This window comes from Mycobacterium sp. OTB74, assembly GCF_029892685.1.
GTDB lineage: Bacteria > Actinomycetota > Actinomycetes > Mycobacteriales > Mycobacteriaceae > Mycobacterium.
This window is the reverse complement of record NZ_JARXVD010000003.1, coordinates 57,269-114,939: the sequence shown is the minus strand read 5'-3', so window position 1 is coordinate 114,939 and position 57,671 is coordinate 57,269. Positions and strand designations below refer to the sequence as shown.

The window sequence follows — 57,671 nt, the reverse complement described above, 5'->3', positions numbered from 1 at the left end:
TCCTTCTGGGGCAGAATGCAAACCGAGCTAACGGCGAAAGACACCTCCGAGTTGGCCAACGCGATCTGCGAATACCTGCGGATCCCCACCGCGATGCCCAACTTTGTGATATATTTTTTCGTCGTCAGTGGTCTCCTTCTCGTGGTTGGAGCGACAAATTGATCGCAATTAACTCGGCAAATTCACCCCGCAAGATCACTGGCGCGCTCGTTGGCGTCGTGACAAGCGGATTACTTGTAGGCGCCGCATTGGGGTCGGTCCCGACGGCGAACGCGACCTGTGCGTCGTTCTTCGGAATCGGCAACGGCAACGGCTGCACCAGCAGTGTGACCGGTATCGCGATCGCTATCGGCAACGGAGCGACCGCCACCGCAGATGGGTTCTTGACCACGGCCATCGCCGTCGGTACCGGCGCCAGCGCCAGCGATGATTCGACGTCTATCCTGGCCGCGGCTACCACCCTCTTTGGCGACGCCAACACAGTCTCTGTAATCGGCGGCATATTGAACTCGGCCTTCAACTTGGGTGGCACCTCCAACACCGCCACGACAACGGGCAGCCTGTTGAACAGCGCCACCAATATTCTGGGCAGCCACATCACCCTCTCGACATCGGGCGGCTCTTTCAACCTTGCTCGCAACATTTTTGGCGACACCAACACAGTCACTGTAAACGGCAGCAGCGGCAGCGACGCCGTAAACTGGTTCGGCTCCGGCGACACCGTTACGGTGACAGGCGGTTCCGGGGGTTTTGCTCGAAACATCTTTGGCGACACCAACAAAGTCACTGTAACCGGCAGCAGCGACGCCGCGGCCGTAAACCTCCTCGGCAACGGCGAAACCGTTACGGTGACAGGCGGTTCCGGGGGTTTAGCGCGGAACTGGTTCGGCTCCGGCAATAGCGTCAATGTAATCGGCGGAACCGGCGGTTTGGCCAGCAATCTCTTGGGTGGCACCGGCAACGTGCTCACTTCCACAGGCGGGTTTTGGAATTCGGTGAGGAACATTGGCGGCGACGGCAATACAATGTCCGCCGGTAACGGTGGCAACCTGACGACTGCCCTTAACCTGTTCAGCAGCGGCAATACTTTGACCGCAGGTGGGCCAGGCAGCACTCTGGAGGCCGCTATCAACACCGGCGGAGGCAACAATGTGATCACCGCTGTTCCCGGCGGCACCTTGAGCGCCGCGTTCAACTTCTTGGGCAGCGGCAATGTAGGCAATACCGTCAGTGCAGGCCCGGGTCCGTTCGCCCTTGCCGGAACGGTCTTTCAAGACGGTCTAACCGTCACGAAGGTGAACCCCGGCATCGCGATCAACAGCTTCTTCCGCATTGGTGGAGCGGCTGCGGTGGCCCCGACGAGCACCCAAGGCACAACCGTTGCCACGGCGGTGTCCACAAACACGACAAGCAAAGCGACGGTCAGCGCAGCCGCGACGACCACCAGCAGCAACAAAGCGACCACCGTAAGCAACAAAACAAGCAAGGCGACCGGTAATGCAGCCGGTGCGACCACCGGTGGGGCCAAGACAAGCAAAGCGAAGACCGGAAGCCACAAATAAGAGCCAACGACCCCGCTGACCCGTGAGTGAACAAGGGGTCAGCGGGGAATTCGTGCAACGACGCACGATCCGGTTATTCAGCCACCCATAGAAGCCACCGGACGTCACCACCTGCTGACCGGATCGCAACGCAGTTCGGCGGGGGTCAGTGCCCGCCGCGACCGCGTGAAGGCAGCGGCTCCACTGAGGGGTGACCTTCGATTGGAGGATGCGCGCCTGTCACCCATTGGCCGTATCGCGTGGCCAACGGTGCGGCGCTGATTCCGTGGGCAAAGACGCTGAGTAGCACGGTGAACATGATCACGCCGCCCACGGTGCCGATCACCGGGGAACCCCTACCGAGTTCTTCCTGTGACAGCAGGCCGAACACGATCGTTGCCAATCCACGCGGCCCGAACCAGCCGACGAAGGCCACCGTGGGCCACTTGTAACCCGTGCCGAGCAGTGCGATGAAGACCGGGACTAAACGCAGCACGGTCAGAGCGGCGACAGCCAGTGCCAGCCACTGCCAATGGAAGCCGTTCTCGAGGACCAACAGCAAAACCGCCCCCGCGAAGAACCAAACCACGAACCCCATTAGGTCCGACGCAACCTCCAGCAGCTGGGTGGTCTCGGGCTCCTCGTCGAGGGTGACACTGGCTGCCCCGAAGACCAAACCGCCCACGAACGACGCGATGAAAGCGTTCGCGCCGACCAGCTCGGCCAAACCGAAAAGCAGCAACGGCACGGCCAGCGTGGCAATCGCCCGGCCCCGGTGACTGCTCAAGGATCGTCTACGCGAGCGGTCCATCAGCCACGCCGACGCCAGGCCCACGCCAACTGCGCAGATCAGGGCCGCCACCACCGGCATGATGCTGACCTCTAGGATTGTCGGTTCAGTGACTCCTTCTTTGGCGGCCAACACCGAAAGCGCGAGGAGCACGATAGGTGTCGCCAGGCCGTCGTTAAGCCCGCTCTCCACGTTCAAGTTGCGGCGGACCCGGACAGGGACCACGGGGTTGAGGATGGTGGGTGCGCCCAGACCGGCATCCGTCGGTGTGACTGCAGCAGCCAACAGCCAAGCCCCTGCGATCCCTAAGGTGGGCAGCAACTCCCGCGTCAGCAAGAACGTCGCCACGAGCGCCAGCGGAAAACCGATGACGAGCAGACGAACCGCGATGCCGGGTTCCCGTCTGAGTTGAGCCAGTTTCACGGTCGACGCATCGTGGAACAACACAATCACCAACGTGAGCTCGGCGATGATGTGCAACGTCGCACCGTTCATCCCCGGACCAATCAGGGAGAACACCGCAATCCCGGCGGTCATGCTGAACATCGGACCGGTGATGTTGGCGGTCGTCAGGCGCTTGGCCAGCAGGGAGTAGACGAGTACCAACCCCGCGATCACTGCAAACACGGACGCGGCCACGCAGGCAGTCTAGTGCGCAGCACGCTCCCAGAAATGTGCTCTGCCGCAAGGGCATTTCCGCGTCGCAACCAACGGGAGCACCGTTGCCGCGCCGTAGCCTGCGGGCAAGCCCCGCGCGGCGGGCACCCCCCAGGTCCCCGGCTGGCAGACGCCGTTTTCGAGCACCGGACGCGGCTTTCAGCGCCGCGCCGGTGGGACGGTCCGGATTTGGAACCCCGAGGGCGGAGCCAAATATGCGGCGACCTGATCGTCCGCGCCGATCCGTCGGTCCCCCGAGGGACGGTGGCGTCGGTCCTCTCCAAACCGTGACCCGACTGTCCATTCGTTGACGCATACGTTAATTTGGCTGGAATGTTGGGGCAACATGACCCGGCGAGCCTGGCCGACAAGGCTCAAGCCGAGTACTATCGCGGCCTCCTCGAGCAGAAGAAATCCGAGCTCGAGGAGCTTCTTGCTGTACAGGCACTTCGGTTGACACTGTGCACGAACGGGGGCGAGCTGACCTCAATTAGCCAGGCACGTGTTGCGACCCACAAAGCCGAGGGTGACCTGGGTGCGATCGATCGAATGCTCAGAGCGCTCGGGCGACGGTTTCCTGACCAGGAAGACGTGGGGAGCCGAGGCTAGAGAGCACTTGCTTGGCGTGACGTTCCACGAACAACGGGACGAAGTCGCGAACTGGTCTGCCCTCGAACCGGGCGTACTCGTCTTCGATGATGCGGTGGACTTGGGCCGGTTCGACCTGCTGGTAGGACGCGACGAGTCGGCCATAGAGTTCGTCGATGATCTACTTTTCGGTCATTGCGATCATGTCAATCAGTGTGCCCGTGTGGAGCTGCGTCTGTCGACTGAACTGACCACACTGCGACCACATTCTGGCCAGGTCCCGTGAGTCTCATCGCTTATCCATCGCGTATGACGGAGACACGATGGAAACTAGGCGGTATCACCGAGACTAGGCAGCACTCGAATTGCGAGCGTAGAGCGGGTTTTTGAGCAGTGCCGAGATTCAGTAGAACCTAGGGTCCATAAATCCGCAGGTCCCAGGTTCGAGCCCTGGTGGGGGCGCACCGACCCGAGCCGGGGGCGCACCGGGCCGGGGCACCCCGGGGGCCATTTTTATCGAAGGGCCGGCCATTCCCCTTGGCAATCTGAGGTGGTCTTGTGGGTGAAATGGACGCTACGGGCGGCTTGTTCGTGGTGGATTGGTAGTTATGGCATTTCTCCGCCCGAACGCTGCCGTTTCGCGCGCACTGAATCCGCTCGTTGTCCCGCTGATGCGCTGTCTGCCACCTTTTGCCGTATTGCACCACCGAGGTCGGCGCACCGGCCAGTGCTACGACACCCCCGTGCAGGCCTACTCCACGCCCGACGGGTGGGTGGTCGGGCTGGCGTACGACCATAGTTCGGCGTGGGTGCTGAACCTCTTGGCCGTAGGCGGCGGCGAGATGACGCGAGCAGGTCGCCGGTATCAAATAACCCAGCCGCGGCGCGTTGGACGCGAGGCGCTTGAACTTTTACCGTTCTGGGCTGCACTGGAGATGCACATGGTGGGCATTGACGACTTTCTACAGTTCGACGCCAGCGCGATCTGATCGCAGACGCCTGCGGGCCATTGTGGTTCGACGTGCGTCCCGTTGTAGATGCGGGATGCGCCAACCGGGCAGCCGGTGCCTCTGAGTAGGTCTGCGAGAGGTCGGCCCGCAGTGGGCCCGCAGCAGTTTCATTCTCGCCATAGTCCATCCAACCTCACCAACGCACAGACCAGCGCGTATCCAACAGAGCCACACCGCCCACAATCACAAACGCCCAGGTCGTGGAATTCGAGACGAAGAGGTCGTGGGTTCGAATCCCGCCACCCGACAGCATGAAGAAGGCCCTGACCAGGGATTACCCGGTCAGGGCCTTTTTATATGAGCAGCGGCTACGATCGGAAGTGAGAACAAAATGGGACACTGATGTCCCATTTTGAATACTCCGTGCTATCTTTAGCTGCATGGCTGAACTGAAATCGATCGACAGTGGCGTGCGCTCACGCACCCGCAAGGCGATCCTCGATGCAGCCGCTACCGTGCTCGCCACAAACCCCACTGCTTCACTCGGCGAGATCGCCGTGGCGGCCGAGGTGGGTCGCAGTACGTTGCACCGCTACTTCGCCGAGCGCTCCGAATTGCTGCATGCCCTCGCACTGCACGTGCACGAGATGAGCAACGCCGCGATCGATCGAGCCGAGCCAATGTGCGGCCCCCCACTCGATGCGTTGCGCCGTGTCGTCGAGTCGCAGTTGGACCTCGGGCCCATCGTGCCGTTCATCTACAGCGAGCCGACCATCAAGGCCGACCCTGAGCTGTCCGCCACTCTGGACACCGGGGATGAGGCGATAGTCGAAGTGCTGAACCGCGTTTCGGCCCGTCCCCAATCCAGCCCTTCGGACTGGCCGCGATTGGTGTTTTGGGCGTTGCTGGAAGCCGGATACGAGGCGATACGCAAGAACAGCGCACCCCGCGTCGAGATCGTCGACGCCATCATGGCCAGCCTGACCTCGGGGACGATAACACCGGACTAACCGTGATGATGCGAATTTGATTGTGAAATAAAGGATTTCGTGCCGATGCTGGCTTGGACAGCCATTCCGGCAGATAAAGGAGTACCCATGTCCACCGTCACCGTTCCGGTGTCGAACCGCACGCCCGCCCGAAGTTGGTGGGCGTTAGCCGTATTGATGCTGCCGGTGTTGCTGATCTCGATCGACAACACGGTGCTGGCCTTTGCGCTACCGAAGATCGCCGAGGCCTTCCGACCATCGGCCGCCGCTCAGCTGTGGATCGTCGACGTCTACTCACTGGTCCTGGCCACCTTGCTGGTGACCATGGGCAGCCTCGGCGACCGCTTCGGCCGTCGTCGGCTGTTGCTCATCGGTGCAACGGGTTTCGCCGCGGTATCGGCTGCCGCAGCCTTCGCGCCCAGTGCCGGCTACCTGATAGCCGCCCGTGCAGCACTCGGCGTGTTCGGTGCCATGCTCATGCCCTCGACGCTGTCGCTGATCCGCAACATCTTCACCGAAGCAACCGCCCGTCGGCTCGCCATCGCCATCTGGGCATCCTGCTGGGCCGCCGGTTCCGCGCTCGGTCCGATCGTCGGCGGTGCCCTGTTGCAGCACTTCCCTTGGGGTTCCGTGTTCTTGGTGTCCATCCCGATTCTGCTGCCGCTGTTGGCTTTTGCCCCGCAGTTGGTGCCCGAATCGCGTGACCCCAATCCCGGACCAGTTGACATCGTCAGCGTGTTGCTCTCGCTTACCGCGATGCTGCCGCTGGTGTGGGCGATCAAAACCGCTGCGCACGATGGGTTCTCCGTCGTGGTGCTGATCGCCGTCGCCGCAAGCATGGCGTCGGGCTGGTGGTTCGTCCGACGTCAAAATCGAAGCACTACACCGATGCTCGACATGCAGTTGTTACGGTTACGGCCGTTCACCGCATCGATTCTGGCCAACTTCCTGTCGGTGGTGGGGCTCATCGGGTTCCTGTTCTTCGTATCCCAACACCTTCAGTTGGTGCTGGGCCTGAGCCCGCTGGCAGCCGGCCTGGTGACGCTGCCGGGCGCGGTGGCGTCGACGATTGCCGGTATCGGCGTGGTGCGGTTGACCAAGCGGTTTGCGCCGCAGACGCTGCTCATTGCCGGATTGTTGCTTGTCGCAGCGGGATTCTTGCTGATCCTGGCGTTCCACGACAATCTGACCGTGGCGGCGATCATCGCGTCGTTCGTCGTACTGGAACTGGGTATCGGTGTGTCCCAGACGATCTCGAACGACGCCATCGTCGCGTCGGTGCCGCCGGCCAAGTCCGGAGCGGCATCGGCGGTATCGGAGTCGGCGTACGAGTTGGGCGCAGTGGTCGGCACGGCCACGCTGGGCACCATCTTCACCGCGTTCTACCGAGCCAATATCGCCCTGCCCGAGGCGCTCTCACCTACCCAGAGCGCCGACGCCGGGGAAAGCATCGGCGGCGCAATGGCTGTGGCCCGGACGCTGCCGACCGAACTCGCGGACCGTGTGGTCGAATCGGCACGTATCGCATTCGATTCCGGTATCGCGCCCACCGCAGTCATCGCGGCGGCGCTGACGCTGACCGCTGCCGGTGTGGTGGCTGCCAGCTTCCGGAAGCAATAGGCAGGCCGCCGAACGTGAGCTTGTCTGCGAGATTTTGCGAAAGCTTCGCACACAAGCTCACGTGGCCGGAGCGGCGGCTGTGGCACCTTGCCGTCGTTTGGCGACTTCGCCGGCGACCGACGTCGCGGTGATTGTCAGCAGCGCCCCGAGGATCAGTGCAGCCGGCTCGCCGGGTGCCAGCAGATGCTGTTCGGTACCCAGCGTGGCGGCGGCGACCGGAACCCCGAGTTGTGCCGATGCCAGCACCCCGAATACCAGCGGCTGGCCGACCACTCGACCCACACAGTGGGCGACGATGGCCCCCAACCCCAAAACCACACCCAACAAGATGAATTCGGGATGCTGACCCAGCTCACGCACCTGTAGCGAGGCACCCAGCCACACGAAGAACAGTGGAGCGAAAAACCCTTCGGTAATTCCGAACAGTTGGCGTGCCAGCCTTCGGGGCTCGCCTGTCGCCGACAACACCAGGCCGAGCGCGAAACCGGCCAGCATGATCGAGACATGGGTCGACTTCGCGACCGCGGCCAGCCCAAACAATGCGATCAGACTGATCCGCAGTTCCAGCGCGAGGTTGTTGATCTCCGAGTAACGGTGCATCCGCTTGGTCAGACCTCGGCCATGGAAATAGCGCAGCAATACGAACAACACAGCCGCACAGCCGGCGATCGCCAACGCGCCCACCGCCGCCCTTGGCGCGCGAGCAGGGTCGATCACCAACGGCACCAAAACAATTGATGACGCATCGGCAATCGCGATCTGAGCGGTTACCGACAGTACCGCCGGCCCAGTGAGCCCGAGGGAGTTGATGACCGGCAGCGCCAGAGCCGCGGAGGACGATGCCATGAGGACCGCGTACAGCGGCGCATGCCCGACACCGAAGCCTCGCGTAATCAATACCGCCAGCACCGTCGCAGCGGCGCCGACCATGAGCACCCGCAACACCGCCTTTGGCAGGTCGCCCCGCAGCGATTTGTCCCGTACCGGCACGTGGGTGCCGACAATGAACATCACCAGTGCAAAGCCGATGTCCGCCAGCAGCGAGAAGGTCTCGTCGGAGGCGTCCAGGATGCCAAAGCCCGTCTTGCCGAAAACAATTCCGGCAGCTAGCTCGCCGACGATCACCGGTACACCCAGCTTGGGCACAGCTGCCAGCAATGGCCCAGCCAGACCGATGACGGCCAGCAGAGCCAGCGTATTGAAGCTCAATCCCGTCACTGCGCGATCAGGATTGCCACGGCGCGAGACGGCAAGGAATATCGGTGTTCTCGTCGGTCAGATAACTGGCGCAAACCCTGTGATATCCGTCGGCGATCTGCAGTGCCACTCCGGCCCGAACGTCACCGCGCACCAACAGGATCGGTGACAGCGACTTGCCTTCGCTGACCTTCTTCAGGTCCGAGCGCACATGGGCATTGGTCTCGGGCAACAAGGCCAGCTGCGCCGCCCGCAGGATGTCCTTGGCCTTGCGCATCGTGGGCTTCGCCGTCCGCAGTCCGGCCACCGTTTTGGTGACACTGCCCTCGTCGGCCAGCATCGTCAGATAGTCGGCCGCCGCGTCATAGTCGTGGTCTTCCGGGTTATCCAGCCACTTCACTCCCATGGTGAACACATTAAGACGCGGCCGTTGCGCCACGTGGGCTTCACAGCTAATCCGAAGCTGCGGCGACCTGCGCTGCCTCGCACAGACAACCTCAATATCGGGCCATCTCTTGCATCACGATATGATTCGATATATCGTCAACGTATCGGAAGTGCACAGCACGCTTCCCGCGATAGAAGGAACCAACTACATGGACACCCCATTTACTCCACCTGACGGCCCGTTCGCGGGCCGCCCATTCACTGGCCCTACCCCGTTCGGGTTCGACCCAACCAATCCTCGCGCCTTTACCGATCCGGCCGATCGGCGTGCCCGCCACGAACAGCGTCGCGCTGCGCGACGCGAGATGCGCGACCAGTTCCGCGAACACGTTCGTGAACACGGCGGCGAAGGCGGCTTTGGTTTCGGCCCAGGATTCGGCTTTGGCCCAGGCGGTTTCGGCCCGGGCTTCGGCGCCGGACCGTTCGGCCCCGGCGGTCCCCGTGGCCGTCGACATGGTGGCCGCGGCCGCTCAGTCGGCCGTGGCCGGCGCGGCGATGTCCGCGCCGCAATCCTCAAGCTACTCACCGAGCGGCCCATGCACGGGTATGAGATGACCCAAGAGATCGCCGCCCGCAGTGACAATCTGTGGAAGCCGAGCCCGGGCTCGGTCTACCCGACGCTCCAGCTTCTGGTCGACGAGGGTCTAATCGTGCCGGCCGAAAGCCACGGCAGTAAAAAGACTTTCGAGCTGACCGACGAAGGCCGCGCCGCCGCCGACAAGATCGAGACTCCGCCGTGGGAGCAGATCGCCCAGGATGTGGATCCCGCCGCAGTCAACCTGCGAGCCGCCCTCGGCCAACTGTTCGGTGCGGTCGCGCAGTCCGTGCACACCGCGAACTCCGAACAGCAGCAACGCATTCTGGACATCGTCAACAACGCGCGCCGCGAGATCTACCAAATCCTCGGCGAAGAGTGAGACTTCGGCTGGCTTCGTCACGGCCAACGTGGCGAAGCCCGCCGAAATCGCGGGCGGGCTAGCCTGAACGCATGACGACGTTCGCCCTCGGCAACCATCAGGTCCAGCGCGTCGGGTTCGGGGCCATGCAACTGCCCGGACCAGGCGTATTCGGCCCGCCGCGTGATCACGACCAAGCCATTGAGGTCCTGCACCGGGCGGTCGACGCCGGCGTCAACCACATCGACACCGCACAGTTCTACGGGCCGAACGTAGCCAATGAGTTGATCCGCGAGGCCCTACATCCGTATCCGGCCGGTCTCGTGCTGGTCAGCAAGGTCGGTGCCCGCCGCGACGATCAGGGCAACTGGCTTCCCGCCCAGGAACCGGGCCTCCTTCGTGCTGACATCGAAGAAAACCTGAAAACCCTTGATACTGAACGACTTGCCGCGGTCAACCTGCGTGTCATGAGCGCCCACGATGACCCGAGCGCGCCCGGCGCCGTCGACCCCGCTCTATTCGACCGACAACTGACCGCACTGATCGCCGCCCGCGACGAAGGGCTGATCGGCGGCATCGGCCTGAGCAGCATCACCCTCGAGCACCTCACCATTGCTCGAGAGCGCACCGACATCGTGTGCGTCCAGAACGGGTACAACCTGGTCGATCGCACCTCCCAGCCGGTGCTGGACGCCTGCACCGAATTCGGCATCGCGTTCGTCCCGTACTTCCCGCTGGGCTCGGCCTTCAACCCGCAGAGACCAGTGCTCAATCATCCCGAAATCCAGCGGGCGGCAACAGAACTCGGCAAAACGCCAGCCCAGGTCGCGCTGGCCTGGACACTCGCGGCCGCACCCAACGTCCTGCTGATCCCCGGCACCTCCTCGGTGGCGCACCTGGAGGAGAACCTGGCGGTAGCCGACATCGAACTGCCCGAAGCCCTGATGGACGCTGTGCGGTGAGCGATATCGACCGCATGCCCCGCGGTGGGCCGCGGGCCTCGAGTCTGGATCGGCTACTGCAAACCGACGAGCCCGAATACCTCGACCGCGACGATGTCGACCCCGAGATCAAGCGCGGAGTGGTGCAGGTCCTGGACCTTGTCGGCAAATGGTTCGGCAATCACGAGAGATTCGCGCACATCGCGCTCGAAGAAGTGGCGGCCGTGCCCGACCCCGCCATCCTCGAACTCGGCGCCGGACACGGCGGGTTGTCGGCGAAGCTGCTGGAGATGCACCCCACCGCGCACCTGACCGTCACCGACGTCAACCCCGCCTCGGTGGCCGCCATCGCAGAATCTGATCTGGGGTCCGACCCTAGGGTGAGCGTCCGTCAGATGGACGCCACGGCTATCGATGCCGCCGACGGCCAGTACGCACTGGCGGTGTTCGCACTGGGCTTTCACCACCTGGCGCCGGCAGCAGCGGTACAGGTCCTCACCGAGGGCACCCGGGCAGCCGACAAGCTGGTCATCATCGATCTGCCCCGGCCGCCGTCACCGGTGCACCTGATCAGGCTCGCCACCATGTTGCCGTTGGCACCGTTCGTGCCCTTCATCCACGACGGCGTCATCAGTTCCCTGCGCACTTACAGCCCGGCGGCGCTTCAGGCGCTGGCCGACCATGCGGACGTCGATCTGGCCCTGAGCGGCGGATTGTTGGCGCCCCAGATCGCGGTCGCCACCAGACGCTGACCGGAGCGTACGTTGGAAACCATGACCGACTCTTCCAACGAAGTAATCGACTGGGACAGCGCTTACCGACAGGAAGGCCGGTTCGATGGTCCACCGCCGTGGAACATCGGTGAACCGCAGCCCGAACTGGCCACGCTGATCGCCGACGGCAAGGTGCGCAGCGACGTGCTCGACGCCGGCTGCGGATACGCCGAACTGTCACTCGCGCTGGCCGCCGACGGCTACACCGTGGTCGGCATCGAGCTGACCCCGACGGCGGTGGCTGCGGCGAAAAAGGCTGCAGCTGAACGTAATCTGACCAATGTGACCTTCGTGCAGGACGACATCACAAGCTTCACCGGGTTCGACGGCCGCTTCAACACCATCATCGATTCGACACTGTTCCACTCGTTGCCCGTCGAGGGCCGCGACGGCTACCTGCAGTCGGTCTATCGCGCCGCCGCGCCGGGCGCCAACTACTACGTCCTTGTGTTCGCCAAGGGCGCGTTCCCCGAAGAGGCCGAACAAAAGCCCAATGAGGTCGACGAGGCCGAACTGCGCGCGGCGGTCGGCAAGTACTGGGTCATCGACGAGGTCCGCCCGGCCTTCATCCACGCCAGCTTCTCGGGGCGTCCGGCCGATGCACCTTTCCAGATGCCGCCGCACGACCATGATGAGAAAGGTCGGCTCAAGCTGCCCGCATATCTGCTCACGGCGCACAAAGACTGAGCGCCGCGCGCCGCAAGAGTTGACTGCGGTCAGCCAGAGACCGCGGTCAACGCGGCGGCGAAAGTCTCCAGTTCCGCACCGGTGACATCGATGTGCGGCGAGACCCGCAACACCGGTGTGATCAACTCGAACGGCGCCCGTTCAATCCCCGCTGCGGTGGTAACGATGTGGTGATTGGCGATCAGCTTGGCACGCACCGTGGCCGGGTCCGCACCTCCGGTTGGCTCCAACGTGGTGATGGCCGTGGGCTCATCGACATCCTCGACCACCCGCCACCCTCGCAGGCCCGCAAGTGCGTTGCGGGTGAGGCGGCCCACTGCAGCCAGTTGTTCTCGGACAATCTGTGGGCCCATCACCAAGTGTTCAGCGACCGCCACCGAAAATGCCACGCGCTCAGCAATATTGGTTTCACCGAGGTCGAGCCGCTGCAGCACCGTGAGCGGCTGGCCCCATTCCGGCAAGGGAAATTTCGGGCGAAGTCGGTGTGCCACAGATGAACTGATGGCCAGTACTCCCACTCCGCGAGGTCCCGCCAGCCACTTGCGCGACGTCCCGTAGAGAACGTCAGGCGTCACCGCACAATCCAGATGGCCCAATGCTTGGGCGGCATCGACCACCACCGGTATGCCGAGTGTGCGGCACAGCCCGACGAATTCGGCCAGCGGCTGAGCCGCCCCGCGATGGCTGCCGAGCGCTGTCAGATGTGCCATCGCCGGCGGGTCGGCGCGCAACACAACGGCAGCGGCATCGATGTCCAGACGCCCGTCACGATCCACCGGCAAATGCCGCACCGTGAATCCATTCCCTTGCATGACAACAAGATTCGGACCGTATTCACCCGGCAGACACGCGATGGTCTTGTCGCCGCCCCAGGAGGCCAGCAGCAGGTTCAGCGCCCTGGCCGCTCCGGTGGTGAACACCATGTCATCGGCAGTCATGCCGGTGAGCGCGGCAATCGCAGCCTTGCCGGCCGCCAACACCGGCTCCGCCGCCTCAGCCGCAATGTAGCCACCCATCTCGGCTTCGCGCCGGGCATGCTGCGCGGCCGCATCTATCACCGCGAAACTCTGCCGCGAACACGCCGCGCTGTCGAGATGCAGGCCCGACGGCCGCGGTCGTGCAATTCGCCACAAGTGCCCGACGGCCACCGGCTACGCCTTCACTGCCAATGACAGGCCGAAGTCCCCCGCACTGTCGGTCCACCAGTGGGTGCGCTGCAGGCCGACTGCAGCCAACTCGGCCGCGACTCCATCCAGACGGAATTTGCACGACACCTCGGTCAACATCTCCTCCTCCGCCTCGAACCGGACCGTGAGATCAAGATCACGAATCTGGACCTGTTGCGCTGCATCAGATCTCAGCCACATCTCGATTCGTTCCTGCGCCGCGTTCCATCGCGCCACGTGTTCGAAGGCGGCGAGGTCGAAATCGGCATCCAGGGCGCCGTTCACCACTGCCAGCACATTGCGGTTGAACTGGGCTGTGACGCCGGCACTATCGTCGTACGCGGCCACGAGGCGGTTCGCATCTTTCACCAGATCGGTACCGAGCAAGAACGTGTCACCAGGTTGCATCGTGTCGGCGACCGCTTTGAGGAACTCGGCCCGCGGCCCGGCGGTCAGATTCCCGATGGTCGAACCGAGAAAGACGATGAGCCGGCGTCCGAGAACAGGGATGGCACCAAGGTGATGCTCGAAATCACCACATACTCCGCTGATCTCGACGCCGTCGTATTCATCGGCCAGTTCAGTCAGGGCCGAGGTCAGCACCCCCTGGTCGACATCGAACGCGACGAAGCGGCGCAACATGCCCGCATCCCGGAAGGCTTCCAGCAGGCTACGCGTCTTCTCCGAGGTACCGCTGCCCAGTTCGACGATGGTGTCTGCACCGGACGCCGCCGCGATGTCACCGGAGACGGTGCGCAAAATCTGCGCTTCAGCGCGCGTCGGGTAATACTCCGGCAGTCGAGTGATCTGATCGAACAGGTCGCTGCCCACCGAATCGTAAAACCATTTGGGCGGCAATGACTTCGGTGCCTGAGTAAGTCCGTGACGCACATCGTCACGGAGCGCCCGCGGTGCCCAGTCTGAAGCGAGGTGGTTGACCAGCGACGGTGCCGCCTTGCCTGAAGCCGTTCGGGTCATCGGAATCCTTTCCGCCCACTGTCATTCGATGGGCTTGATGGTGACACCCGTCGCGGTCACGGTGACCAGGTGCCGGTCCGGGATGTCTTGCCAGGCTGGGTCGTCGTTGTAGGGTTCGCTCGCTACCACCACGCCGTCCGGACGTTGCAGCACCGACAGGGTGTCCCCCCAAGTCGTGGCGAGCAGTCGGGAACCGTTGGCAGCCACGATGTTCAGCCGCGCAGCCGGATCCTCGATGCCGACCTGTGTGACCGTGGTAGCCAACTGGTCCAGGCCTTGGGCGAAGACGTGCGCGGCCAGCAGCGCACTGTCGACGGTCGACTCTGCCGCTCTGGACAGCGGTAACACGCCTCGGTCAACAACCCCGTTGTGCGACAACAGCCAGGTCCCGTCTGTGAACGGTGCCGACGCCGACGGTTCGATGGGCATGCCGACCGTCGCCGACCGCACCGCCGCCACCACACACCCACTGTGTAGCGCCGGGGCCACCGACGCGAAGGACGCGTCACCCCACAACGGTTTGTCACTGCGCCAGCGCCGCGGGGTCGGTCCGTCATAGAACCCGACGCCCCAACCGTCCGCGTTGATCAGCCCATGCTTCTGACGCCGCGGCGAATACGACTGCACTGCAAGACCATTCGAGGGTTCCAGCATCAGAGAGGCAACCGATACCGGACGACCCAACCAACCCAGATGACGGCACATCTATGCGTCCCAGGCCAGTCGGAGACCGGAGAAGATCTGTCGCCGGATCGGATGATCCCAATTCCGGAAGCTGGGCCGCAGAATGTCCGACGCGACCGCCCAGGACCCGCCGCGCAGCACGCGATAGTCGCTGCCACCGGCACCGTCGAAGAACGGCTGGGAATAGCGGTCGTAGATCATGGGCGTGAATCCAGGCCACGGCCGCAACCGCGAGGTGGTCCATTCCCAGACATCGCCCAGCATCTGTTCGACGCCATAGGCCGACGCGCCGGCAGGGTACGCGCCTACGGCCGCGGGACGAAGTGCGTCGCCACCAAGATTTGCCAGGATCTCGTCGGGTTCTGCTGCACCCCAAGGGAATCGGCGACGCTTTCCGGCCACCGGATCCCACGCACACGCCTTCTCCCACTCGATCTCGGTCGGCAGTCGCGCACCCGCCCAGGCGGCGAACGCCTCGGCCTCGTAGAACGTCACATGCTGCACGGGCTCGTAGGGCGGCACCTGCTCGACGTGCCCGAACCGGACTCGGGTGTTGCCGTTAGCTCCCCAGAATTGTGGTGCCGTCAGCCCGGCCCGTTGCCGATGCTCCCAGCCCTCCGGCGACCACCAATTCGGTTGGTGGTAGCCACCATCGGCCATGAACTCCTGCCACTGTGCATTGGTCACCGGCACCCGACCGATCCGGAACGACGGGATATCGACCACATGCGCGGGACGTTCGTTGTCGAGCGAGTGGGGCTCGTCGGCCGCATCAACACCGAGCACGAACGGCCCGCCGGGTACCAACACCGAAGTGCCAGCCACGCCATCACGGCCGGGTGGCAGCGGAGTTCCCAGCCCGAGCAGCGCAGGGCCGGTGCGCAGGTTCAGCGCCTGCAGCATGGTTTCGTCGTGCTGGTTCTCGTGGCTGATCACCAATGCGTAGACAAAGGCATCGCGGTCGTCACCATCACCACGGTCGCCCAAAACCTCAAGTGCATCAAGCACTTTCCCGCGCACGTTACCGCAGTACCAACGAGCCTCGGCGGGCGGCAGCAGCGGCAAGGCAACCCGGCTGGCCCTGGAGTGCACGAACGCGTCGTACAGCCCGTCGACCTTCGGCTCCAGCAGGCCCGGTCGGTTTGGGTCGCCACCACGCAGGAGCCACAGTTCCTCTTGCTGGCCGATGTGCGCCAAGTCCCAGACCAGCGGACTCATCAGCGGGTCGTACTGACGCAGCAGTTCGGCGTCATCGAATTCGACCAGCGCCAGTGTGCGGTCCCGGGCCCTGGCCAACCCACGGGCCAGCTGCTCCGCGCGGCTCACCATTGCCCCTCCGCGAATTCCGTTATGGTCGAAGCGATCCCGCGTTCGACGACCAGGTCGGCAAAATCCTCTGCAACAGAGCGGCCCCGCTGCACTCGCTGCAGCAGGCCGTCCACGGCCGGCCGCAGATCCGCCGGTGCCGCCTCCGCCGCGACCTCGACACAGCGCATCGCGGACGCCCGCAATCGCAGATCGGCCAGTCCCCTACGCGCTGCTCGGTCCCATGCCGTTGCTACAGATTCCGTTGCTTCCCAAGCAATTTCAGCTAGTTCAGGGTTATCCAAGAGCGTCACCAAGGTGAACACCACAGCCGGCCACAACGTATCCGGCAGGGCGTCCAGGTAGCGAACCTCCAGCCAACCGCGCGGACGCACCGGCGGGAACAGTGTGGTCAGGTGGTAGTCCAGGTCGGCGGTGGTAGGCATACGCCCGCCCAGCAGGGTGCGCCCCTCAGCCCAGTCCGCAAAAGGCACCCACTCGATCACCGGCTCCGCTTCTGGCGTGTGCACCAGCATCACTGGCGCCTTGAGGGCATAGCGGGCCCAGTCGCTGGCTGGGTCGGCACCGAACCCCAAGATGGGACCGCACCGGGCGGTGTCCAGCTGCCCCCAAATCCGTTGGCGGGTACTGCGCCATCCGGTGAACCGGCCGGCCAGCATCGGTGAATTCGCCGCGATGGCAATCATGGTCGGGCCCAGTGCATGGGCCAACCGGACGCGCTCGGCCCAGCCGTCGCGAGGCCCGGCCTCGATGTTGATCTGCAACGAGGCCGTAGAAGTCATCATGGCCGCGCCCGGGACAGCCGAACCGCTGGCCGCGAAAAATGCCTCCATTGCCTGATAACGCGGGCCGGGGTTGACCCGGGCCTGCGGGCGTAGCGGATCGGTGCCGGTGTACGCCAGGCCCAACCCGCGGCGGCGCATTGCCGCCCGAAGTACGCCCTGGTCGCGGCGCATTGCCTCGATGGCGGCCGCTGCCCCATCCAGCGGGGGCCCGGAAAGTTCTACCGCACCGCCCGGTTCCAGGGTGATGGCGCTGCCGCCCGGCAGGTCGGGCACCGAGGCGACCGCTTCGGTGAGTTCGGCCCATCCGGGCCGGCGCATCGGGTCGGCCAGGTCGAAGCAGTGAGCCTCGAGTTCAAGGCCTACCCTGCCGACCGGACCGTCGATCAGGCAATCGTTGACATGCTCTGCAGCGCCGTGTGCACCGGCCAACTCGGGGTACGCAGAGTGAATCGGACGCGCGGCGGTGGCCGTGCTCATCGAACAACCCCTCCCCGGACTCCGCGGTATCGCGACAGTCCTTCGGTTGGTGTTCCCTCAGGCCGGCGCCTCACTCATCCTTCGCCCCGAGGATGTCTCCGAGTTCGACCCTGCCATGCGGTACCGACAAAATTCTGCTCTTCGAGTGCGCGCGCCGCATTCGAGTCATTGCCCGAGGGTGTTCTGCATGGCCCCGGCCAGCACGTTTGTCGCCGGCCCGCCGTTCCCAGACTGACAGACTTTCGCTTGCAGCAGAACGTTCTCGCGCAGCCTGGTCTGGGTGAAGCACCGGCGATCGGTATCGGCCTCCTGCTTGACCCACGTTGCGTCGGCCGGCCCGGCCGGCGGGCCCGAGAAGCTCCAAACCTCCGTGCGCCCGTCCTCCAGGTGCATGGCGGTGGTCTGTCCGGCACACCCCACGGTTCGGTCGGTAACCCGGTGATAGGCCCGCGACGCGGCGTCCGGGGTGGCGAACACACCAACGGCCTGCTTGACCATGTGACTGTCGTCGGCCGCCGAGGTCTGAGCTGTTGCACCGTTGAACGACGCCAGATCCGGATCGTTGTACACCTCGGCGATGCCGATGTCAGCCCAGTTGTTGCAGACCGGGATGTCGACGCCAAAACCCTGGAATGGCACGGTGAACGTCGCCTCCCACGCCATCGGAGCGCCGACGATGTTGCCAACCGAACCCCTGCCGAGAACGGCATAGGACACCACTCCGGGGTCGGACGGCTTAGCCATTGCAACTGGGGCCAATGCGAGTGCAGAGACAAGGGCCGGAGCGATGGCCAGGCAGGCCGTCATCCGGTTCGAGTGGGCACGCATGGCTTCGATGATGCCAGCCGGCACCCCAAAATCGGCTCAGCGCATGGTCCGGGTGCAGTACGTCCGTGGCGGCGACGGGTACGGCCAGGTGAAATTACCGCCGGCCGCCGGACAGGCATGGCTGTCGGCCACATCCAGGCGCCGGGTCACCTTCACTAGCACACCAGGACGGTTTCGGTCTGTGCAGTCGGCCAACTGCACAAGGCCGATCGGCATGTCCAGGCTGTAGCAATGGTCGGCGACCAAGTTCGGCACCAGGCACAGCCGCGCCGTCACACTATCGGCGAATGTGCCGGTGATCTGTTGGTATTGACCGCTCGGACAGGTGCCCGCGTGGTCGGCGATGGCCCCTACGGTGTAACTCGGATCGGCCCCGCAGGAGGCTTCGACGGCCCCGACCGGGTCCACGTCAACCGCCGGGGACACCGGAGGCAACGCGACGCAGTCTCCCACTCCGAACTCTTGCGACGTCGCGGGCAGCGGCCGGGCTTGGGGGACCGGCTGGTTCGAGGCGGGCAGGGCTAGTCCGGTCATCGCCTGATCTGAGCAGCTGGCGACGGCCAGCACCACCGTCGCGGTCAGCGCCCATCCGGCGCGCGACCTACCCGTCATGGATTGCGACCATGCCATGAATCAACACAGGACGCGACGCGTGGATCGAACTTGCCAACGATTCCTCAGAGCTCAGCCGCGGCGGCCTCGCCCCTCAAACAGCCAACAGGCCGCACCCAAACGGGTGCGACCTGTCGCCGTCGTAGGTGACTGCTCGATCAGCGACCGGGCTGCTGAGGACCCTGCCCACCTGGACCACCTGGACCGCCGGGGCCGGGGAATGCGGGACCACTGGGGAAGCCCGGAAAACCGGGGCCGGGGAAGATCGGGCGCCACATACCCGGGCCCGGACCGGGATGGTCTTCGCGGAACTGTGAACTGCTGTCGCCGCGGTGGTGCTTGTGCCAACCGTGGTGACCGCAATGCATGCCCATGTAGAAGCCGGAGAAGAAGATGGTGGCGACGATGAACACCGAGCCGGCAAGGATGCCGACCCAGGCCAGCACCTTGTTGAGCTTGTTGTTCGATTTGCCATCGTGAGCCTGTGGGGCCGGCGCGGCGGGCGGAACCGGCGCCGTGGCAACCGGCGGGAACGAGTCAGTCGGTGTCTCCGGCTGTTCCGGAGGCAGCGGGGGTTGAGGTGTTTGTTCGCTCATACACTCGATGATCCACGCGCGAACCGCTGCCATGGCTAGGTTGCGGGTAAGAATCAGCTATGAGCCGGTATTTGCGGGGTAGCCTGGCCAACCGGAACCTCCGACCGACCTTGTCACGCACCCGGGAAGGCGCGATGTCCAGAACCACACTGCGATCGGTCCTGATCGCCGTCGGCACCGCTGGCCTGCTGATTCTGACACCGGCATGCTCCCAGCACACTGCCGAACACTTCACGGGTTCAGGCGCAGGCACCTCTTCAGCATTGAAGGCCTGCGAACTCTCGTCGCTGCCCTCCGAGGCAGCCGCCACCGTCCGGTTGATCCACAGCGGCGGGCCGTTCCCGTACTCGCGTGACGGCATCATCTTCGGGAACTTCGAGCATCGACTGCCGCAAGAGAACCGCGGCTATTACCACGAGTACACCGTGCCCACTCCGGGCGCGAAAACCCGTGGCACCCGGCGGGTTATCACCGGCGGCACGCCACTGACCAATCCTCCTGAGTTCTACTACACCGGCGACCATTACGAGACGTTCTGCCAGATCGGAGGAGCGTGAAGACATACACGCTGCGCGGCTCTCGGATCCGTTCGCGCGCTGACCTTTTCACCGAGCTCGGGCATGCCGTCAACGGGCCCGACGGCTACTTCGGCAGCAATCTCGACGCGCTGGCCGACTGCCTGGGCGGCGGCTTCGGGACGCCCGAGGACACACCGTTCCGGTTTGTCCTGACCGACAGCGAAAGAGCCAAGGCGGCGTTGGATTCTCACACCTGGAGCGGCCTGCTCGAAGTTTTCGAGGAAGCCGGTGTCGACCTGGTACTGCGGGACTGACGCCGCGAACCAACTCGCGGCGGCTCCTACGGCTTCAGCGGGTTCACCGCGAACTGGATCACCCGATACGGCGCCGTATTCCGCGGTGTGTTGTTCCACTGACTGACCAGTACCCGCAACTCGTCGAGCGTCGACCCCGGTGAGATGTAGCCGCCGTACGGCTGAGCCAACTGATTATCTTGCGGCGCAGGCAATTCGTCGGCATCCGTGGGCCAGTCGCCGGCAACCACCACCGTGGTGACCGGGGCCGAACCGAGGCCGATCGGCGCGTTGGCCACCCGGATCTCCATGTTGCCGGTACTGCCGTTGAAGTAGGACAGCACGGTCTTGCCGTCGACCTGCTTCATGCTCATCTCACCGATTCGGTCGCCCCACAACGGAGTCGGCAGCTTGTTCCAGCCCGCTGTCCCCGACCAACCCTGCCACGTGGACCTGTCGGTGAACGACTGCGGCGTGGCCCGATACAGGAACACCGGGCTGCTGCGGTCGAAACTGTTGGCGACGATGTATATCCAGCCGCGCGGCGAATCCGCGGTAGGAACCGGGTCGTAGTAACCGGTGATCTGGCTCTGCGCGCCGCCGGCATACGCGGCGGGCCGCACCGATCCTGGAATCGTCGGCCACGCCCCGTGCGCCGGATCAGCTTTCACCAATCTGGAACTTTGCGGGACAAGGTTCTTGGTGGTGGTGATCATCAGGTAGTTCTCCCGGTTGACCGCGATCACCCCAGCCGGAAGTTGTGATGTCCCAGGCGCCTTGGGATCAGCGAGCAATGGCTTGTCCACACCGGTCACCCCGCGATACCGCAGCCCGTCGGGGGAATTGACCGAATCGGTCTCGACGTGTAATGCCACTGGCGCATACCAGCCGCCGAATCCGACACCCTGGCCGGCGAAACTGTCGCCGCACACCTGCAGGACCCCACTGGGGAACTCCATGAACTCACACAGATCGGTGGCACCGATTCCGTAATCAGCTGTCGGCGTTCCTGTTCCGGCGACGGGGCCGATACGCATGACCTCGCCGGGAGCCAACGGCTTGAGCACCGGAGTCGGTGCCGGGGCCGGCGGATCAGCGTTGACGCCAGGCACACTCATCCCGACCACCAACGCCGAGATCGACGTTATGGCCGCTCCGACTCGCTCTTTCCGACCCATATGTCCGATTGGGCGGAGAGTTATTGGGCGGCTAGCAGTTCGGCAATCTGAACGGTGTTGAGCGCTGCGCCTTTTCGCAGATTGTCACCAGAGACGAACAGTGCCAGGCCGCGGCCGTCGGGCACCCCGGGGTCCTGCCGAATCCGGCCGACCAGCGATTCGTCCACGCCGGCGGCGGCCAGCGGGGTGGGGACGTCGACCAGCTTCACGCCCGGCGCCTCGGCCAGGATTTCGACTGCCCGCTGAACGGAAAGCGGTTGCGCGAATTCGGCATTGATCGACAATGAGTGGCCGGTGAACACCGGCACCCGCACGCAGGTGCCACTCACCGCAAGATCCGGGATACCCAAGATCTTGCGACTCTCGTTACGCAGCTTCTGATCCTCGTCGGTCTCACCCGAGCCGTCGTCGACAATCGAGCCGGCCAGCGGAATGACGTTGAAGGCAATCGGCGCAACGTATTTCACCGGCGCCGGGTAGCTCAGAGCGCGGCCGTCATGCACCAGCTGCTCAGCACCATCAACCACCGCGCGGGTCTGCGAGGCGAGCTCTTCGACACCAGCCAGGCCGGAACCGGACACCGCCTGGTAGCTGGACACGATGAGGCGCGTCAGGCCGGCTTCTTCATGCAGCGGCTTGAGCACCGGCATAGCGGCCATGGTGGTGCAGTTCGGGTTGGCGATGATGCCCTTAGGAAGAGACCCAGCACGGGCGGCCACATCTCGATGGAAGTTGACCTCCGAAACCACCAGCGGTACATCGGGATCCTTGCGCCATGCCGACGAGTTGTCGATCACCGTGACGCCGGCCGCGGCGAACCGCGGCGCCTGCACTCGGGACATGGAGGCACCGGCCGAGAACAGCGCAATGTCCAGGCCCGACGGGTCTGCGGTCTCGCTGTCCTCGACCTCGATCTCCTGGCCACAGAACGTCAGCTTCTTGCCGGCTGATCGCGCCGAGGCGAAGAACCGCACCGAGGTGGCCGGAAACTCGCGCTCCTCCAGCAGCTTTCGCATCACCTGGCCGACCTGTCCGGTCGCTCCGACTACACCGATGTTGACCATTGCCGTTACCGCCCGGATCCGCCGTAGACCACAGCCGTCTCGGTGCCGCCCAGGTTGAACGCGTCATGCAGGGCCGCGACGGCCTTGTCCAACTCGGTGTCCTTGACCAGCACCGAGATCCGGATTTCCGAAGTGGAGATCAAGTCGATGTTGACGCCCACCTCGGCCAGCGATTCGCAGAACTTGGCGGTGACGCCCGGATGGCTGCGCATACCCGCGCCAACCAGCGACACCTTGCCGATGTGATCGTCGTAAAGCACCCTGGTGAAACCGATCTCGTTCTGGAGCGAGGCCAGCTTCTCCACCGCAGTGGGGCCGTTCTCCCGCGAGCAGGTGAAGGTGATGTCGGTCTTGCCGTCCTCGACCTTCGAGATGTTCTGCAGCACCATGTCGATATTCACGTCGGCATCGGCAACCGCGCGGAACACCCTGGCCGCGTAGCCCGGAACGTCAGGAACCCCGACGACGGTTACCTTGGCCTCGCTGCGGTCGTGGGCGACTCCGGTCAGGATGGCGTCTTCCATAGGGATGTCCTCGATCGATCCTTTGACGATGGTTCCGGTCTTGTCCGAGTACGACGACCGGACGTGAATCGGAACGTTGTAGCGGCGGGCGTATTCCACGCACCGCAGCATCAGCACTTTGGCACCACAAGCCGCCATCTCCAGCATCTCCTCGAAGGAGACGGTTTCCAGATGGCGGGCATTGGGCACGATGCGCGGGTCGGCGGTGAAGATGCCGTCGACGTCGGTGTAGATCTCGCAGACGTCCGCCTTCAAAGCGGCAGCCAGGGCGACAGCAGTGGTATCCGACCCGCCGCGGCCCAGCGTGGTGACGTCCTTGCTGTCCTGACTGACGCCCTGGAAGCCGGCGACCAGCACGATCTGCCCCTCGTCCAGCGCGTCCTGCAACCGGCCGGGCGTGACGTCGATGATCTTGGCGTTGCCGTGGGTCCCGGTGGTGATCACGCCGGCCTGCGAACCGGTGAACGAGCGGGCCTGCGCACCCAACGAATCTATGGCCATGGCGACCAGTGCGTTAGAGATGCGCTCACCCGAGGTCAGCAGCATGTCCATCTCGCGCGCGGGCGGCGCGGGGCTCACCTGGCGGGCGAGATCGAGCAGGTCATCGGTGGTGTCACCCATCGCCGAGACCACCACGACGACGTCGTTGCCGGCCTTCTTCGTTTCGACGATGCGCTCGGCGACGCGACGGATTCGCTCGGCGTCGGACACCGAGGAACCGCCGTACTTCTGTACGACGAGCGCCACTGTTCGCCTTTCGGTTCGCAGGAGAAAGAAAAATATGTCACGGACAGAATACTTGTGGCCGCGACCGCGTTTTACCGCTGACCGGCGCGACCGCTCAGCTGCCCCCACTAGGTCAGCGGCTCAGCCGCTGAATCCGATCGGCAGCTCAGCCGCTGAATCCGATCGGCAGCTCAGCCGCTGAATCCGATCGGCAGCTCAGCCGCCGCGCCCCCGCCGGATCACGATAGCCAGCCCCTCCCGGTCCGTGACGTCCAGTTTGATGCAGGCCCGGTAGATGTGGCCCTCGACGGTGCGGGGCGAAACCACCAGACGATCGGCGATGTCGCGGTTGCCGAGCCCCTGGGCCACAAAGTTGGCGATCTCACGCTCCCTGGGCGACAGCGGCAACGGTTCGGCGGCCAATTCCAGCGCCGGCGTCCGCACCCCACCGCAGGCCGCGGCCAACCGATCGGCGCTGGCCGCAGCCTCAACTGCCTGCCGGCGATCTCCGGCCTCGCGGAACAACACGGCAGCCTGCGCGGCCGCATCGGCTGCGGACAGCAATGAACCGATGGCTTCGAATCGCTCCGATGCGGCAAACACGCCTACCGGATCGCCGGCAATCAGCGCTACCGCGTATGCCGCGTGCGCCTCGGCCAATCGCCCGCCGATACCTCCGGCGACGTCGGCCAACCGCTGCAGCGAGTCGACGTCACCGAATCGGGCCGCATCGTGCAGCGCAAACATCTCCACGGCCTGCTGACCAGAGTCCCTGGCCAGGTCTGCTGCCTCGACGGCACCGGCCATCGCCCCAGTGACGTGCCCCTCGGCGGCTGAGAGCCAAGCCTCAACCAGTCGGAACTGCGGGGTGAACACGGACACGTGCCGGTCGACCTTGCCACGTAGTTCGGCCACCGTCCGCGCAGCGGCTTCGACTTTGCCGAGCACGCAATGTGCCTGCGCCAGCATCATTCCGGCCGGGAAGTTCCATGATGACGCCGACTCGGCCGCCAGCGCCGCGACAGTCTCCTCCATCCGTGGCCCGAGAGCCCCGAACCGGCCGCGGGCCAGCTCTACCGTGCCGACCAGGACGTTGGCCATGCCCCACGCCAGGTACTGGCCGGGCGAGGTGACCTGGACGATGTCGCGGGATCGGGATTCGGCCTGGTCGAACGCGCCCGCCAGGGTCAGCGCCCGGATTTCTCCGAGTGCGGTGGGGTATTTGATCAGTCCGTCGACCTTGTCGTCGATGGCCCGTCCCCGCGCGACCATCTCGGCTGCGTCCTCGACGCGCCCGGCCAAGGATGCCGCCAAGGCACCACCGAACACCGCCCATTCGATCGCAGTCGGCGATGCCTCCGGGTCGCTGAGCACCCGCTGCGCTGCTGCCCCGGCTTCATCGAGCCGATTCTCGAACGCATTTGTCGTCGCGGACATCCCTTCGACCACCAACCGCAGCGCCGGGTGGGTCACCTTGCGCTGCAGCAGATGAAGGACCTCCTCGGCACGGGCCGCGTCGCCCATTGACCAGTGCAGGTTGGCGATCCGCACCATACCCCAGCGCACCAAGTCCAGTTCGTTCATGGTTTCGGGGTCGAATGCGCTCAGCACCTCTTCGGCCTCGGCGGCCTTGCCCTGCCAGAGCAGGGACCGGGCCAGCAGTTCGCTGGTCACCAACCCGCCGTCCCGTGCGACCGCTGCGCGCGCCAGGCGTTCCCCGAGCGTGATGTTGGTCAGGGCGATGGCGTCCTGGGCGGCTGACTCAAACAGCTCGGTCTCGGCGTTCACGTCGCTGTCGAGAGCTAGCTCGGCCAGTCGGATGCGCTCGGCCGGACGACGGATGGGCTGCTCTTTCATCACCCGGAACAGTTCGCCCTTGAGCCTGCGGGTAGCCGCCCGGCCAAGGCCCCTACGAATCACTTCGCCGTACAGCGGGTGGGTGAATCGGACATCGATCGCGGCCGGGCCCTCAACCACGCGGATCAGCCCGCGCTGTTCGACCCGCTCCACCGTCTCGTCGCCAACTAGCCGCGACAGCACATTCAGTGCCAGCGGCTCGGCGAAGGCCAGCAACTGCAGCGCATGAGCGTCCTCGTCCGGGAGTTGTTCGATGCGAGCGTCCAGCAACGAGGCCAACTCGGAGGTCACGGCGGTGCCGCCACGCAGCTGCCAGACTCCGCGCACCTGCCGCAGGGTCCCCGCCTCCAGCGCGCCGTCGACCAGATGCCTGATGTACAGCGCGTTGCCTCCCGACGCCGCCCACATCACGTCCCCGGACAACCCCTCCAGGCGGCCGCCGAGCGCATCTTCTACCAGCCGCAGGCACTGGGTCTTGCTGAACGGAGACAACTTCAGCAGTTTGAGGTAGCCGTCTTTCCACAGCGAGGTGATCGCGTCGGGCACCACCTCACCGGACCGCACCGCCGCCACGATCCGCACCGAACCCTCCAGCGCCAGCTGGTGGACCAGCGTGGCCGATAGGTGGTCCAGCAGGTGCGCATCGTCGACGCCGATCACGGAATGCTCTACGCGACAAATGGTTTCGCGCGCCGCGGCCAGTCCTGCTATCGGGTCACGCGAAGCGGCCGGTCCAACCAGATGCGCGAAAACGCCCAGCGGGATCGATCGTGCCGACTCGGTGCCGGCGACCCAGTGCACCTGCGTCGGCAGTGACTGGGTAACCGCGCGGGCCAACGTCGTCTTGCCGACACCGGCCTCTCCGAACAGCACTATCCCCGATGCACCCTGGCCCAACAGAGCTGACCGAATCGCGCCGAATTCGTCTTCTCGACGCAGAATCGGCCACAGAGTTGCATCCACGACCAGCAATTTTAGTGCCTGGCACAGCGGTTTTGCAGGCTTAGAAGGGGTCGATTCAGAACAGGTCGGTTAACGAACGCTGACGTGGGCAAGCTTTGGACAGCGCGCTCATCTCTTCGGAGATTCTGCTGTTGATGGCGGACAGCTCGTAGGCCTCAGCCGGCGCCGGCGCGCCCTGGACCCGGCCCTGCGAAGCAATGCGGTAAGCGTCCAGCTTGGACGCGAATTGCCCGGCGAGCGTGGCCAATTGCACCGCGTGCACCGCCAGGTCAGGGGTGTTTACCTTCTGCGCGTGCTCGGCCATCCCGTCCGCCCAGGCCCGGTAGGCGGACTCCTCGGCGATGGTGGGGATGCCGTTGTTGTTCTTGTCGACCTTGGACTCGATCTGCACGGCCTGCGCCTTGTTGTAGTCGAGCATGTCGATCACGGGCCGGCATTCCGGCGTCGGCCCGCGGAACTCGGTTTGCCACACCACGAGTCCGATAACCACGGCGAGCGCGACCGCGATGCCGATCTTCCAGCTTCGGTCCAGCCCCAGCAGCCATTTCGTCAGCACGTTCGCACTGTACTCAGCCGCTCCACGCGGATGCTCATCATCCCTGCATAAGCCCCACACAGGCGTCGCTTACATAGCGAACCTAAGTTCAGTCGAATAGAGGTACCCAACTAGTGAATTGATTGGGGTTGAGTTGATATGTCAGACATTAAGAACATCGCAAAAGTGGCCTTGGTTTCCGGAGGTTTGAGCCTGGCCGCGCTCGGTATCGGCACCGGCATCGCCAGTGCGTCGCCAGTGACCTCCGGGCCCGGGGTTCCGGCCTGGGGACATCACTGGGATGGTCCGGGCGGCTGGGGTGGCGGCCCCGGATGGGGCGGCCCGGGCTGGGGCGGCCCTCCTCCGCCTCCGGCTTGGGGTGGCTGGGCTCCGCCGCCTCCGTGCGTCAGCGGCCCACTCGGATTCGTGAACGTCTGCGCCTGAATCTGAGCGCCTGAGCTGAACGAGGGTCCCTGCCTCACCGTCGCGGCAGGTACCCTCGTTTTTTCGTGTCGGCCGTTCTGGCGGAGCCGGCATTTTGGTGATCGTGGGTTGCGGGGTAGCCTGGGTGGCGATGTACAACGCGCGGGTGCTCCTCCTCGGATGCCGCGACGGGGTCTGATTCGACCGGCCTCCCGTCGCGGGTGTTTGCGATGCGCCGGTCGCGACCTCCTTCGAGGTCCCATCCAGACAGACCGGAGCAACGACCGTGACCACTTATTCTCCTGATTCATCTGCCGATTCGTTCTCGTCGGTACGTACCATCACCACCCCATCCGGCCCGCGTAATCCCGGCCAGCCTGCGTGGAACACGCAGCGTGGCTCGTCAATGCCGGTAAGCCGCTACCGCAGCTTCGCCGACGAGGTCCCGGGCGGCAGCCCGGCATTCGGCGCCGGAAACGTTCCTTTCGACCGCACCTGGCCGGACAAGGTGGCCACCATCGCGCCGGGTTGGTGCGCCGTCGACCTGCGCGATGGCAACCAGGCCCTGATCGACCCGATGAGCCCGGAACGCAAGCGCCGGATGTTCGACCTGCTGGTCCGCATGGGCTACAAGGAAATCGAGGTCGGCTTCCCGTCGGCCAGCCAGACCGACTTCGATTTCGTCCGCGAGATCATCGAGCAGGGCGCCATCCCCGACGACGTCACCATCCAGGTGCTGACGCAGTGTCGCCCCGAGCTGATCGAGCGCACTTTCGAGGCATGCGCCGGGGCGCCCCGGGTGATCGTGCACTTCTACAACTCCACGTCGGTGCTGCAGCGCCGCGTGGTATTCCGGGCCGACCGCGACGCCGTCAAGAAGATCGCCACCGACGGCGCCCGGATGTGCATCGAGGAGGCCAAGAAGTACCCGGGCACCCTGTGGCGCTACGAGTACTCCCCCGAGTCGTACACCGGCACTGAGCTGGATTACGCCGTCGACGTCTGCAACGCGGTCGCCGAGGTGATCGCGCCGACGCCGGAATGCCCGCTGATCGTCAACCTGCCGGCCACCGTCGAGATGGCCACCCCCAACATCTACGCCGACTCGATCGAGTGGATGAGCCGGCACCTGACTCCGCGGGACTCGATCATCCTGAGCCTGCACCCGCACAACGACCGCGGCGAAGGTGTGGCCGCGGCCGAGCTGGGTTACCTGGCCGGCGCCGACCGGATCGAAGGCTGCCTGTTCGGCAACGGCGAGCGCACCGGCAACGTCTGTCTGGTGACGCTGGGTCTGAACCTGTTCAGCCGCGGCATCGACCCGCAGATCGACTTCTCCAACATCGACGAGGTCCGTCGCACCGTGGAGTACTGCAACCAACTGCCGGTGCCCGAGCGCCATCCCTACGGCGGTGACCTGGTGTACACCGCGTTCTCCGGCAGCCACCAGGACGCCATCAACAAGGGCCTGGACCAGATGAAGTTCGACGCCGACGCCGCCGACGCCGATATGGACGACATGCTGTGGCAGGTGCCGTATCTGCCGATTGACCCCAAGGACGTCGGTCGCACCTACGAGGCCGTCATCCGGGTCAACTCGCAGTCCGGCAAGGGCGGCGTCGCCTACATCATGAAGGCTGACCACGGGCTGGTTCTGCCGCGGCGGCTGCAGATGGAGTTCAGCCAGGCGATCCAGAAGATCACCGACGGCGAGGGCGGCGAGGTATCTCCAAAGGAGATGTGGGACGTCTTCAACGACGAGTACCTGTCCCCGGTCAGGCCGCTGGAGCGGATGCGGCAGAAGGTCGACGCTGCTGAGGTGGACGGCGGGACCGACACTGTCACTGCGATCGTCAAGATCGACGGCGACGAGCGCGAGATCGTCGGGACCGGCAATGGTCCGCTGGCGGCATTCATCGATGCCCTGAGCACCGTCGGATTCAACGTCGACGTGCTGGACTACTCCGAGCATGCGATGGCAGCAGGCGAGGAGGCGCAAGCCGCGGCCTACGTCGAGGCTTCGGTTGGCGGCCACACGGTGTGGGGTGTCGGCATCGCGCCGTCGATCACCACGGCCTCGCTGCGCGCGGTGGTGTCCGCGGTGAACCGCGCCGCCCAGGTGGGAGCCTGACCGAAGCCGTCAGCCTGGCGCGCCCGGTTCCTCAGCAACTCGCAGAACCCGGGCGCACCAGGTCACAGCCTGCGCCGCAAAGTCTTGTGCGGTAACAGCTTTCGCTGTGTCCAATGACCGTTCGTTGATCAGCGCGGCCACTCCTCCGACGCAGAACAGCGCCGCGTCGAAGCTTTCGGGATCGGCATCGCGGTCGGGTTGCAACACTGCCAGGATCGCGGCGGCCACCCGGTGCTGCGCCACCCGGATGTGTTCGGAGACGGACTCGATGTGCCGGGCGTCGGTCAGGAAGATCCGGACCGCCAACGGGTCGCTTTCGGCGTGCTCGACGAAAGCGGCCAACCCCAGTGCCATTCGGGTCTGCACACTTGCCGACTCGGGTGCAGCCCCGCCGTCGAACATCGCGGCGAACGGGCCCTCGAGCACGTCGTCAATGACCGCGCCGATCAGAGCGCCGAGACCGGCGAACTGCTCGTAGAAGTAGCGGTCGGTCAGCTTGGCCCGGGCCGCGATCGCCCGGACGCTCAGCGCCGAGAGTCCGCCTTCGCGCCACAGTTCCTCGGCCGCATCCAGCAACAACCGGCGCCGGGACGCCCGTCGTTGCTCGGCCGACCTGCCGGAGTACTTGCGTTCGGCCACTTGATTGTTCGCGTCGTCGGCCACCTGATGCAGTTCCTCCCTTGACATCGCCCAGCCGCGGATTAAAACTGAGGACATCCGTCCTCAGATGGGGGTTGTATGACAGCCATTGTGCCCGCAGAACCGACGCTGAAGGAACTGCACGGCCGTCCGTTCGCGTCGCTGTACGACGAGTTCGACTACCAGGTCCGCCGCATCGACGGCACCCTGCCACCTGACCTCACCGGGACGCTGTTCCGCATCGGACCCGGCAAGTTCGATGTCGGCGACACCGTGCTGAAGACCATGTTCGATGGCGACGGCATGGTGTCCCGGTTCATTCTCGACGGGCAGTCCGTCCGATTCACCAACCGCTACGTGCGCACCCGGCAGTACCGCGGCGGCGACGTCATGTCCCAGCGCGGAATCACCACCAACGCGCCGACCCTGCGCGGGAATCTTCTGCCGCCGGCCAATACCGGCAACACCAATATGGCCACCATCTGCGGCGAACTGCTCGCCATGTGGGAGGGCGGCGCGCCCTACAAGATCGACCCCGATTCTCTGGACACCTTGGGGTACAAGTATTTTGACGGTGACCGCCTGGGCTACCTCGGCGCGTTCTCCGCCCATCCCAAGTGGGATCCGCACACCGGCGAGGTGTTCAACTTCGGCCTCGACCTGCTCCCCACGCCCCGGCTGCGCTGCTTCAAGATCGACCGAACCGGACGATGCCACCAGATCAGCTCGCTGCGGTTGTGGGACGTGGTGTGGAACCACGACTTCGCCCTCACCCCAAGGCATCTGGTGTTCGTGCTGGACCCGCTGCGGCCGAATGTCCCTACACTGCTGCGCACCCGATCTCTGGCACAGGCTCTCGATTACCAGGCCCGCAACGGGTCGACGCGCTTCGCCCTGATCCCCCGCGACGGCTCCAAGCCGCGCGTCATCGAGCACGAAGCGCTGACGCACGTCCACGTCACCAATGCCTTCGAGGACGGCCCGGACACCGTGGTGGAGTTCTTCCGGTTCGAGGATTCGGACATCTTCCGCAAGCTTGGCAAGGCGTGGCAGGAACCCGCGGAGCCCACCGATCCCCGCGCCCACCTGACCATCGACGAATGGCCCCGCGGGCACCTGTCCCGGTTCCGGATCAGCAAGTCCGGACGGATCACCGAGAGAGTGCTATCAGCAACGGCGCCAATGGAATTCCCGCAATACGACTGGCGTCGCTCCACCCGAGAGCACAACGTGACCTACGCCGCGGCAGCCACCGAGGACGTCGGTCACTACAACGCCGTGACCAAGATCGACCATCGCACCGGCGCCCAGACCACGTTCGATTTCGGTCTCGCCCAGACCGGCGAACCGCTGTTCGTGCCCAAGTCCCGTACCGCGGCGGAAGACGACGGTTGGTTGCTTGTGCTCAATCACGATCTGCCGAGCCACCGTTCTCAGCTGGTCGTCTTCGATGCCCGCACCATCGAAGACGGGCCGCTGGCCACCGCACACCTGGAGCACCATCTGCCCATCGGGTTCCACGGCACCTTCAGCCGCAAGGTCGCGGCCCCGCCGCCGGTCAGAACAGAGTGAACTGATCGCCGGCCGGGTCGCTGTCGACAAACTCCTCGACGTCAGAACCACCGACCACTTGGCCCAGCAGCGTCATGAATTGCTCGTCGGCAACCAGCGGCACCCCAAGCTCGCGCGCCTGGTAGCCCTTGCCCTGTGCGGGTGCCGGGTCATTGCAGATCACCAGTGACGTCTGTGCGTCGACACAGTCCGCGTAAGACAGCCCCGCGTGCAGAATGCGCTCGATGACTTCCTCGTGGCTGCGCCTGGTCTCCGCCGACAGCGCCACGCGCATACCCTGCACCAACGGCTGTCCCGGCAGGAACCGTCCGGGGTTGACGTAACTACACAGCATCCGCGATGCCAGCACCTTCAGCGGGCGCAACTCGTCATGGGTGATGGTGCCGTTGGGCCAGCGTTTGCGGCCCGTCGAGCGGACCGGCAGCCAGCGCGTGCGCTCCCGGGCCGCGGCCAGCGCCGGCTTGAGAATCTGCGCCAGCACCATGGCGTCGTCCAGTGCATCGTGTGGGTTGATCTGGGTGACGCCGTAGTACCCGGCCAGGGTTTCCAGCCGCAGGTTCTCGGTGCCCAGGTCCAGCCGACGGGCCAGCTCAACGGTGCACATCACCGAGTCGACGGGCAGCACCGTGCCGACCCGTTCGCATTCGGCGGCCAGGAACGCATAGTCGAAGCCCACATTGTGCGCGACCAACGTCCGTCCGGCCAGTACCTCGTCGAGCTCTTCGACGACCTCACCAAATGTCGGTTGATCAGCCAACATCTCGGCAGTCAGGCCATGTACGTGCGTCGGACCTGGGTCCACACCCGGGTTGAGCAGGCTGCTGAACGAGCGCTCGACGTTCCCGTCGTCGCCCAGCGCCAGCGCGGCGACGCTGACCACGCGTGCCTGCCTGGGGTCGAATCCAGATGTCTCGACATCCACCACGGCCCAGCCCGCGCCCGGCGAGCTGGCCGGGCGCCCCCAGCCGACGTCGGTTTCGCCCATGCTGGCAAGGATGGCACGGCACTGTGACATTCTGGGCTGGCGCTGCTGCGTGTCGCCGTCGCAGTTCGGTCCCAATACACTTCCGGGGTGATCACCGCACGAGGACGCGTCGCGCTGGGCGCAGGTGCCGCCGCCCGCTGGGCTTCGCGCCTCACCGGCCGCGGTGCCGGCGCCATGATCGGCGGGCTCGTGGCCATGAAGCTGGACCCTACGATCCTCGGCCAGCTCGGCACCGGCCGACGCACCGTCGTCGTCACCGGTACCAACGGCAAGTCCACCACCACCCGGATGACAGCCGCGGCTCTGGCCACCGTCGGAGATGTCGCGACCAACAGCGAGGGCGCCAACATGGACGCCGGGCTGATCGCCGCGCTGGCGGGCTCGCGGTCTGCCGGATTGGCAGCGCTGGAAGTCGACGAGATGCATGTGCCGCATGTGTCAGATGCGGTCGATCCCGCGGTCATCGTGCTGCTGAACCTGTCCCGCGATCAGCTCGACCGGGTCGGCGAGATCAACGTGATCGAGCGAACTCTGCGCGCCGGGCTCGCCCGCCATCCCAAAACCGTGGTGGTGGCCAACTGCGACGACGTCCTGATGACCTCTGCGGCCTACGACAGCCCCCATGTGGTGTGGGTGGCCGCCGGTGGCAGTTGGTCCGGCGACTCGGTGAGCTGTCCGCGCAGCGGTGAGGTGATCGTCCGCGAAGAGGGCCACTGGTACTCGACCGGAACAGATTTCCAGCGGCCCACCCCGCAATGGTGGTTCGATGAAACGAATATCTATGGGCCGGAAGGTTTTTCGGCGCCCATGACGCTGGCGTTGCCCGGCGCCGTCAATCGTGGCAACGCCACCCAGGCCGTAGCAGCGGCGGTCGCGCTGGGGGCTTCACCCATGGCTGCGGTGGCCGCGGTGTCGACGGTCGACGAGGTCGCGGGCCGCTATCGCACGGTACAGGTGGGTGAGCACACCGTTCGTGTGCTGCTGGCCAAGAACCCGGCCGGTTGGCAGGAGGCGCTGTCGATGGTCTCGACCGACGTTGCGGGAGCTGTCATTTCGGTGAACGGTCAGGTACCCGACGGTGAGGATCTGTCCTGGCTGTGGGACGTGAACTTCGAGCATTTCGTGGGTTTCGGAGCCCCGGTGGTGTCGGCTGGTGAACGCGGCACCGACCTGGCCGTGCGCCTTGGGTATGCGGGGGTGGAGCACACCCTGGTGCACGACACCCTCGCGGCCATCAAGTCCTGCCCGCCCGGGCATGTCGAGGTGATCGCCAATTACACCGCGTTTCTGCAGTTGAGTCGGGAACTCGCATGACCGTGCGGACGCGAGGAGCAAGATGACGGTGCGTATCGGCCTGGTGCTCCCCGACGTCATGGGCACCTACGGCGACAGCGGCAACGCGGTGGTGCTGCGAGAACGGTTGCGACTCCGCGGCATTGATGCCGAGATAGTCGACATCACCCTGAACGACCCGGTACCCGATTCGCTGGACCTGTATACCCTCGGCGGCGCCGAGGACTACGCCCAGCGGCTGGCCACCAAGCACCTCATTCGTTATCCCGGTCTGCAACAAGCGGTTTCACGCGGTGCGCCGGTACTGGCCATCTGCGCGGCAATCCAGGTGCTCGGGCACTGGTATGAGACGTCTTCGGGCGAGCGAGTCGATGGCGTCGGGCTGCTTGACGTGACCACTTCGCCGCAACCCGAGCGGACCATTGGCGAGGTGGCTTCGGTGCCGCTGATCGAGGGTTTGACCCAGAAACTGACCGGATTCGAAAACCACCGCGGTGGAACCGATCTCGGTCCGGCCGCTCGGCCGCTGGCCCGGGTGGAAAAGGGTGCGGGCAACCGCGACGGCTCCGGCTACGACGGCGTGGTGCAAGGCGGCGTGGTGGCGACATATCTGCACGGCTGCTGCCTGGCCCGTAACCCGGAGTTGGCCGACTATCTGCTGTCCCAGGTGGTCGGCGAGCTGCCACCCCTGGAGCTACCCGAAGTAGACCAACTGCGCCGCGAGCGCCTCGCCGCCCCCCGCCGCGTCTAACCTCCCGCCTAAACGGACAAACGCGCCGCAAAGTTCGAGTAAGAGCGGCCATTTGGTCTATTTCGGCGGAAGATCGTCCGACCCTTCGGCCCGGCGACCGCCTCGGATCCGAACGTGAGATGGCTGAGCAATTCGCGGTATCCCGTGCCACGTTGCGCAGCGCTCTGGTCCCACTGAGCCGCGCGGGAATCCTCGAACGGCGGAGTGGACGCGCGGGCGGCACCTTCATCAAAACTGGCTTGGTCGAACGCAACGTCGCCGAGCTGTCAGGGCTGCCGAACCGCCTCAAGCAAGGCGGACACTCGACCACCCGCAGCAGGGTGCTGTCCACGGCACTGCGCGGCGCTTCCGCCATCGAGGCGCAGCGCCTGGGCGTCAAACCCGATACCCAGCTGGTCGTGGTCCGGCGCCTGCGGTACGCCGACAGCTTCCCGCTGTCGGTCGATTGCGCACATTTCCCGGCCGACCGGGTTCCAGACCTGCTGGAACAACCCCTGGGCGGATCCATATACGAAATCCTGGCCGTCCGGTATCAACTCGTGCCCTCGTCATCGATCGAGAGTATCGAGGTTGTCAGCGCCAATCCCCGCGAAGCTGCCTGGCTAGAAATCCCCACGCGCACTCCACTTCTGGCGATGACACGCGTCACCTCCGATGCCGACGGTCAGCCTTTCGAATACTCAGAAGACCTATTCAGGGCAGACCGGGTACGACTGGTCGCGAAGAACACTGCCCTGACCGAACGCGAAACAGTCGGAACCGACGGCCGCGTCGAACTGACGGTAACGGCCTGACCAGCGCGGGAAAATCAGAGCGGGCGGCGGCCGGCCAACGCCCGGCCCAACGTCAGCTCGTCGGCGAATTCCAAGTCGCCACCCATCGGCAGACCCGAAGCAATACGCGTTACCGTCAGCCCGGGGATGTCCCGCAGCATCCGCACCAGATAAGTGGCGGTGGCCTCGCCCTCGGTGTTGGGGTCAGTCGCGATGATCACCTCGACGATATCCACGCCATCAACCCGCTCACCAATCCTGTTGAGCAGCTCGCGAATTCGCAATTGCTCGGGCCCAATGCCGGACAGCGGATCAAGTGCCCCGCCCAACACGTGGTATCGCCCACGGAACTCCCGGGTCCGCTCGACGGCCTGGACGTCCTTGGGTTCCTCCACGACACACACCAACGTCCCGTCACGGCGCGGGTCGCTGCAGATTCGGCACCGGTCCTCGTCGGATACGTTGCCACACACCACGCAGAATTTGACCCCGTCGCGCACCCGGTTCAGCACGGCGGTCAGCCGATCAATGTCCGGCGGCTCCACCGACAACAGGTGAAAAGCAATGCGCTGCGCGCTTTTCGGGCCAATGCCCGGTAGCTTGCCCAGCTCGTCGATCAAGTCCTGGACAGGTCCTTCAAACACCTCAGAACCCGGGCAGACCCATGCCCTGCATGCCGCCGGCCAGCGGCCCCAGCCGCTGCTGTGCCATCAGCGTGACCTGCTCGGCAGCGTCACCCAGGGCGCCGACGAGCAAGTCCTGCAGCGTCTCGACGTCCGAAGGGTCCACAACCTTCGGGTCGATGGTCACCGCGGTGATCTCGCCGCTTCCCATCATGGTGACCTTGACCAGGCCACCGCCGGCCTGACCGATCACCTCGGCGGCGGCCAGCGCGTCCTGCGCCTGAATTAACTGAGCCTGCATCTGCTGCGCCTGGGCAAGCAGTGCGGACATATCGGGCTGACCACCGGGTTGCATGACGATCCCCTTATTGCTCTCGACGAAGTATCGAATTCGATCGGCTTGCGCCCAAGCCTAGTCGCCCGGTGAATCACCGGGCTTTCACCAGGCCATTGGCGCGCCGACGGACCTCAGGCTTCGACTGCAGTCTTCAGGTTGCCCAGCACCTCGTCCTGGATCTTGCGCAGACCCATCGGCGCGAACGTCTTCTCGAAGAAGCCACCGATGCCGCCGGCCCCCTGCCACGCGGTCTTCATGGTGACGGTCGAACCGGTCCCGGCGGGCGCGACGGTCCACGTGGTCACCATGGACGAGTTGGCGTCTTTCTCGATGACACTGTGGCCGGCCACATCAACGCTGGCCTTGACGTCGCGCGAACGACTCTTGGTGGCCTGCAGCTTCCAGGTCGCGACGGTGCCGGCGCCGTGGCCGCCTTCAAGCACCTGGTACCCGCTGTAGTTGGACGAGAGGATCTTCGGACGCACGGTCTGGTAATCGGCAACTGCCGCCAGAACCTTCTCCGGTTCGGCGTTGATCAAAACGGTGCTGGTCGCGCTGACCTGTCCCATCAGATAAAACTCCTTGTTCACGTGACGATGAAATGGGCTGCCCAGCAGGGCTGGCCCCGTGTGTTGCGGTCGCGAGGACCGCAGTCTGCAACTAGCGTATAGGTGTGGCCGTAGTCACGTGGGACGAGCAGGCCGCCCATACCGCGGCGGTCCAGCAACTCCTGGACAGTTACCGCAGCATCCCACCAGGTGCCGCGGTGCGCCTGGCCAAGCCGACGTCGAATCTGTTCCGACCGCGAACCCGCCACCGCGCGAAGGGACTGGATGTCTCCGGCCTCGACGGTGTCCTGCGCATCGACGCCCAAAACCGCACCGCCGACGTCCAGGGCATGTGCACTTACGAGACCCTGGTGGCCGCGACGCTGCCATTCGGCCTGGCGCCGTTGGTCGTTCCGCAGTTGAAGACCATCACGCTCGGCGGCGCGGTCACCGGACTGGGCATCGAGTCATCCTCGTTCCGCAACGGCCTTCCGCATGAGTCCGTGCGGGAGATGGACATCCTCACCGGAGCCGGTGAGCTGATCACCGCGACACCGAACGACCACTCGGATCTGTTCCACGCGTTCCCGAATTCCTATGGCACGCTGGGTTATTCGGTGCGGTTACAGATCGAGCTGGAACCGGTACTGCCGTTCGTGCAGCTGCGGCATCTGCGATTTCACCGAGTGGCCGACCTGGTCGACGCGATGGACCGGATCATCGACACCGGTGGGTATCGCGGCACCCCCGTCGACTACCTCGACGGCGTGGTGTTCAGTCCCGACGAGAGCTACTTGTGCCTAGGGGTGAAAACCGCGACTCCCGGTCCGGTCAGCGACTACACCGGGCAGCACATCTTCTACCGGTCCATCCAGCACGACGGCGGCGAACTGCAGGACCGGCTGACCATCCACGACTACTTCTGGCGTTGGGACACTGACTGGTTCTGGTGTTCAAGGGCATTCGGTGCACAGAACCCGTCCATCCGGCGACTGTGGCCACGCCGCTACCGGCGCAGCAGCGTCTATTGGAAGCTGGTCGGCCTGGACCGGCGCTTCCGCATCGCCGATAGGATCGAAACACGTCGCCTGCGCGCCCCGAGCCGGCCGCTGCAGGAGCCGGTGGTGCAGGACGTCGAGATCCCGATCGGGCGGGTCACCGAATTTGTCGATTGGTTTCTGGCGAATATCCCCATCGAGCCGATCTGGTTGTGCCCGTTGCGGTTACGCGGTAGCACCGAGTGGCCGTTGTACCCGCTGCGGCCACACCGCAGCTACGTCAATGTCGGCTTTTGGTCATCTGTTCCGGCCGGCGCCGAGCCCGGGCAGACCAACCGGCTCATCGAACAGAAGGTGGACGAGCTCGACGGCCACAAATCGCTCTATTCCGAATCGTTCTACCCGGCAGCCGAATTCGACCGACTTTACGGCGGCGCTGCCTATCGGACCGTCAAAGAGGTTTACGACCCGGATTCACGGCTACTCGACCTATATACGAAGGCGGTGCAACGGCAATGACAACTTTCAAGGAACGCAGCTATACCGACAAGCTGACCTTGGCCCAGGTGCTGGAGAGTTTCGCCGACGGTCGACTACCACTGAAATTCCGGGCGTACGACGGCAGCTCGTCCGGACCCGAAGACGCGACCCTGGGACTGGACCTGCGTACCCCCCGCGGCACCACCTACCTGGCCACCTCGCCCGGCGATCTCGGCTTGGCGCGCGCCTACGTCTCCGGTGATCTCGAAGCACTAGGGGTGCACCCGGGCGATCCGTACGAGCTACTCAAGGCGTTCTCCGACAAGACGTCGTTCAAGCGGCCGCCGGCCCGGGTACTGGCAAACATCGTGCGGTCCATCGGGTTTGAGCATCTGGTCCCGATCGCGCCGCCACCGCAGGAGGCGCTGCCCAAGTGGCGCCGAGTGGCTGAGGGCCTGCGGCACAGCAGGACCCGGGACGCCGAGGCCATCCACCACCACTACGACGTTTCGAACGCGTTCTACGAGAAGACGCTCGGCCCGTCGATGACGTACACCTGTGCGTGCTATCCCCGGCCGGACGCCACGCTTGAGGAAGCCCAGGAGAACAAGTACCGGCTGGTGTTCGACAAGCTGCGGCTGCAGCCCGGGGACCGGTTACTCGACGTCGGCTGCGGCTGGGGTGGCATGGTCCGGTATGCCGCCCGCCGCGGGGTTCGTGCGACGGGTGTGACCCTGTCGCACGAACAGGCGACCTGGGCACAGCGCGCCATCGCAGACGAGGGTCTCACCGAACTGGCCGAGGTGCGCCACGGCGACTACCGCGACGTGCGCGCAGGCGGTTTCGATGCGGTGTCCTCCATCGGCCTGACCGAGCACATCGGCATAGCCAACTACCCGGCATACTTCAGCTTCCTGCGCGACCGGCTGCGCACCGGCGGGTTGCTGCTCAACCACTGCATCACCAGGCCCGACAACCGTTCGACACCCATCGGCGGATTCATCGACCGCTACGTGTTCCCGGACGGCGAGCTCACCGGCTCCGGCCGGATCATCACCGCGGTGCAGGACTGCGGGTTGGAGGTGCTGCACGAGGAGAACTTGCGTCATCACTACGCGCTGACCCTGCGCGACTGGTGCGCCAACCTCGTGGCGCACTGGGACGACGCGGTCGCCGAGGTCGGGCTGGCCACCGCGAAGGTGTGGGGCATGTACATGGCCGGGTCCCGGCTTGGCTTCGAGACCAATGTGGTTCAGCTGCACCAGGTTCTAGCGGTCAAGCTGGACAGCCACGGGTCCGACCGCGGTCTGCCGTTGCGGCCATGGTGGGCGGCCTGAGCAGAGGCTATTCGCCAATCGGCTTGGCGCCGAGCTCATTACGCAGCAGCTCCAGCGCCACTTCTTCCGGATCGCGGCGCGGCGCGTTCTGACCGGCGTCGTGAGCCGCCTCGGCGAGCATGTCCTCTTCCTCAGCCCGCTCGACAGCGGCCTGCTGTTCGGGCGTCGGGGCTGCGGCTCGCGGAGCCGCTGCAGGCGCAGCGCTTGACGGTGCCGCTCCCGCCGGGGCAGCACCGGCGTCGCAACGCACCCGCCAGTTAACGCCCAGCGCGTCTTTGAGGGCTTCCCGGATGACGTCTGTGTTGTGCTGCTCGCTGAGCCGTTTGGCCAGCGGCGGTGCCGGGTGCGCCAACACCAGCGTGTCGTTATCGACGGCCCGGACCGTCGCCTCCATCAGCATGGCCTCCAGCGACCGGCTGCGCAGCCGGACCTTCTCGCGCACCGTCGTCCACATGGCGCGTACCGCGGCGGCGTCGGGTTCACCCGGTGTGGCCATGGCCGTGGCCGGAGTTGCGGGCTCGGCAGCGGGCTGCGGGGCTGGCGGACGCACGGACTCGGGTGGGGTTTCACGTTGCACCGGCGGTTCGGGACCCGGGCGGGGCTCTGACTGATGCACCGGCTCAGGTTCGGGCGCCGACGGTTCCGGAGGTGAAACCTGCTGTGGTGCTTGGCTTCTCCGAGTAAACTGGCGGTTCGCCGCCGTGGGCGCGGCTACGGGCTGCGCAGGACTCTCGGCGACCGGCGCCGGGGTCGCCGGAGCGGGGCGCGACACCGCTCCTCTCTCGGACACCGGGACCGAGACGTTCATGCGGGTCTCGATCCGCTCGATCCGTTGCAGCAGCGCGGCTTCGGTATCGCTGGCCGACGGCAGCAGCAGTCGCGCGCACACCACTTCCAGCAGCAGTCGCGGAGCCGTCGCACCGCGCATCTCCCCCAGGCCGGCATGCACCACCTCGGCATAACGGGTCAGCGTCGCGGTGCCGATCTGGGCCGCTTGCTCGCGCATGCGCTCTAGCACGTCTTCAGGGGCATCTACCACGCCGCGGGTCGCGGCATCCGGAACCACTTGCAACACAATCAAATCCCGGAAGCGCTCCAACAGGTCGGTGGCGAACCTGCGCGGGTCGTGCCCGGCGTCGATCACCGATTCGACCGCTCCGAACAGCCCGGCCCCGTCACCGGCCGCCAGGGCGTCGACGGCCCGATCGATCAACGCCAGGTCGGTGACGCCCAGCAGCGACAGCGCCCGCTGATAGACCACCCGGTTCTGCTCGGCGCCGGCCAGCAGCTGATCGAGCACCGACAAGGTGTCGCGGGGCGAGCCGCCGCCGGCCCGAATGACCAAGGGGTACACCGCATCATCGACCTGCACGTCTTCCTGCGCGCAGATCTTCTCCAGCAGCCCGCGCATGGTCTTGGGCGGCAGCAGCCGGAACGGATAGTGGTGGGTGCGCGAGCGGATGGTCGGCAGCACCTTCTCCGGCTCGGTGGTGGCGAATACGAAGATCAGGTGCTCCGGCGGCTCCTCGACGATCTTGAGCAGCGCGTTGAAACCGGCGTTGGTGACCATGTGCGCTTCGTCGATGATGAAGATGCGGTACCGCGACTGGGCCGGTGCGTAAAACGCTCGGTCGCGCAGTTCGCGGGTGTCGTCCACACCACCGTGGCTGGCCGCGTCGAGCTCGACGACGTCGATGTTGCCCGGCCCGTTGGGCGCCAGCGCCACGCAGGAGTGGCACTGCCCGCACGGATTGGCGGTCGGTCCCTGCTCGCAGTTCAGCGAGCGGGCCAGGATGCGGGCCGACGACGTCTTGCCGCAGCCACGCGGCCCTGAGAACAGGTAGGCATGGTTGATCCGGCCTGATTCCAGCGCGTTGCACAGCGGTTCGGTGACATGTTCCTGCCCGACTACCTCAGCGAAACTTGCCGGTCGGTATTTGCGGTAGAGGGCCACGGGAGAAGGCTACCGAGCCGGTCCGACGGGCGCTCTGGTGACCATTGACTCTGCGGTGACGGCGCGTGGTACTCGAACTTTTCCAGCGCCGGCACAGAGTCAACGCCCAAGAGCTAGCGCCTGAGTAACTCCTCGGTCGCCGCCAAGAGCGCACACGTCGCCAGGCCGTCGATGGCATCCCGCAGATCCGGTAGCTCCGGGAACGACGGCGCGATCCGAATGTTCTTGTCCTCCGGGTCTTTTCGGTACGGGAACGACGCCCCGGCCTCGGTCACCGCGATCCCGGCGTCTTTCGCCAAAGCCACCGTCCGGCGAGCGGTACCCGGCCACACATCCAGGCTGACGAAGTAGCCGCCCTTGGGCTCGGTCCACGACGCGATCTTGGACTCGCCCAGCCGGTCTTCCAGGATCTCCAGCACCGCGGCGAACTTCGGCGCCAACAGTGCCTGGTGCTTCTGCATGTGCAACCGCACCCCGTCGGCGTCGCCGAAGAACCGGGCATGGCGCAGCTGATTGACCTTGTCCGGGCCGATGGTCTTTTTCGCGGCATGTTGCAGGTACCACGCGATGTTGCCCAGCGAGCCGCCGAAGAAGCTGACCCCGGCGCCGGCGAAGGTGATCTTGGAGGTAGACGCGAACACGTACGGCCGGTTCGGGTTGCCCGCGGTCGCCGCCAGCCCGACGATGTCGATGTTCGGGACCGTATCGTGGGTCAGCGTGTGCACCGCGTACGCGTTGTCCCAGAACAACCGAAAATCGCTGGCTGCCGTCAGCATCTGGACCAGGCGCCGGGTGTGCTCCCAGGAGTAGGTGACACCGGTCGGGTTGCCGAACACCGGCACGCACCACATGCCCTTGATCGCCGGGTCGGCCGCGACCAGTTCTTCGATCAGGTCGACGTCAGGGCCGTCTTCACGCATGGGCACCGGGATCATCTCGATGCCGAAGCTCTCGCTGATGGCGAAGTGCCGGTCATAACCGGGCGCTGGGCAGATGAACTTGACGACCGGCTCCTGCACCCAGGGCCGAGCCGAATCCACGCCGCCGTGCAGCAGAGAGAACACCACAACGTCGTGCATCATCTCCAGGCTGGCGTTGTTGCCGGCGATCAGGTTGGGCACGCTCATGCCGAGCAGTTCAGCGAAGATGGCGCGCAGTTCCGGCAGCCCGTGCAGGCCGCCGTAGTTACGGGTGTCGCAGCCTTCGGCGTCGCGAAAGTTCTCACCCGGCAGGCTCAGCATGGCGTTCGACAGGTCCAGCTGCGCCGCCGACGGCTTGCCGCGGGTGAGGTCCAGGCTGAGCTTTCGAGCCTGAAGTTCCGCATAGTTTTGCTGCTGCAGATCGTGGTGGGCCTGCAGTTCATCACGGCCGAGGGATAAAAACGACACGGCGCGCCTTTCGCATCAAATGCCGCGAGAATTACGGGGACCCCGCGCACCCGCCAGAGCCCGTTGACCCTTGCTGCCTTCCGGCCCTGGGGGAGTTCACAGGATGGACGCCGCGCGGGGTCCGGCCCAATACCTTAGTCGCTGCCGCGAATCGACGTGTGGCCAGGTACGAATCGAGCACGTCAGCGCACTCCTGAGCCACCATCTGCCGGGCTGAACTCACCCGGACATGAGCATCTCGGCTGGTCGGTTACCATTGTCGGCGGAGGATTCGCCTAGTGGCCTATGGCGCTCGCCTGGAACGCGGGTTGGGTTAACAGCCCTCAGGGGTTCAAATCCCCTATCCTCCGCACTCGGTCCGGGGTGCGACCGGCTCAACCGCCCGTCGCACCCCGGACCCCATCGAAGTGAAACTCGCTCGAGGAGGAGCATGCGGCGGCCGGTAGCGATCTTGTGGCACGCGTCGTTCGTCATCCTCGCCGGGCTTCTGTACTTCTTCTTCGTGTTGCCTCGCTGGAACGAACTGACCGGCGACTGGTCGCACACTCTTGGCACCGCGATGCGCATCGTCTGCGGCGTCCTGATCGCGCTGTCCACACTTCCGGTGCTGCTCACCCTGCAGCGCACCAGCAAGCCCGAATACAACACCCCGCAGCTGGCACTCTCGCTGCGCACCTGGTCCGTCGCCCTGCACATTCTGGGCGGTGTACTGATCACCGGAGCTGCCATCAGCGAAATCTGGCTGACCCTGGACAACGCGGGCACTTGGCTCTTCGGCATCTACGGGGCCGCTGGCGGCGTCACCCTGTTAGCCGCACTGGCCTTCTACCTGGCATTCCTGGCTGAACTGCCGCCACCGCCGCCCAAGCCGTTGAAGGCCAAATCAACCACCCGCGGCCGAGGCCGCAAATCCGACGAGCCGACCGATTCTGCAGCCGCTGACGAGGTCGACGACGACACCACCTCCGACTCAGAATCCGAAATCGGTAACACTGAAGGCGCCGAATCCGAAGAATCAGTCGAAGAAGCACCGACTGACGAGGAAACCACCACTGCCGATTCCGGGGATGCTCCGGAAAGCAAACTGCGCAACCGCCGATCCGGGAAAGGCTCCGGGCCGTTCGGTCGGTCGCGTGGCGGGGTTTCGCTCGACTAAGGGCTAACACGCAGCGACGACGTCGCAGTCCGGAGGACAGCACATGGGTGGGTTCCGCTTACACAGCCGACTCGGTGCTGCCATAGTCACCTGCTTGGCCACTGCCGCGGTCGTGACGGCCACGCCCGTCGCTCACGCCGACCTCTCGCACGCGGTGGACGCCGTCGCTCCCTCAGTGGCCAGGATCGACACCGTCATCAACTACCAGCACGCCATCGGCGCCGGTACCGGCATGGTGCTCGACCCCGATGGTGCGGTGCTGACCAATTTTCACGTCGTGCAGGGCGCTGACAAGGTCGTCGCCACGGTCGGCGGTCATCAATATCGGGCCGACCTCGTCGGATACGACCGCCGCCGCGACATCGCGATCCTTCAGTTGCGCGGCGCCGGCGGCCTACCCGCCGCTCCGCTCGGCGACTCCTCCCGGATTGGGAACGGCGACCCCGTGGTCGCACTCGGCAACGCCGACGGCAGCGGTAGCCCGTTGACCCGGGAGTCCGGCCAGGTTGTCGGGCTGGGACGCACGATCAGCGCCAAAGACGAACTGACAGGCAGCGCCGAGCAGGTGAACGGCCTGATCCAGTTCGCGGCACCGGTACGCGCCGGGGACTCCGGCGGCCCAGTCGTCGACGGCTCGAACCAGGTCATCGGCATGACGACCGCCGCCACCCTGAACTACCGCATGGGCCCGGCGGGCCAGGGTTACGCCATCCCGATCAACGACGCCCTGGCCGTCGCCGGACAAATCCGTTCCGGTGCGGCGACCGACACCGTGCACATCGGTCAGCCGACGCTGCTCGGGGTTGGCGTCGGCGGCTCAGAGCAGCAGTCTCAGTTGCCCGGCGTATTGATCCGCGACGTGATCCCGGGCGGGCCCGCGCAGCAGGCGGGCGTGATGTCCGGGGATGTCCTGGTCAGCATTGACGGGGTGACTGTGAACTCGGCGAACGCACTAACCTCGGTGCTGGACCGGCATTACCCGGGTGATGTCGTTGACTTGTTCTGGATCGACCGTGCCGGTTCGCAGCACACCGCCAAAGCGACGCTGACGGCCTAATTAGCTGAGTCGAAAACGGCGTGTCGCCCCACGCTGTCGCCATATGCTGAGCGAGTGCACAACAATGCTCCCTATCGCGTCGTCCAATGGACCACCGGCAACGTCGGCAAAAGCTCCGTCGCGGCCATAGCCAAGAACCCCACCCTCGAACTCGTCGGCTGTTATGCCTGGTCAGAAGACAAAGTCGGGCGCGACGTCGGCGAGCTAGCCGGCATCGAACCGCTCGGAGTGACCGCCACCAACGACGTCGACGCGCTGCTCGCGCTCAAGCCCGACGTCGTGGTCTACAACCCGATGTGGATCGACGTCGACGAACTGGTGCGCATCTTGGAGGCCGGCGTCAACGTCGTGGCCACCGCATCGTTCATCACCGGCCACAACCAGGGCCCTGGCCGCGACCGCATCGCCGAGGCCTGCACCAAGGGCGGGTCGACCATGTTCGGCTCCGGCATCAGCCCCGGCTACGTCAACCAGTTGTCGGTGGTCGCGGCCGGTATCTGCGACCGGGTGGACTGCATCACCGTCAACGAGGCCGCCGACACCACCTTCTACGACTCCCCCGCCACCGAGAAGCCGGTCGGGTTCGGTCGCCCCATCGACGATCCGGAGCTGCAGGCTATGACCGCGCACGGCACCGGCGTCTTCGGCGAGGCCGTGCGGATGGTCGCCGACGCGCTGGGGATCGAGCTCGACGAGGTTCGCTGCGACGCCGAATATGCCCAGACCACAGCGGATTTGGACCTGGGTTCGTGGACCATCCCGGCCGGTTGCGTCGCGGGTGTGTACGCAAGCTGGAAAGGCATCGCCGACGGGAAGACCCGCGTGCAGATCAACGTCCGGTGGCGCAAGGGCCAGACGCTGGAACCGGATTGGCAGATCGATCAGGACGGCTGGGTGATCGAGGTTGCCGGCCGCCCGACCGTCACCATGAAGGTCGGCTTCCTGCCACCACCGGACTTCGAGGCGACCACGCTCGAGGAGTTCATGGTCCTGGGCCACATCATGACCGCCACCCCACCGCTGAACGCGATTCCCGCGGTCGTAGCGGCCGAACCGGGCATCGTCACCTACAACGACCTGCCACTGATCCTGCCGCGCGGGGTTGCCGGATAGCTGCGACGCAGCGGAGTAGTCGGCCAAGCCGGCTACTCCGCTAGCAATTGGTGTCCAATCGAATGGACCTGAATGCGCACCTGGCTTTGACCAATGGCGCCGAGACGTTGGCCTCAGTTCGCAACCGCTGGACTGCGGTCGGTGCCGTGGTGGCGACTGCAGAAGTCCGTCGCTAGCAACCACAACCGCCGACAAACCTCGACGGCTACCCGCCTGTCGCAACCACCGCAGCGATGGCATCCCAAGCGCTGCAACGGAAGTTTTTGACGCCCAGGTGAACCGGGACGGACGCGATCTCGTATCTCCTTGTGGAGGTGTCATCAATGAGCGTAATCGCAAGCGTCCGTGGCGAACTACCCGCCAACCACTACACCCAGGATCAAATAACCGATGCACTGCTGACGTGGCCTGGCTACGCCGAACATGAGGCGGCAATCCGGCAGCTGCATCGCAGTTCAAAGGTCGACAGCAGGTACACCGTGCTGCCGCTGGAGGAATACGTCTCCCTGACCGACTTCGGCCAGGCCAACGATGTCTTCATCGAGCACGCGGTCAAGCTGGGCTGTGCGGCGGTATTGGGTGCGCTGGAGGAGGCCGGCCTCGAACCGGCCGACGTGGACGTCATCTACACCACCACTGTCACGGGTGTCGCTGTGCCGACGTTGGACGCTCGAATCGCAGGCATCATCGGCCTGCGGCCCGACGTCAGACGGGTCCCGATGTTCGGATTGGGTTGTGTGGCAGGCGCCGCCGGAGTTGCCCGCATCAACGACTACCTGCGCGGTGCACCCGATGACGTCGCGGTACTGCTGGCCGTCGAACTGTGCTCGCTGATACCGAAGACCGCTCCGTCGATGGCGACGGTCGTCGGCTCCAGCCTGTTCGGAGACGGAGCTGCCGCGGTCGTGATGGTCGGCGACACTCGCGCCGAGAAGATCCACGCCTCGGGTCCGGAGGTCCTCGATTCGCGCAGCCACCTGTATCCCGATTCAGAGCGCACCATGGGATGGGACATCGATTCCAGCGGCTTCCGGCTGGTGTTGTCGCCCGACGTACCGAAGGTCGTCGAACAATACCTTGGGGCTGATGTCACGGGATTCCTTGACGCACATGGCCTTACGGTCAGCGACGTGGGCGCCTGGGTGAGCCACCCGGGTGGCCCGAAGGTCATCGAGGCGATCACCGCGACCTTAGGTCTGCACGACGATGCCCTCGAACTCACCTGGCGGTCGCTGTCCGAAGTGGGCAATCTGTCGTCGGCATCGGTGCTGCACGTGCTGCGCGACACCATTTCCAAACGCCCCGGTCCCGGTAGCGCCGGACTCATGCTGGCGATGGGCCCGGGCTTCTGTTCCGAGCTGGTCCTGCTGCGCTGGCGTTGATCAAATGACTTGGTATCTAGTGCTGATTGGCGTCGTCTCCATCGAGCGCGTCGTTGAATTGATTGTCTCCAAGCGCAACCTGGCCTGGTCGACCGCGCGTGGCGGTACCGAATTCGGCTTCAGCCACTACCCGGTCATGGTGGTGTTGCACGTCGGTCTGCTGGTCGGGTGTGTGTTGGAGCCACTGCTGCTCCAACGGCCGTTCATCGGACCATTGGGGTGGCCGATGCTGACGCTGGTGGTGGCTGCCCAAATCCTGCGGTGGTGGTGCATCACAACGCTTGGGCCCCAATGGAATACTCGCGTCATTGTGGTTCCGGGTGCGCAGCGCGTGGTAAGCGGCCCGTACCGGTGGATACCGCATCCCAACTATGTGGCCGTGGTAGTCGAAGGATTCGCCCTGCCACTGGTGCATACTGCGTGGCTGACAGCGGCGGTCTTCACCACACTCAACGCGCTGCTGTTGCGCACCCGACTGCGGGTCGAGAACGCAGCGCTGGCGAGCTTGTCGTGATTGACATTCTGGTGGTCGGCGGCGGCCCCGCGGGGCTGGCGACGGCGCTGTACGCGGCATGCGCAGGTCTTGAGGCGGTCGTTGTCGAGCATCGGCCTGGCACGTTGGACAAGGCCTGTGGCGAGGGCATGATGCCGCACACCCTTGCCCACCTCGACCGACTCGGTGTCGTCGCGCCGGGGCAGGAGCTACGCGGGATCAGCTATCACGCGGGCGCACAACGGGTCGAAGCGACGTTCCGAGGCGGTGGAGTCGGCCGCGGGGTGCGCCGCACCACGTTGCATGCCGCAATGTCCGATGCCGCCCGGGCGGCCGGGGTGAAGTTCGTCCTGGGCACCGTCGGCGACATCAGCCAGGATGCCAATTGCATTCGCGCAGGCCAGTTTCGGGCCCGCTACCTGGTGGCTGCCGACGGACTGCACTCACCGATCCGGCGCGATCTCGGACTGCTGCAACCGACCACCGGACCGCGACGTTGGGGTATTCGCCGGCACGTGCAGATGGCCCCGTGGACCGACAAAGTCGAGGTGCATTGGAGCCCGGAGTCCGAGGCTTACGTGACGCCAGTGGCCGACGACTGCGTCGGTATCGCGATCCTGTCGGCCGGACGCGGCAACTTCGAGTCGAAATTCGCTGCGTTCGAAGAACTTCGGCAGCGGGTAGCCGGCTACGACGTCGGGCCTGACCGCGCAGCGGGACCGCTGCGTCAACAGGTGCGCAACCGCGTCGCTGGTCGGGTGCTGCTGGTCGGCGATGCCGCCGGCTACGTCGATGCCCTCACCGGCGAAGGCATGGGATTGGCGTTCAGCGGCGCCGAGGCATTGATCGACTGCGTGGCGCGGGACCGCGTCAACGAATACGACCATCAGTGGCTTCGGCTGACCCGCCGCTACCGGTTGCTGACGGAAGCGCTGGTGCGCTCGTCGGCCCACCCGTCGGTGCGGGCGGCACTGGTACCCGCCGCTGCCGTGCTGCCGAAAGTCTTTGCCGCAGCGGTGAATTGGTTGGCCTACTGACGACCAAGCCGGGGCGATCGGCCGCTACGCCACCCCGCGGACGTGTGACGCCGCTGCACCGATAGTGGCCTGCTCGTCGCCGATCATGGTGCGTAGCAATGCTTTCTGCTCCCGCAAGCCACGATCGGCCGCGGCGTTCAAGCCGCCCGACACTGTCAACGCCGCGATGCTTCTAGCCCCGTTGACTGGGATCCGGATCATCGGATACCAGGGCGGAACGTAGGCCGGCAATCCCAATGTGCGCATCGCCCGGGGCCCGAGGAATGCACTGGTGACCGACAGGTGCTGAGCCCAGGCCAGCCGTCGCCGCAGCCCCGCGGGACCGCGGTAATGCCAGCTCAGCGGGTCTTGCGCCATCGGTATCGACAGCTGCCGGGTGGTCCCGTCAGGGACCGCAAGCGCAGTGGAGGTGTGATAAAGGATGCGAATGCTGTCGCGGAACGAACGCGGCAGCCATTCGTCCTGCACGCCCATCAACCAACCCACATACCGGGTCAGGTGGGCGATGCTCTTGAGCTCGGCCGGGGTGGTCACGATTCCCATGGCCAGGCCGCCGACAACCGGCGCGATGAGCGCACCGACCAGGGTTGCCGCCATGTCCGTCTGGTTGATCGGCACGCCCCACTGATCGCGGCGCCAATCCGGCATGGCGCCGACATGCCAGCGCACCAGAGCATGTACGAACCGAACCCGGATCGTGGACCGATAGCCGACACCCAGCGGGCCCAGCCCGCCGTCGGAGATCACGTCCAGCGCCCATTGCATCGTCTCTGCGAACCGCTGGTTGGAACCTTTCTCCAGCGCTCCGGTCCGCAGCAGGGTCTGGTTGAAACCCGAGAACTGGTAGCCACCCAGCAGGGCGACGTCCCGCGCGATGTACATGCCGTCGGCGCCGCCGCGTCGCAACGCCCGCTGGCCTACGCGCAATGCCTTCGGGTCGACCCAGTCCGGAGTCGCCTCGACTGTGTGAAAGAACGTCCGTAACGGCTCCGGTGCGTCGGGCACCGATGCGATGCCGTCGGCGAGGGCGCGGTCAAACAACGGCCGCATCTGCTTCATCCCCGCGTCCGACATCCAGGCGACCAGCGCATCCATGGGTTCATCGCCGACAGTGAGCCGTTCCCCCAGCCTCTGCCATTGCGCCGCGTTGGGTTTACCGATGCCCATCATCGTGGCGAAAAGTCCGATACCAACGGGAACCGGACGCGGTTGGCCGGGATGTCGAGCCGGGATCAGCACGGGCGCCGTCGCCTCCTCGTCTAATGACAACACTTGTAGTCAAAAACGTACGGGGTGCCCGCTGGCCGGTCAATGGATTAGCGGTCCGTATTTCTGCCCAAGCGAGCCCGATGCCCCTGACCATGGTCGACACGGCGAAGTCAGCCAACGCTCGAAGCCCTTCCGGCGCAGGAGGCACCGCGCCGAGGCCCGCCGCCGCGCGTCGAGCCGACTGCTGCGCTCAGTGTTAAGCGAGTCCTCACCTCTGGATGCAAGGATCAACACACCGGGCGTGCCAGCCCGAGCCGATCACGTGCCAACCAGAATGGAGTCACCGTGAAGCGCAGCGCCTCAACGATCGTGGATGTCCCGATCGACAAAGTCTGGTCCGTGCTCAGCGACCACCAGGGCATCGAAAACTGGATTCCGGCATCGAAGGTCACGATGACTGAACAGGGCAGCCCGGAACCGAACGGGGTCGGTGCCGTGCGCCGGATCGCAGCACCCGGGCCGGTGCCTGCCATCGTCGAACGAGTGACGCGGTACGAGGCGCCGCACGTACTCGGCTACGAAGCTCTCTCAGGTGTTCTGTGGCAGAACCACCGCGGCGAGGTCAATCTCACCGAGACTGACGGTGGTACTCGTATCGAGTGGACGCTCAGCGGCGACGGACCGGTCGCGGTAGCGGGTATTCCGCTGCTCGCCGTCGGCCTGCTCCAACTGTTCGCGCGCGGGGTAAAGCGCGCCTGACGCCAGGTGCCCCTGATCGACCCCGACTGTCAAGGCCGACGCGGGTCGATCAGCGTCACGCCGACCGGGCTGGCCGTACCGAAATCCGGCAGCAGGCGGGCCCCCTCGGCCAGACCGACCACCCGCTCGACCAACGTCTGCGGACGCAACCCGCCCGCCGCGACCATCCGCAGCATCTCGGGATAGTCGACGCTGGCCATCCCGTGTGAGCCCAAAACATCCAATTCCCAAGCGATTACCCGATCCATCGGGACCTGGGGATGCCCGTCGACATTCGGCAGCAGCCCCACCTGCACGTGGCGTCCCCGGCGCCGCAGGCTGTGGATAGCGTCGGCACAGGTGCCGGGCGTACCCACTGCGTCGACGGCGACGTGACTGCCACCACCGGTGATCTCGTGCACTGCGGCTGCAACATCGGTGCCATCGGCCAGCACTGTCGCAGTAGCCCCCAGGCTGCGGGCCAACTCCAATGCAGCCGGGGTACGGTCGACAGCGATGACGTTGGCGCCGGCGGCAACCGCCACTTGCACCGCGCTCAGACCTACCCCGCCGGCGCCGACCACAGTGACCCACTCGCCGCTCTGCACACCGGCTCGAGCCCGCAGTGCTCGGTAGGCAGTCGCGAATCGGCAGCCCAGCGCTGCCGCTGCCGCGTCTTCGATGTCCTCTGGCACCGCGACCAAGTTGGTGTCTGCCGCATGCAATGCCACGTATTCGGCGAACGATCCCCAGTGGGTAAATCCCGGTTGGGTCTGATCGGGGCACACCTGCGCCTGACCAGCCACACACCATTCACATGTGCCGCAACCACATACGAATGGCGTGGTGACCCGATCGCCGACAGCCCACCGCTGCACATCGGGACCCGCCGCGACCACCACACCCACCAGTTCGTGACCCGGGACGTGAGGCAGTCGGACGCCGTCGTCGTGCCCTGCCCACGCATGCCAGTCGCTGCGGCACAACCCGGTCGCATGCACCTGCATCACCACACCACCAGCCGACGGTGCTGGGTCGGCGACCGAACGAACCTCTACCGGTCCACCGAATTCCTCGAAGATGACCGCACGCATCACCCCATCGTCCCGCCCGCGTCACGGAGCGCGGCGCGCACCCCCGCGCGCCGGCCACGCCGGTGGCACCGCCGCCAGCAACGCGCGGGTGTACTCGTGCTCAGGTGACGCGAACAGCTCAGCGGCAGAACGGTATTCGACGGCTGTACCGGTCCGCAGCACCAGCACATCATGGCTCATCTGCTCGATCACGGCCAGGTCGTGACCGATGAACAGATAGGTAAGTCCCAGATCGCGCTGCAGCTGCGTCAACAGGTCCAGCACCTTTGCCTGTACCGAGACATCCAGAGCGGCGGTGGCTTCGTCGAGGATCAGCAATTCCGGCTGCAGGGCCAGCGCGCGGGCGATGCTCACCCTTTGCCGCTGTCCGCCGGACAGTTCATGCGGATACCGCGACGCATAGCTCGCCGGCAGCCCGACGGAGTCCAGCAGTTCATCAACACGTCCTCGCTGGTCTGCGGTCAGCCGGTGCACATTCAGTGGCTCAGCAATCGAAACCCCCACCGGCATACGCGGATTCAGTGACGCGAACGGGTCCTGGAAGACCAGGCCGATCCGTCGTCGAACGGCCTTGCTCTGCGCACCCCGAACCCCGAGCACGTCGGTGCCACTCAGCAGCGCTCGACCGCTGTCCGGCTTTATCAGGCCGGTGAGTGAAGCCGCGACCGTGGACTTGCCGGAACCGGATTCGCCGACCAGTCCGAGCGTGGTGCCCCGCCGGATCTGAAATGACAGATCCTTGACAGCATGCAAAACTGACCGGCCCGCCGGCGTAATAATAGGAAACTGGACGTCGAGTCCATGGACCTCCAAGAGCACTTCGGAATCAGCGCCCTCGGTAATCTGCGGACCGCGCCCCAAAATTGGTCTGGCATCCAGTAATTCGCGAGTATATGGCTGGGTTGGCGCATCGAAGATCGTCTCGACCGGTGCCTGCTCCACGGTCTGTCCGTCGCGCAGCACCGTGACCGTATCCGCGACCTCCCCGATCACCCCGAGGTCGTGACTGATCCACACCACTGCGGTACCGAACTCGCGCTGCAGATCCCGCACCAGCGCGATGATCTGCGCCTGGGTCGTGACGTCCAACGCGGTGGTGGGCTCATCGGCGATCAGCAGTTCGGGGTCGCAGGCGAGCGCGATCGCCACCATCACCCGTTGGCGTTGACCACCGGAGAGTTGGTGCGGATAGCTGCGCAACCTGTTCTGTGGGTCGGGCAGGCCTACCGCTTCCAACAATTCCAGTGCCCGGGCATGGGCCTGCCTCCGGGTCTGATGTTTGTGCACCTGAAGCGATTCGGTGATCTGCCGCTCGATGGTCAGCAGCGGGTTGAGCGAGGTCCCCGGGTCCTGGAACACGAACCCGATCCGCGAGCCGTGTACGCGGCGCAGTGTCCGCGCTGATGCGCCGACGAGTTCCTGACGTCCGGCAAGCACACTCGAACCGCTGACCTTCGCCCCGGGCGCGTCAAGCAGGCCGGTTGCCGCAAGCACCGTCATCGACTTGCCCGAGCCCGATTCGCCGACGATGCCGATAGTCTGCTCGCGCTCGACCGACATCGACACCCCGCGGACGATCTCCCGTCGTCCGATGTGCACGGCCAATTCACTGACGCACAGCACCTTGTTGCTCACCGGCTTCTCCGCGCTTCGATCATGGTGCGCTGCTTGGGATCCAAAACGTCACGCAGCCCGTCACCAAATAGATTGAACGCCAGCACGATGACGAATATGGCGGCGCCGGGGAACACCGCCATCCACCACGCCAAGGTGACAAAGCCTTGCGAGTCGAAGATCATCCGGCCGAGCGAGGGCTGCGGCGGCTGAATGCCCAGGCCGAGGAAGGACAGCGCCGCCTCGGACAAGATGGCGAACGCCAATGACAACGACGTCTGCACGATCAACGGCCCGCTGATGTTGGGCAGGATGTGCCGGGTCAGGATGTACGCCGCTCCGGTACCCATAGTGTGCGACACGGCGACATACGGCTCCACCCGTACCGACAGCGTGCTGGCTCGCGCCACCCGCGCGAAGATCGGGGTGTAGACCGTGCCGATCGCCAGAATCGTTGTGGTGAGCCCTGGCCCGAGGACGGCGACGATCGCCAACGCCAACAACAGCACCGGAAAGGCGAACATCACGTCGACGATGCGCATGACCACGGTGTCCAGCCAGCCGCCGCGATAACCGGCTATCACGCCCAGCGTGACACCGACAATCGCCGCGAACGCGACACTGGCCACCGCCACCTTCATCGACGCCTGGACGGCGACCAGGACCCGGGACAGCACATCACGGCCCAGCTCGTCGGTACCGAACCAATGCGTGCCGCTGGGTGTACGTAACGCCTGCGGCACGTTCACCTCGTTGATGCCGTACGGCGCCAGCCATCCAGCGGTAAGCGCAGCCACCACGACGGCGACCAGGATCAGCGCGCTGATGACCGTGACCGGATTGGCCACCAGCAGGCGCCAGGCCCTGACTCTCGTATCACCGCTCATGACAACCGAATCCGTGGATCGACCATCGCATACAGCACATCGACCACAAGGTTGACTGCCAGGAACAGCACGGCGATCAACAGGACCGCCCCCTGGATCACCGGGTAATCGCGAGCCGCCACCGCGTTGTAGACCAGTCGGCCAAGACCCGGCCACGCGAACACCACCTCGACCACAATGACACCGCCGAGAATGGTTGCCAGCTGAATACCGGTCACCGTGAGGATCGGGACGAGTGCATTACGGACGATATGCCGCAACGTAACCACCAGCGGGATAAGACCTTTCGAGCGTGCAGTCCGGACATAGCCCATCGCTGCCACCTCCAGTACGGCCGACCTGATGTAGCGAGTCATGATCGCCGCGGCGACCAGACCGACCGTCAACCCTGGCAGGATCACGTGGCGTAACCAGCCGCCGGGGTCACCGAACAGCGGCCGATAGCCCGACGTCGGTAGCCAACCCAACGTCGTCGAGAACAATGAGATCAGCAGGATGCCCATCCAGAAATCGGGGATCGACACACCGAATTGACTTGTGACACGGACGATCGCATCGCTCAATCTGCCTTCACGTATTGCCGAAAAGATCCCAGCAGGTAGCGCGATCGCCAAGGCGAGCACGATGCCGAAAACGGCCAGTGACATCGTGGCCGGTAACCGGTCGGCCAGTACTTGCGCCACCGGGTCACCGTTGCGGAAGCTGACACCCAAGTTCCCGGTCACGGCATGGCCTAGATAACTGACGAACTGGGAGAGCAACGGCCGGTCCAACCCGCTGGCCTGGCGCAGGGCGTCGTACGCCTGCGGGGTGTAGCGGGTTCCCAGGGCGATCCGAACAGGGTCGCCCGGCACCAGATGCACCAGCGCGAACACCAGGATCAGGACACCGATCAGAACCACCAGTGAATAGGCCAGTCGGCGCGCGAGAAACCGCAGGACGCTCATCGGTTACCGCCACCATTGCTCAGGACAGCGGTACGGAACCGGACTGCCTTGTCGCGCCGCGGCGAATATCCGCTGAGATTCGGCGACCACGCCTGGACCACCGCCGGGTTGTACAGGTAGATGTAGCTGACCTCGTCGGCGATGAACGTGGCTGCTTGGTCGTAATCCTGTTTGCGCAGTAGTGGATTAGCCTCGCTACGACCCGCGTCCAGCATGCTGTCCACTCGTGGATCGGAGAACTTCTGAGCATTACTGGAGCCGCCTGTGTGGTGCTGGGCGTAGTAGAAATCGTCGGGGTCGATATTGCCCAGCCAGCCCATCATCAGCATGTCGAAGTGACCACTGTTCTGTTCGTCGAGCCAGGTGGCGAAGTCGACGGTGCGGATCTTGACGGTAATACCAAGCGGTGCAAGGTCACTGGCGATCACCTGGGCAGCGGTCACGGTCTGCGGATAGTCACTGGTGACCAGCAGGTCCATCTGCTTCGGACTCGCACCCGCCTGCGCGAGCAGTTGTTTGGCCTTCTCGATGTCGTGGCTGTACCGGTTGTACGGCGTGTACCAGAGATTTCCCGGTGGGATCGCCAGTTGATTGGCTTGCGCCGTACCGTAACTGGTGGCCTGCACGATCGAGGCGCGGTCCACGGCGTAGGCGATGGCTTGCCGCACGCGCACGTCATCCCACGGTGCGCGCGCCTCGTTGAGGGCCAGGTACCAGTAGTCGTTGCTCGGCGTGACGGCCAGGTGAATGGAATCGTCATCGCGCAGCTGCATAAGGCGTTGAGCGGGAATGGCATCAGTCCAATCGATTTCACCTGCCTGCAACGCGGCCAGCGCTGTCGACGGCTCTGTGATGAACCGGAAGGTCACGCCTGGAACCTTCGGGGCGGCGCCCCAGTACCGTGGATTGGCGCGCAACGTGATCGAGTCACCGCTGTGCTGACCGACGAAGGCGAACGGCCCGGTACCGATCGGATGGGTGGCGATCTGGCCGTCCTCGACGTTGTGGCGCTGCACAATTGCCATACCTTTGAACCCGCCGAGGTTGGTCAGCAGATTCGGCGTGGCGTGCGCGACGGTGATCTGCACAGTGTTGTCGTCGACGGCGGTAACGCCGGTGACGGCGCTGAGTTTGTCGGCATTGGCCAGCTTGCCGTCGATGATCCGGCGGTAGGAGTAGACCACGTCAGCAGCGGTCAACGGACTGCCGTCGTGGAATGTCACCCCTGGACGCAGGTGAAAGGTCCAGGTCAGTTCATCCGGTGCAGTCTCCCACCACTGGGCCAGCGCAGGTCGCATGACGAGTTCGGCGTCGGGTTCCACGAGCGTGTCAAACACGTTCTCCAGCACTTCGAATGAGAAGTAGGCACTAGTCTTTTGTGGGTCCAGTTGGTCGGGCTCCCCGGAGATCCCAGCAATTAGGTTGCCCGCACTCTGGCCCAGGTCGACCCGCTGTGCGGGCGCACAGGACACCGCCGCGAGCATGGCGACTACGGCGGCTGTCACGGCCGCAATCAGTCGCATGTC

General features: G+C 65.2%; 55 protein-coding genes, 1 tRNA gene and 1 other RNA gene. 27 read left to right on the top strand and 30 right to left on the bottom strand.

From position 1 onward, the window contains the following. Positions 1-158: 158 nt before the first annotated feature. Positions 159-1,562, top strand: coding sequence for a hypothetical protein (locus M2432_RS06075; protein WP_280825871.1), 1,404 nt, complete (start codon positions 159-161; stop codon positions 1,560-1,562). Between the two features lie 145 nt (positions 1,563-1,707). Here M2432_RS06075 and M2432_RS06070 read toward each other — a convergent pair whose 3' ends face one another. Continuing rightward, a complete protein-coding gene (locus tag M2432_RS06070) occupies positions 1,708-2,970 on the bottom strand; it encodes a cation:proton antiporter (RefSeq protein ID WP_280825870.1) in 1,263 nt (420 codons plus the stop codon). 1,214 nt (positions 2,971-4,184) lie between these two features. Between M2432_RS06070 and M2432_RS06065 the strand changes: the two genes are divergently transcribed. The 3 genes from M2432_RS06065 to lfrA all read left to right on the top strand — a co-directional run bounded on the left by M2432_RS06065 (position 4,185) and on the right by lfrA (position 7,135). After that, on the top strand, positions 4,185-4,565 hold the full coding sequence (locus tag M2432_RS06065) for a nitroreductase family deazaflavin-dependent oxidoreductase (protein WP_280825869.1): 381 nt from the start codon (positions 4,185-4,187) through the stop codon (positions 4,563-4,565). A 401-nt stretch (positions 4,566-4,966) separates the two neighbouring features. Then, on the top strand, positions 4,967-5,536 hold the full coding sequence (locus tag M2432_RS06060) for a TetR/AcrR family transcriptional regulator (protein WP_280825868.1): 570 nt from the start codon (positions 4,967-4,969) through the stop codon (positions 5,534-5,536). A gap of 87 nt (positions 5,537-5,623) precedes the next feature. Further along, on the top strand, positions 5,624-7,135 hold the full coding sequence (gene lfrA, locus M2432_RS06055) for an efflux MFS transporter LfrA (protein ID WP_280825867.1): 1,512 nt from the start codon (positions 5,624-5,626) through the stop codon (positions 7,133-7,135). A gap of 57 nt (positions 7,136-7,192) precedes the next feature. Here the strand turns inward: lfrA and M2432_RS06050 are convergent, their stop codons facing one another. Both M2432_RS06050 and M2432_RS06045 read right to left on the bottom strand, forming a co-directional pair. Continuing rightward, positions 7,193-8,353, bottom strand: a complete 1,161-nt coding sequence (locus M2432_RS06050; RefSeq protein WP_280825866.1) for a cation:proton antiporter — start codon at positions 8,351-8,353, stop codon at positions 7,193-7,195. A 7-nt stretch (positions 8,354-8,360) separates the two neighbouring features. After that, positions 8,361-8,738, bottom strand: coding sequence for a hypothetical protein (locus tag M2432_RS06045; RefSeq protein WP_280825865.1), 378 nt, complete (start codon positions 8,736-8,738; stop codon positions 8,361-8,363). Between the two features lie 190 nt (positions 8,739-8,928). Between M2432_RS06045 and M2432_RS06040 the strand changes: the two genes are divergently transcribed. The 4 genes from M2432_RS06040 (at position 8,929) to M2432_RS06025 (ending at position 12,076) form a co-directional block, all read left to right on the top strand. Then, positions 8,929-9,696 carry a PadR family transcriptional regulator gene (locus M2432_RS06040; RefSeq protein ID WP_280825864.1) on the top strand — a complete coding sequence of 256 codons (768 nt, stop codon included), beginning with the start codon at positions 8,929-8,931 and terminating at the stop codon, positions 9,694-9,696. 71 nt (positions 9,697-9,767) lie between these two features. Next, positions 9,768-10,637 (top strand): oxidoreductase, encoded by an 870-nt coding sequence (locus M2432_RS06035; protein ID WP_280825863.1) that lies wholly within the window; start codon positions 9,768-9,770, stop codon positions 10,635-10,637. A gap of 14 nt (positions 10,638-10,651) precedes the next feature. Next, on the top strand, positions 10,652-11,368 hold the full coding sequence (locus M2432_RS06030; RefSeq protein ID WP_280826161.1) for a class I SAM-dependent methyltransferase: 717 nt from the start codon (positions 10,652-10,654) through the stop codon (positions 11,366-11,368). A 21-nt stretch (positions 11,369-11,389) separates the two neighbouring features. After that, positions 11,390-12,076 carry a class I SAM-dependent methyltransferase gene (locus M2432_RS06025; RefSeq protein WP_280825862.1) on the top strand — a complete coding sequence of 229 codons (687 nt, stop codon included), beginning with the start codon at positions 11,390-11,392 and terminating at the stop codon, positions 12,074-12,076. Between the two features lie 29 nt (positions 12,077-12,105). Here the strand turns inward: M2432_RS06025 and egtE are convergent, their stop codons facing one another. The 8 genes from egtE to M2432_RS05985 all read right to left on the bottom strand — a co-directional run bounded on the left by egtE (position 12,106) and on the right by M2432_RS05985 (position 19,528). Then, a complete protein-coding gene (gene egtE / locus M2432_RS06020) occupies positions 12,106-13,224 on the bottom strand; it encodes an ergothioneine biosynthesis PLP-dependent enzyme EgtE (protein ID WP_280825861.1) in 1,119 nt (372 codons plus the stop codon). 3 nt (positions 13,225-13,227) lie between these two features. Further along, complete coding sequence (egtD, locus tag M2432_RS06015; protein WP_280825860.1) at positions 13,228-14,220, bottom strand: L-histidine N(alpha)-methyltransferase; 993 nt, start codon at positions 14,218-14,220, stop codon at positions 13,228-13,230. Between the two features lie 21 nt (positions 14,221-14,241). Then, a complete protein-coding gene (gene egtC / locus M2432_RS06010) occupies positions 14,242-14,925 on the bottom strand; it encodes an ergothioneine biosynthesis protein EgtC (RefSeq protein WP_280825859.1) in 684 nt (227 codons plus the stop codon). Further along, positions 14,926-16,230: an ergothioneine biosynthesis protein EgtB gene (gene egtB / locus M2432_RS06005; RefSeq protein ID WP_280826160.1), complete on the bottom strand. Its 1,305-nt coding sequence runs from the start codon at positions 16,228-16,230 to the stop codon at positions 14,926-14,928. Then, positions 16,227-17,492, bottom strand: coding sequence for an ergothioneine biosynthesis glutamate--cysteine ligase EgtA (egtA, locus tag M2432_RS06000; protein WP_280825858.1), 1,266 nt, complete (start codon positions 17,490-17,492; stop codon positions 16,227-16,229). The genes egtB and egtA overlap by 4 nt, the downstream gene beginning before the upstream one ends. 165 nt (positions 17,493-17,657) lie before the next feature. Beyond that, complete coding sequence (locus M2432_RS05995) at positions 17,658-18,320, bottom strand: sensor domain-containing protein (RefSeq protein ID WP_280825857.1); 663 nt, start codon at positions 18,318-18,320, stop codon at positions 17,658-17,660. A 36-nt stretch (positions 18,321-18,356) separates the two neighbouring features. Then, a complete protein-coding gene (locus M2432_RS05990; RefSeq protein ID WP_280825856.1) occupies positions 18,357-18,932 on the bottom strand; it encodes a hypothetical protein in 576 nt (191 codons plus the stop codon). Between the two features lie 158 nt (positions 18,933-19,090). Further along, on the bottom strand, positions 19,091-19,528 hold the full coding sequence (locus M2432_RS05985; RefSeq protein WP_280825855.1) for a hypothetical protein: 438 nt from the start codon (positions 19,526-19,528) through the stop codon (positions 19,091-19,093). 134 nt (positions 19,529-19,662) lie between these two features. On the opposite strand from M2432_RS05985, the gene M2432_RS05980 reads away from it, so the two are divergent. After that, on the top strand, positions 19,663-20,085 hold the full coding sequence (locus M2432_RS05980) for a ribonuclease domain-containing protein (RefSeq protein ID WP_280825854.1): 423 nt from the start codon (positions 19,663-19,665) through the stop codon (positions 20,083-20,085). Next, the gene (locus tag M2432_RS05975; protein WP_280825853.1) at positions 20,082-20,360 is read left to right on the top strand and encodes a barstar family protein; all 279 of its coding nucleotides are present in this window, start codon (positions 20,082-20,084) and stop codon (positions 20,358-20,360) included. The genes M2432_RS05980 and M2432_RS05975 overlap by 4 nt, the downstream gene beginning before the upstream one ends. A 26-nt stretch (positions 20,361-20,386) precedes the next feature. On the opposite strand, the gene M2432_RS05970 is transcribed toward M2432_RS05975, so the two are convergent. The 5 genes from M2432_RS05970 to M2432_RS05950 form a co-directional block, all read right to left on the bottom strand. Continuing rightward, positions 20,387-21,457, bottom strand: coding sequence for a DUF4185 domain-containing protein (locus M2432_RS05970; protein WP_280826159.1), 1,071 nt, complete (start codon positions 21,455-21,457; stop codon positions 20,387-20,389). An 80-nt stretch (positions 21,458-21,537) separates the two neighbouring features. Further along, on the bottom strand, positions 21,538-22,581 hold the full coding sequence (locus M2432_RS05965) for an aspartate-semialdehyde dehydrogenase (RefSeq protein WP_280825852.1): 1,044 nt from the start codon (positions 22,579-22,581) through the stop codon (positions 21,538-21,540). 5 nt (positions 22,582-22,586) lie between these two features. Next, on the bottom strand, positions 22,587-23,852 hold the full coding sequence (locus M2432_RS05960) for an aspartate kinase (RefSeq protein WP_280825851.1): 1,266 nt from the start codon (positions 23,850-23,852) through the stop codon (positions 22,587-22,589). A 195-nt stretch (positions 23,853-24,047) separates the two neighbouring features. Continuing rightward, complete coding sequence (locus tag M2432_RS05955) at positions 24,048-26,651, bottom strand: LuxR family transcriptional regulator (RefSeq protein ID WP_280825850.1); 2,604 nt, start codon at positions 26,649-26,651, stop codon at positions 24,048-24,050. Positions 26,652-26,706: 55 nt separating this feature from the next. After that, entirely contained in the window at positions 26,707-27,207 is a 501-nt protein-coding gene (locus M2432_RS05950) for a hypothetical protein (RefSeq protein WP_280825849.1), read from the bottom strand. Between the two features lie 138 nt (positions 27,208-27,345). On the opposite strand from M2432_RS05950, the gene M2432_RS05945 reads away from it, so the two are divergent. Both M2432_RS05945 and leuA read left to right on the top strand, forming a co-directional pair. Continuing rightward, positions 27,346-27,630 carry a hypothetical protein gene (locus tag M2432_RS05945; RefSeq protein ID WP_280825848.1) on the top strand — a complete coding sequence of 95 codons (285 nt, stop codon included), beginning with the start codon at positions 27,346-27,348 and terminating at the stop codon, positions 27,628-27,630. A gap of 265 nt (positions 27,631-27,895) precedes the next feature. After that, entirely contained in the window at positions 27,896-29,740 is a 1,845-nt protein-coding gene (leuA, locus tag M2432_RS05940; RefSeq protein WP_280825847.1) for a 2-isopropylmalate synthase, read from the top strand. A gap of 9 nt (positions 29,741-29,749) precedes the next feature. On the opposite strand, the gene M2432_RS05935 is transcribed toward leuA, so the two are convergent. Beyond that, positions 29,750-30,457: a TetR/AcrR family transcriptional regulator gene (locus M2432_RS05935; RefSeq protein WP_280825846.1), complete on the bottom strand. Its 708-nt coding sequence runs from the start codon at positions 30,455-30,457 to the stop codon at positions 29,750-29,752. Positions 30,458-30,478: 21 nt separating this feature from the next. Between M2432_RS05935 and M2432_RS05930 the strand changes: the two genes are divergently transcribed. Continuing rightward, a complete protein-coding gene (locus M2432_RS05930; protein ID WP_280825845.1) occupies positions 30,479-31,951 on the top strand; it encodes a carotenoid oxygenase family protein in 1,473 nt (490 codons plus the stop codon). On the opposite strand, the gene M2432_RS05925 is transcribed toward M2432_RS05930, so the two are convergent. Continuing rightward, on the bottom strand, positions 31,938-32,936 hold the full coding sequence (locus M2432_RS05925) for a DEDDh family exonuclease (RefSeq protein ID WP_280825844.1): 999 nt from the start codon (positions 32,934-32,936) through the stop codon (positions 31,938-31,940). The genes M2432_RS05930 and M2432_RS05925 overlap by 14 nt on opposite strands. Before the next feature lie 87 nt (positions 32,937-33,023). On the opposite strand from M2432_RS05925, the gene M2432_RS05920 reads away from it, so the two are divergent. The 3 genes from M2432_RS05920 to M2432_RS05910 are packed head-to-tail and all read left to right on the top strand — an operon-like array spanning position 33,024 to position 35,774. Then, positions 33,024-34,250: a Mur ligase family protein gene (locus M2432_RS05920; RefSeq protein ID WP_280825843.1), complete on the top strand. Its 1,227-nt coding sequence runs from the start codon at positions 33,024-33,026 to the stop codon at positions 34,248-34,250. Between the two features lie 22 nt (positions 34,251-34,272). Next, a complete protein-coding gene (locus M2432_RS05915) occupies positions 34,273-34,980 on the top strand; it encodes a glutamine amidotransferase (protein WP_280825842.1) in 708 nt (235 codons plus the stop codon). A gap of 50 nt (positions 34,981-35,030) precedes the next feature. After that, complete coding sequence (locus M2432_RS05910) at positions 35,031-35,774, top strand: GntR family transcriptional regulator (protein WP_280826158.1); 744 nt, start codon at positions 35,031-35,033, stop codon at positions 35,772-35,774. A 14-nt stretch (positions 35,775-35,788) separates the two neighbouring features. Here the strand turns inward: M2432_RS05910 and recR are convergent, their stop codons facing one another. From recR to M2432_RS05895, 3 genes are all read right to left on the bottom strand, one after another. Next, entirely contained in the window at positions 35,789-36,397 is a 609-nt protein-coding gene (gene recR, locus M2432_RS05905) for a recombination mediator RecR (RefSeq protein WP_280825841.1), read from the bottom strand. A gap of 1 nt (position 36,398) precedes the next feature. Further along, positions 36,399-36,731 carry a YbaB/EbfC family nucleoid-associated protein gene (locus M2432_RS05900; RefSeq protein WP_280825840.1) on the bottom strand — a complete coding sequence of 111 codons (333 nt, stop codon included), beginning with the start codon at positions 36,729-36,731 and terminating at the stop codon, positions 36,399-36,401. A gap of 113 nt (positions 36,732-36,844) precedes the next feature. Next, positions 36,845-37,282 carry an SRPBCC family protein gene (locus M2432_RS05895; RefSeq protein WP_280826157.1) on the bottom strand — a complete coding sequence of 146 codons (438 nt, stop codon included), beginning with the start codon at positions 37,280-37,282 and terminating at the stop codon, positions 36,845-36,847. A 104-nt stretch (positions 37,283-37,386) separates the two neighbouring features. On the opposite strand from M2432_RS05895, the gene M2432_RS05890 reads away from it, so the two are divergent. After that, a complete protein-coding gene (locus tag M2432_RS05890) occupies positions 37,387-38,778 on the top strand; it encodes an FAD-binding oxidoreductase (protein ID WP_280825839.1) in 1,392 nt (463 codons plus the stop codon). Beyond that, on the top strand, positions 38,775-40,076 hold the full coding sequence (locus M2432_RS05885; protein WP_280825838.1) for a class I SAM-dependent methyltransferase: 1,302 nt from the start codon (positions 38,775-38,777) through the stop codon (positions 40,074-40,076). Before M2432_RS05890 ends, M2432_RS05885 begins: the two co-directional genes overlap by 4 nt. 7 nt (positions 40,077-40,083) lie before the next feature. Here the strand turns inward: M2432_RS05885 and M2432_RS05880 are convergent, their stop codons facing one another. The 3 genes from M2432_RS05880 to ffs all read right to left on the bottom strand — a co-directional run bounded on the left by M2432_RS05880 (position 40,084) and on the right by ffs (position 43,545). Further along, positions 40,084-42,030: a DNA polymerase III subunits gamma/tau gene (locus M2432_RS05880; RefSeq protein WP_280825837.1), complete on the bottom strand. Its 1,947-nt coding sequence runs from the start codon at positions 42,028-42,030 to the stop codon at positions 40,084-40,086. Positions 42,031-42,143: 113 nt separating this feature from the next. After that, positions 42,144-43,418 carry an aminotransferase class I/II-fold pyridoxal phosphate-dependent enzyme gene (locus M2432_RS05875; RefSeq protein WP_280825836.1) on the bottom strand — a complete coding sequence of 425 codons (1,275 nt, stop codon included), beginning with the start codon at positions 43,416-43,418 and terminating at the stop codon, positions 42,144-42,146. Positions 43,419-43,446: 28 nt separating this feature from the next. Further along, an RNA gene (gene ffs, locus M2432_RS05870) (signal recognition particle sRNA small type) lies at positions 43,447-43,545 on the bottom strand. A gap of 137 nt (positions 43,546-43,682) precedes the next feature. On the opposite strand from ffs, the gene M2432_RS05865 reads away from it, so the two are divergent. The 8 genes from M2432_RS05865 to M2432_RS05830 all read left to right on the top strand — a co-directional run bounded on the left by M2432_RS05865 (position 43,683) and on the right by M2432_RS05830 (position 49,656). Further along, positions 43,683-43,768, top strand: a tRNA-Ser gene (locus tag M2432_RS05865). Between the two features lie 80 nt (positions 43,769-43,848). Further along, complete coding sequence (locus tag M2432_RS05860; RefSeq protein WP_280825835.1) at positions 43,849-44,574, top strand: hypothetical protein; 726 nt, start codon at positions 43,849-43,851, stop codon at positions 44,572-44,574. A 43-nt stretch (positions 44,575-44,617) separates the two neighbouring features. Beyond that, a complete protein-coding gene (locus M2432_RS05855; RefSeq protein WP_280825834.1) occupies positions 44,618-45,631 on the top strand; it encodes a S1C family serine protease in 1,014 nt (337 codons plus the stop codon). Positions 45,632-45,685: 54 nt separating this feature from the next. After that, positions 45,686-46,744: a dihydrodipicolinate reductase gene (locus tag M2432_RS05850; RefSeq protein ID WP_280825833.1), complete on the top strand. Its 1,059-nt coding sequence runs from the start codon at positions 45,686-45,688 to the stop codon at positions 46,742-46,744. A 50-nt stretch (positions 46,745-46,794) separates the two neighbouring features. Continuing rightward, complete coding sequence (locus tag M2432_RS05845) at positions 46,795-46,920, top strand: hypothetical protein (protein ID WP_280825832.1); 126 nt, start codon at positions 46,795-46,797, stop codon at positions 46,918-46,920. A 147-nt stretch (positions 46,921-47,067) separates the two neighbouring features. Beyond that, the gene (locus M2432_RS05840; protein ID WP_280825831.1) at positions 47,068-48,126 is read left to right on the top strand and encodes a 3-oxoacyl-[acyl-carrier-protein] synthase III C-terminal domain-containing protein; all 1,059 of its coding nucleotides are present in this window, start codon (positions 47,068-47,070) and stop codon (positions 48,124-48,126) included. Positions 48,127-48,130: 4 nt separating this feature from the next. Continuing rightward, positions 48,131-48,640: an isoprenylcysteine carboxyl methyltransferase family protein gene (locus M2432_RS05835; protein ID WP_280825830.1), complete on the top strand. Its 510-nt coding sequence runs from the start codon at positions 48,131-48,133 to the stop codon at positions 48,638-48,640. Continuing rightward, complete coding sequence (locus M2432_RS05830) at positions 48,637-49,656, top strand: NAD(P)/FAD-dependent oxidoreductase (RefSeq protein ID WP_280825829.1); 1,020 nt, start codon at positions 48,637-48,639, stop codon at positions 49,654-49,656. Before M2432_RS05835 ends, M2432_RS05830 begins: the two co-directional genes overlap by 4 nt. Positions 49,657-49,680: 24 nt before the next feature. On the opposite strand, the gene M2432_RS05825 is transcribed toward M2432_RS05830, so the two are convergent. Next, positions 49,681-50,925, bottom strand: a complete 1,245-nt coding sequence (locus M2432_RS05825) for an oxygenase MpaB family protein (RefSeq protein ID WP_280825828.1) — start codon at positions 50,923-50,925, stop codon at positions 49,681-49,683. A 285-nt stretch (positions 50,926-51,210) separates the two neighbouring features. Here M2432_RS05825 and M2432_RS05820 point away from each other — a divergent pair, with 285 nt between their 5' ends. Beyond that, positions 51,211-51,624, top strand: a complete 414-nt coding sequence (locus tag M2432_RS05820; protein ID WP_280825827.1) for an SRPBCC family protein — start codon at positions 51,211-51,213, stop codon at positions 51,622-51,624. Positions 51,625-51,653: 29 nt separating this feature from the next. On the opposite strand, the gene M2432_RS05815 is transcribed toward M2432_RS05820, so the two are convergent. The 5 genes from M2432_RS05815 to M2432_RS05795 are packed head-to-tail and all read right to left on the bottom strand — an operon-like array spanning position 51,654 to position 57,668. Beyond that, positions 51,654-52,697, bottom strand: coding sequence for a zinc-binding dehydrogenase (locus M2432_RS05815; protein ID WP_280825826.1), 1,044 nt, complete (start codon positions 52,695-52,697; stop codon positions 51,654-51,656). Positions 52,698-52,718: 21 nt separating this feature from the next. Next, positions 52,719-54,332 (bottom strand): ABC transporter ATP-binding protein, encoded by a 1,614-nt coding sequence (locus tag M2432_RS05810; RefSeq protein WP_280825825.1) that lies wholly within the window; start codon positions 54,330-54,332, stop codon positions 52,719-52,721. Beyond that, positions 54,329-55,198 carry an ABC transporter permease gene (locus M2432_RS05805; protein WP_280825824.1) on the bottom strand — a complete coding sequence of 290 codons (870 nt, stop codon included), beginning with the start codon at positions 55,196-55,198 and terminating at the stop codon, positions 54,329-54,331. The genes M2432_RS05810 and M2432_RS05805 overlap by 4 nt, the downstream gene beginning before the upstream one ends. Next, complete coding sequence (locus M2432_RS05800) at positions 55,195-56,145, bottom strand: ABC transporter permease (protein ID WP_280825823.1); 951 nt, start codon at positions 56,143-56,145, stop codon at positions 55,195-55,197. Before M2432_RS05800 ends, M2432_RS05805 begins: the two co-directional genes overlap by 4 nt. Further along, the gene (locus tag M2432_RS05795) at positions 56,142-57,668 is read right to left on the bottom strand and encodes an ABC transporter substrate-binding protein (protein WP_280825822.1); all 1,527 of its coding nucleotides are present in this window, start codon (positions 57,666-57,668) and stop codon (positions 56,142-56,144) included. The genes M2432_RS05800 and M2432_RS05795 overlap by 4 nt, the downstream gene beginning before the upstream one ends. Positions 57,669-57,671: the final 3 nt, after the last annotated feature.

What these genes read in the sequence shown, in the direction of transcription:
- M2432_RS06065 (WP_280825869.1), top strand. Translation starts at nt 4,185, where the DNA reads ATGGCATTTCTCCGCCCGAACGCTGCCGTTTCGCGCGCACTGAATCCG.
- M2432_RS06060 (WP_280825868.1), top strand. Translation starts at nt 4,967, where the DNA reads ATGGCTGAACTGAAATCGATCGACAGTGGCGTGCGCTCACGCACCCGC.
- lfrA (WP_280825867.1), top strand. Translation starts at nt 5,624, where the DNA reads ATGTCCACCGTCACCGTTCCGGTGTCGAACCGCACGCCCGCCCGAAGT.
- M2432_RS06045 (WP_280825865.1), bottom strand. Translation starts at nt 8,738, where the DNA reads ATGGGAGTGAAGTGGCTGGATAACCCGGAAGACCACGACTATGACGCG.
- M2432_RS06040 (WP_280825864.1), top strand. Translation starts at nt 8,929, where the DNA reads ATGGACACCCCATTTACTCCACCTGACGGCCCGTTCGCGGGCCGCCCA.
- M2432_RS06035 (WP_280825863.1), top strand. Translation starts at nt 9,768, where the DNA reads ATGACGACGTTCGCCCTCGGCAACCATCAGGTCCAGCGCGTCGGGTTC.
- M2432_RS06030 (WP_280826161.1), top strand. Translation starts at nt 10,652, where the DNA reads ATGCCCCGCGGTGGGCCGCGGGCCTCGAGTCTGGATCGGCTACTGCAA.
- M2432_RS06025 (WP_280825862.1), top strand. Translation starts at nt 11,390, where the DNA reads ATGACCGACTCTTCCAACGAAGTAATCGACTGGGACAGCGCTTACCGA.
- egtD (WP_280825860.1), bottom strand. Translation starts at nt 14,220, where the DNA reads ATGACCCGAACGGCTTCAGGCAAGGCGGCACCGTCGCTGGTCAACCAC.
- egtC (WP_280825859.1), bottom strand. Translation starts at nt 14,925, where the DNA reads ATGTGCCGTCATCTGGGTTGGTTGGGTCGTCCGGTATCGGTTGCCTCT.
- egtA (WP_280825858.1), bottom strand. Translation starts at nt 17,492, where the DNA reads ATGAGCACGGCCACCGCCGCGCGTCCGATTCACTCTGCGTACCCCGAG.
- M2432_RS05995 (WP_280825857.1), bottom strand. Translation starts at nt 18,320, where the DNA reads ATGCGTGCCCACTCGAACCGGATGACGGCCTGCCTGGCCATCGCTCCG.
- M2432_RS05990 (WP_280825856.1), bottom strand. Translation starts at nt 18,932, where the DNA reads ATGACGGGTAGGTCGCGCGCCGGATGGGCGCTGACCGCGACGGTGGTG.
- M2432_RS05985 (WP_280825855.1), bottom strand. Translation starts at nt 19,528, where the DNA reads ATGAGCGAACAAACACCTCAACCCCCGCTGCCTCCGGAACAGCCGGAG.
- M2432_RS05980 (WP_280825854.1), top strand. Translation starts at nt 19,663, where the DNA reads ATGTCCAGAACCACACTGCGATCGGTCCTGATCGCCGTCGGCACCGCT.
- M2432_RS05970 (WP_280826159.1), bottom strand. Translation starts at nt 21,457, where the DNA reads ATGAGTGTGCCTGGCGTCAACGCTGATCCGCCGGCCCCGGCACCGACT.
- M2432_RS05965 (WP_280825852.1), bottom strand. Translation starts at nt 22,581, where the DNA reads ATGGTCAACATCGGTGTAGTCGGAGCGACCGGACAGGTCGGCCAGGTG.
- M2432_RS05945 (WP_280825848.1), top strand. Translation starts at nt 27,346, where the DNA reads ATGTCAGACATTAAGAACATCGCAAAAGTGGCCTTGGTTTCCGGAGGT.
- M2432_RS05935 (WP_280825846.1), bottom strand. Translation starts at nt 30,457, where the DNA reads ATGTCCTCAGTTTTAATCCGCGGCTGGGCGATGTCAAGGGAGGAACTG.
- M2432_RS05930 (WP_280825845.1), top strand. Translation starts at nt 30,479, where the DNA reads ATGACAGCCATTGTGCCCGCAGAACCGACGCTGAAGGAACTGCACGGC.
- M2432_RS05925 (WP_280825844.1), bottom strand. Translation starts at nt 32,936, where the DNA reads ATGGGCGAAACCGACGTCGGCTGGGGGCGCCCGGCCAGCTCGCCGGGC.
- M2432_RS05915 (WP_280825842.1), top strand. Translation starts at nt 34,273, where the DNA reads ATGACGGTGCGTATCGGCCTGGTGCTCCCCGACGTCATGGGCACCTAC.
- M2432_RS05900 (WP_280825840.1), bottom strand. Translation starts at nt 36,731, where the DNA reads ATGCAACCCGGTGGTCAGCCCGATATGTCCGCACTGCTTGCCCAGGCG.
- M2432_RS05895 (WP_280826157.1), bottom strand. Translation starts at nt 37,282, where the DNA reads ATGGGACAGGTCAGCGCGACCAGCACCGTTTTGATCAACGCCGAACCG.
- M2432_RS05885 (WP_280825838.1), top strand. Translation starts at nt 38,775, where the DNA reads ATGACAACTTTCAAGGAACGCAGCTATACCGACAAGCTGACCTTGGCC.
- M2432_RS05860 (WP_280825835.1), top strand. Translation starts at nt 43,849, where the DNA reads ATGCGGCGGCCGGTAGCGATCTTGTGGCACGCGTCGTTCGTCATCCTC.
- M2432_RS05855 (WP_280825834.1), top strand. Translation starts at nt 44,618, where the DNA reads ATGGGTGGGTTCCGCTTACACAGCCGACTCGGTGCTGCCATAGTCACC.
- M2432_RS05840 (WP_280825831.1), top strand. Translation starts at nt 47,068, where the DNA reads ATGAGCGTAATCGCAAGCGTCCGTGGCGAACTACCCGCCAACCACTAC.
- M2432_RS05835 (WP_280825830.1), top strand. Translation starts at nt 48,131, where the DNA reads ATGACTTGGTATCTAGTGCTGATTGGCGTCGTCTCCATCGAGCGCGTC.
- M2432_RS05815 (WP_280825826.1), bottom strand. Translation starts at nt 52,697, where the DNA reads ATGCGTGCGGTCATCTTCGAGGAATTCGGTGGACCGGTAGAGGTTCGT.
- M2432_RS05805 (WP_280825824.1), bottom strand. Translation starts at nt 55,198, where the DNA reads ATGAGCGGTGATACGAGAGTCAGGGCCTGGCGCCTGCTGGTGGCCAAT.
- M2432_RS05800 (WP_280825823.1), bottom strand. Translation starts at nt 56,145, where the DNA reads ATGAGCGTCCTGCGGTTTCTCGCGCGCCGACTGGCCTATTCACTGGTG.
- M2432_RS05795 (WP_280825822.1), bottom strand. Translation starts at nt 57,668, where the DNA reads ATGCGACTGATTGCGGCCGTGACAGCCGCCGTAGTCGCCATGCTCGCG.